Source organism: Candidatus Streptomyces philanthi (assembly GCF_059553635.1).
On sequence record NZ_JCANQV010000005.1, the window covers coordinates 1 to 57,487 of the forward strand.

45 protein-coding genes, 1 pseudogene and 1 riboswitch (1 of these 47 cut by a window edge) are annotated in these 57,487 nt (G+C 73.8%); of the genes and pseudogenes, 28 read left to right on the top strand and 18 right to left on the bottom strand.

Going from position 1 to position 57,487, the window contains the following annotated elements; genetic code table 11:
• The 3 genes and pseudogenes from AC51EU_RS01640 to AC51EU_RS01650 all read left to right on the top strand — a co-directional run.
• Positions 1-207, top strand: a pseudogene (locus AC51EU_RS01640) (hypothetical protein); the annotation flags it as partial.
• Entirely contained in the window at positions 204-1,361 is a 1,158-nt protein-coding gene (locus AC51EU_RS01645; protein WP_496264771.1) for a hypothetical protein, read from the top strand. The pseudogene AC51EU_RS01640 and the gene AC51EU_RS01645, both read left to right, overlap by 4 nt.
• Positions 1,358-2,104, top strand: a complete 747-nt coding sequence (locus tag AC51EU_RS01650) for a DUF6182 family protein (RefSeq protein WP_496264772.1) — start codon at positions 1,358-1,360, stop codon at positions 2,102-2,104. The genes AC51EU_RS01645 and AC51EU_RS01650 overlap by 4 nt, the downstream gene beginning before the upstream one ends.
• Before the next feature lie 20 nt (positions 2,105-2,124).
• On the opposite strand, the gene AC51EU_RS01655 is transcribed toward AC51EU_RS01650, so the two are convergent.
• Positions 2,125-3,501, bottom strand: coding sequence for a tetratricopeptide repeat protein (locus AC51EU_RS01655; RefSeq protein WP_496264773.1), 1,377 nt, complete (start codon positions 3,499-3,501; stop codon positions 2,125-2,127).
• Between the two features lie 300 nt (positions 3,502-3,801).
• Between AC51EU_RS01655 and AC51EU_RS01660 the strand changes: the two genes are divergently transcribed.
• The 5 genes from AC51EU_RS01660 to AC51EU_RS01680 are packed head-to-tail and all read left to right on the top strand — an operon-like array spanning position 3,802 to position 8,891.
• The gene (locus AC51EU_RS01660; RefSeq protein ID WP_496264774.1) at positions 3,802-4,686 is read left to right on the top strand and encodes an ABC transporter substrate-binding protein; all 885 of its coding nucleotides are present in this window, start codon (positions 3,802-3,804) and stop codon (positions 4,684-4,686) included.
• 8 nt (positions 4,687-4,694) lie between these two features.
• Positions 4,695-5,663 (top strand): amino acid ABC transporter permease, encoded by a 969-nt coding sequence (locus AC51EU_RS01665; protein WP_496264775.1) that lies wholly within the window; start codon positions 4,695-4,697, stop codon positions 5,661-5,663.
• On the top strand, positions 5,660-6,433 hold the full coding sequence (locus tag AC51EU_RS01670) for an amino acid ABC transporter ATP-binding protein (protein WP_496264776.1): 774 nt from the start codon (positions 5,660-5,662) through the stop codon (positions 6,431-6,433). Before AC51EU_RS01665 ends, AC51EU_RS01670 begins: the two co-directional genes overlap by 4 nt.
• Positions 6,433-8,052: an N-acyl-D-amino-acid deacylase family protein gene (locus tag AC51EU_RS01675; protein ID WP_496264777.1), complete on the top strand. Its 1,620-nt coding sequence runs from the start codon at positions 6,433-6,435 to the stop codon at positions 8,050-8,052. The genes AC51EU_RS01670 and AC51EU_RS01675 overlap by 1 nt, the downstream gene beginning before the upstream one ends.
• Positions 8,049-8,891, top strand: a complete 843-nt coding sequence (locus AC51EU_RS01680) for a serine hydrolase (protein WP_496264778.1) — start codon at positions 8,049-8,051, stop codon at positions 8,889-8,891. Before AC51EU_RS01675 ends, AC51EU_RS01680 begins: the two co-directional genes overlap by 4 nt.
• A 166-nt stretch (positions 8,892-9,057) precedes the next feature.
• Here AC51EU_RS01680 and AC51EU_RS01685 read toward each other — a convergent pair whose 3' ends face one another.
• Positions 9,058-9,981, bottom strand: a complete 924-nt coding sequence (locus tag AC51EU_RS01685; RefSeq protein ID WP_496264779.1) for a LysR family transcriptional regulator — start codon at positions 9,979-9,981, stop codon at positions 9,058-9,060.
• A gap of 225 nt (positions 9,982-10,206) precedes the next feature.
• On the opposite strand from AC51EU_RS01685, the gene AC51EU_RS01690 reads away from it, so the two are divergent.
• The gene (locus tag AC51EU_RS01690) at positions 10,207-10,815 is read left to right on the top strand and encodes a choice-of-anchor C family protein (RefSeq protein ID WP_496264780.1); all 609 of its coding nucleotides are present in this window, start codon (positions 10,207-10,209) and stop codon (positions 10,813-10,815) included.
• Between the two features lie 2 nt (positions 10,816-10,817).
• Here AC51EU_RS01690 and lysA read toward each other — a convergent pair whose 3' ends face one another.
• Positions 10,818-12,146 (bottom strand): diaminopimelate decarboxylase, encoded by a 1,329-nt coding sequence (lysA, locus tag AC51EU_RS01695; RefSeq protein ID WP_496264781.1) that lies wholly within the window; start codon positions 12,144-12,146, stop codon positions 10,818-10,820.
• Positions 12,147-12,530: 384 nt separating this feature from the next.
• Between lysA and AC51EU_RS01700 the strand changes: the two genes are divergently transcribed.
• Positions 12,531-13,736 (top strand): isochorismate synthase, encoded by a 1,206-nt coding sequence (locus tag AC51EU_RS01700; protein WP_496264782.1) that lies wholly within the window; start codon positions 12,531-12,533, stop codon positions 13,734-13,736.
• Positions 13,733-15,373, top strand: coding sequence for a (2,3-dihydroxybenzoyl)adenylate synthase (locus AC51EU_RS01705; protein ID WP_496264783.1), 1,641 nt, complete (start codon positions 13,733-13,735; stop codon positions 15,371-15,373). Before AC51EU_RS01700 ends, AC51EU_RS01705 begins: the two co-directional genes overlap by 4 nt.
• A 74-nt stretch (positions 15,374-15,447) precedes the next feature.
• Here AC51EU_RS01705 and AC51EU_RS01710 read toward each other — a convergent pair whose 3' ends face one another.
• Complete coding sequence (locus tag AC51EU_RS01710) at positions 15,448-15,780, bottom strand: glyoxalase superfamily protein (protein ID WP_496264784.1); 333 nt, start codon at positions 15,778-15,780, stop codon at positions 15,448-15,450.
• Positions 15,781-15,786: 6 nt separating this feature from the next.
• On the opposite strand from AC51EU_RS01710, the gene AC51EU_RS01715 reads away from it, so the two are divergent.
• Positions 15,787-16,494 carry an ASCH domain-containing protein gene (locus AC51EU_RS01715; RefSeq protein ID WP_496264785.1) on the top strand — a complete coding sequence of 236 codons (708 nt, stop codon included), beginning with the start codon at positions 15,787-15,789 and terminating at the stop codon, positions 16,492-16,494.
• Between the two features lie 95 nt (positions 16,495-16,589).
• Here AC51EU_RS01715 and AC51EU_RS01720 read toward each other — a convergent pair whose 3' ends face one another.
• From AC51EU_RS01720 to AC51EU_RS01730, 3 genes are read right to left on the bottom strand one after another with little or no spacing between them, the layout of a single operon-like run.
• A complete protein-coding gene (locus AC51EU_RS01720; protein WP_496264786.1) occupies positions 16,590-17,582 on the bottom strand; it encodes an ABC transporter substrate-binding protein in 993 nt (330 codons plus the stop codon).
• A gap of 45 nt (positions 17,583-17,627) precedes the next feature.
• Positions 17,628-18,932: an enterochelin esterase gene (gene fes / locus AC51EU_RS01725; protein WP_496264787.1), complete on the bottom strand. Its 1,305-nt coding sequence runs from the start codon at positions 18,930-18,932 to the stop codon at positions 17,628-17,630.
• Positions 18,929-20,077, bottom strand: a complete 1,149-nt coding sequence (locus AC51EU_RS01730) for a nucleotide disphospho-sugar-binding domain-containing protein (protein ID WP_496264788.1) — start codon at positions 20,075-20,077, stop codon at positions 18,929-18,931. The genes fes and AC51EU_RS01730 overlap by 4 nt, the downstream gene beginning before the upstream one ends.
• 138 nt (positions 20,078-20,215) lie before the next feature.
• Here AC51EU_RS01730 and AC51EU_RS01735 point away from each other — a divergent pair, with 138 nt between their 5' ends.
• Genes AC51EU_RS01735 through AC51EU_RS01765 form a run of 7 tightly spaced genes read left to right on the top strand, consistent with a single transcriptional unit; the run spans position 20,216 to position 29,581 of the window.
• Complete coding sequence (locus AC51EU_RS01735) at positions 20,216-23,893, top strand: ABC transporter ATP-binding protein (RefSeq protein WP_496264789.1); 3,678 nt, start codon at positions 20,216-20,218, stop codon at positions 23,891-23,893.
• On the top strand, positions 23,890-24,957 hold the full coding sequence (locus AC51EU_RS01740) for a glucose-1-phosphate thymidylyltransferase (protein WP_496264790.1): 1,068 nt from the start codon (positions 23,890-23,892) through the stop codon (positions 24,955-24,957). The genes AC51EU_RS01735 and AC51EU_RS01740 overlap by 4 nt, the downstream gene beginning before the upstream one ends.
• A gap of 41 nt (positions 24,958-24,998) precedes the next feature.
• Entirely contained in the window at positions 24,999-25,958 is a 960-nt protein-coding gene (rfbB, locus tag AC51EU_RS01745; RefSeq protein WP_496264791.1) for a dTDP-glucose 4,6-dehydratase, read from the top strand.
• Positions 25,955-26,875 (top strand): dTDP-4-dehydrorhamnose reductase, encoded by a 921-nt coding sequence (gene rfbD, locus AC51EU_RS01750; protein ID WP_496264792.1) that lies wholly within the window; start codon positions 25,955-25,957, stop codon positions 26,873-26,875. The genes rfbB and rfbD overlap by 4 nt, the downstream gene beginning before the upstream one ends.
• Positions 26,875-27,483: a dTDP-4-dehydrorhamnose 3,5-epimerase family protein gene (locus tag AC51EU_RS01755; protein WP_496264793.1), complete on the top strand. Its 609-nt coding sequence runs from the start codon at positions 26,875-26,877 to the stop codon at positions 27,481-27,483. The genes rfbD and AC51EU_RS01755 overlap by 1 nt, the downstream gene beginning before the upstream one ends.
• On the top strand, positions 27,480-28,526 hold the full coding sequence (locus AC51EU_RS01760; protein ID WP_496264794.1) for a FecCD family ABC transporter permease: 1,047 nt from the start codon (positions 27,480-27,482) through the stop codon (positions 28,524-28,526). The genes AC51EU_RS01755 and AC51EU_RS01760 overlap by 4 nt, the downstream gene beginning before the upstream one ends.
• A 20-nt stretch (positions 28,527-28,546) precedes the next feature.
• Positions 28,547-29,581 (top strand): FecCD family ABC transporter permease, encoded by a 1,035-nt coding sequence (locus tag AC51EU_RS01765; RefSeq protein ID WP_496264795.1) that lies wholly within the window; start codon positions 28,547-28,549, stop codon positions 29,579-29,581.
• 78 nt (positions 29,582-29,659) lie between these two features.
• Here AC51EU_RS01765 and AC51EU_RS01770 read toward each other — a convergent pair whose 3' ends face one another.
• The 5 genes from AC51EU_RS01770 to AC51EU_RS01790 are packed head-to-tail and all read right to left on the bottom strand — an operon-like array spanning position 29,660 to position 35,482.
• A complete protein-coding gene (locus tag AC51EU_RS01770) occupies positions 29,660-29,842 on the bottom strand; it encodes an MbtH family NRPS accessory protein (protein ID WP_496264796.1) in 183 nt (60 codons plus the stop codon).
• Positions 29,839-33,774 (bottom strand): amino acid adenylation domain-containing protein, encoded by a 3,936-nt coding sequence (locus tag AC51EU_RS01775; RefSeq protein WP_496264797.1) that lies wholly within the window; start codon positions 33,772-33,774, stop codon positions 29,839-29,841. The genes AC51EU_RS01770 and AC51EU_RS01775 overlap by 4 nt, the downstream gene beginning before the upstream one ends.
• Positions 33,771-34,001, bottom strand: coding sequence for a phosphopantetheine-binding protein (locus AC51EU_RS01780; RefSeq protein WP_496264798.1), 231 nt, complete (start codon positions 33,999-34,001; stop codon positions 33,771-33,773). The genes AC51EU_RS01775 and AC51EU_RS01780 overlap by 4 nt, the downstream gene beginning before the upstream one ends.
• Before the next feature lie 4 nt (positions 34,002-34,005).
• Positions 34,006-34,647, bottom strand: a complete 642-nt coding sequence (locus AC51EU_RS01785) for an isochorismatase family protein (RefSeq protein WP_496264799.1) — start codon at positions 34,645-34,647, stop codon at positions 34,006-34,008.
• 58 nt (positions 34,648-34,705) lie between these two features.
• Complete coding sequence (locus AC51EU_RS01790; protein ID WP_496264800.1) at positions 34,706-35,482, bottom strand: 2,3-dihydro-2,3-dihydroxybenzoate dehydrogenase; 777 nt, start codon at positions 35,480-35,482, stop codon at positions 34,706-34,708.
• A 922-nt stretch (positions 35,483-36,404) separates the two neighbouring features.
• Here AC51EU_RS01790 and AC51EU_RS01795 point away from each other — a divergent pair.
• The 6 genes from AC51EU_RS01795 (at position 36,405) to AC51EU_RS01820 (ending at position 43,880) form a co-directional block, all read left to right on the top strand.
• Complete coding sequence (locus AC51EU_RS01795; RefSeq protein WP_496264801.1) at positions 36,405-38,252, top strand: ABC transporter ATP-binding protein; 1,848 nt, start codon at positions 36,405-36,407, stop codon at positions 38,250-38,252.
• 426 nt (positions 38,253-38,678) lie between these two features.
• Positions 38,679-40,019: a peptidoglycan-binding protein gene (locus AC51EU_RS01800; RefSeq protein ID WP_496264802.1), complete on the top strand. Its 1,341-nt coding sequence runs from the start codon at positions 38,679-38,681 to the stop codon at positions 40,017-40,019.
• 136 nt (positions 40,020-40,155) lie between these two features.
• Positions 40,156-40,293, top strand: a riboswitch (cobalamin riboswitch).
• 41 nt (positions 40,294-40,334) lie between these two features.
• Positions 40,335-41,318, top strand: a complete 984-nt coding sequence (locus tag AC51EU_RS01805; protein ID WP_496264803.1) for an ABC transporter substrate-binding protein — start codon at positions 40,335-40,337, stop codon at positions 41,316-41,318.
• Positions 41,315-42,346, top strand: coding sequence for a FecCD family ABC transporter permease (locus AC51EU_RS01810; RefSeq protein ID WP_496264804.1), 1,032 nt, complete (start codon positions 41,315-41,317; stop codon positions 42,344-42,346). Before AC51EU_RS01805 ends, AC51EU_RS01810 begins: the two co-directional genes overlap by 4 nt.
• Complete coding sequence (locus AC51EU_RS01815) at positions 42,343-43,134, top strand: ABC transporter ATP-binding protein (protein ID WP_496264805.1); 792 nt, start codon at positions 42,343-42,345, stop codon at positions 43,132-43,134. Before AC51EU_RS01810 ends, AC51EU_RS01815 begins: the two co-directional genes overlap by 4 nt.
• Positions 43,131-43,880, top strand: a complete 750-nt coding sequence (locus AC51EU_RS01820) for a (2Fe-2S)-binding protein (RefSeq protein ID WP_496264806.1) — start codon at positions 43,131-43,133, stop codon at positions 43,878-43,880. Before AC51EU_RS01815 ends, AC51EU_RS01820 begins: the two co-directional genes overlap by 4 nt.
• Positions 43,881-43,898: 18 nt before the next feature.
• Here AC51EU_RS01820 and AC51EU_RS01825 read toward each other — a convergent pair whose 3' ends face one another.
• Positions 43,899-44,630, bottom strand: coding sequence for a class I SAM-dependent methyltransferase (locus AC51EU_RS01825; protein ID WP_496264807.1), 732 nt, complete (start codon positions 44,628-44,630; stop codon positions 43,899-43,901).
• A gap of 31 nt (positions 44,631-44,661) precedes the next feature.
• Positions 44,662-45,483: a helix-turn-helix transcriptional regulator gene (locus AC51EU_RS01830; protein WP_496264808.1), complete on the bottom strand. Its 822-nt coding sequence runs from the start codon at positions 45,481-45,483 to the stop codon at positions 44,662-44,664.
• Positions 45,484-46,436: 953 nt separating this feature from the next.
• Between AC51EU_RS01830 and AC51EU_RS01835 the strand changes: the two genes are divergently transcribed.
• The 3 genes from AC51EU_RS01835 (at position 46,437) to AC51EU_RS01845 (ending at position 48,846) form a co-directional block, all read left to right on the top strand.
• Positions 46,437-47,048, top strand: coding sequence for a TetR/AcrR family transcriptional regulator (locus tag AC51EU_RS01835; RefSeq protein ID WP_496264809.1), 612 nt, complete (start codon positions 46,437-46,439; stop codon positions 47,046-47,048).
• Positions 47,045-48,034, top strand: coding sequence for a DMT family transporter (locus AC51EU_RS01840; protein WP_496264810.1), 990 nt, complete (start codon positions 47,045-47,047; stop codon positions 48,032-48,034). The genes AC51EU_RS01835 and AC51EU_RS01840 overlap by 4 nt, the downstream gene beginning before the upstream one ends.
• Before the next feature lie 452 nt (positions 48,035-48,486).
• The gene (locus AC51EU_RS01845) at positions 48,487-48,846 is read left to right on the top strand and encodes a winged helix-turn-helix transcriptional regulator (RefSeq protein WP_496264811.1); all 360 of its coding nucleotides are present in this window, start codon (positions 48,487-48,489) and stop codon (positions 48,844-48,846) included.
• 64 nt (positions 48,847-48,910) lie between these two features.
• Here AC51EU_RS01845 and AC51EU_RS01850 read toward each other — a convergent pair whose 3' ends face one another.
• The 4 genes from AC51EU_RS01850 to AC51EU_RS01865 form a co-directional block, all read right to left on the bottom strand.
• Entirely contained in the window at positions 48,911-50,440 is a 1,530-nt protein-coding gene (locus AC51EU_RS01850) for an MFS transporter (protein ID WP_496264812.1), read from the bottom strand.
• Positions 50,441-50,707: 267 nt separating this feature from the next.
• Positions 50,708-52,021, bottom strand: a complete 1,314-nt coding sequence (locus AC51EU_RS01855; RefSeq protein WP_496264813.1) for a homoserine dehydrogenase — start codon at positions 52,019-52,021, stop codon at positions 50,708-50,710.
• A gap of 61 nt (positions 52,022-52,082) precedes the next feature.
• Entirely contained in the window at positions 52,083-53,348 is a 1,266-nt protein-coding gene (locus AC51EU_RS01860) for an aspartate kinase (RefSeq protein ID WP_496264814.1), read from the bottom strand.
• 105 nt (positions 53,349-53,453) lie between these two features.
• Positions 53,454-57,487, bottom strand: the 3' portion of a protein-coding gene (locus tag AC51EU_RS01865; RefSeq protein WP_496264815.1) for an SDR family NAD(P)-dependent oxidoreductase. It continues 2,794 nt past the right edge of the window; 4,034 of the gene's 6,828 nt are visible here — the last part of the coding sequence; its start codon lies off the right edge, out of view — the gene reads right to left on this strand; its stop codon occupies positions 53,454-53,456.

Below are 57,487 nucleotides of genomic sequence, written 5' to 3' on the forward strand. Positions count from 1 at the left end.
GCGGCGGCCGCCCGGACCGACGCCGTCGTCTGGCGCGGTCTGACCCGGATGCTGATGACCCTGACCACCCCTCAGTCGCTGCTGCGCGACGAGACGTTCCTCGCCCGCGTCCGCCAGGCCGGGCGGGACGGGGCGGGCGGGCCGGCGGGCCCCGGCCGCGAGGACCTGCTGCGTCTCGTCGCCGAGGCGGAGGAGGCCGCCGCGTGACCACGCCGTCCCTGACCAGACCCCGGCCCCCGGAGGCGGCGGCCCGGCCCCGCCGGGTGCTGCTCGCCCCGATCACCGTCACCCCGTCCAAGCCCCTGACCCCCAGCCACCTCAAGGGGCTGCTGTGGACGGACGCGATGTACCGGGCCACCCGCCAGCTCGCCGACGTCACCTACCGCTACAGCCACACCACCTACCACCCGACCGAACAGACCCTCGGCTTCTGGGAGTTCCTCGACCGCACCCATGGCGACACGGACTACGCGTCCCTGTCCGAGGACGCCGTCGGCGAACTGTACGTCGCCTTCCGCGCGGCCGGGGAACGCCCCACGGCCGAGGCGCTGCGCCCGTACGCGGAGGCCGCCGAGAACGGCTGGGTGCACCCGGCGAGCGACCGGGTACTGGAGCTGTGGACCGGGCACTACACCGCCCTCGGCATGCACGACCCGGGCCTGCGGACCCACCAGCCGCCCGGCCTGGGCCTGGACGCGGCGCTGGCCCGGCTGGAGGAGCTGGGCATGTGCCTGGACCACCGCGCCGTCGGCGGCCCCGTCCACCTCGACCTCACCCGCCACGGGCTGCCGCTGCGGCAGATCGTCACCGCGTCCGGACGCCCCAACTACCTCGCCTGCGCGCTGCGGGAACTGCTGCCGCTCGCCCCGGACTTCGACGAGGTGGTCCTCCTCTACGACAGCGAACTGGACCCGGACTACCAGCTCCTGGAACGCGTCCTGGGCGCGCTCGGCCCCACCGTGCGCCGGGTCCCCGTCGGACGGGTGCCGATCGACGGCGAGATCCGCTCGGCGCGCCACGGCGGCTGGCACGACCACCACACCGGGGCGCTGCTCGCCGCCGCCCGCGCGGACCACGACACCCCCGCGGTGCGGCTCGGGATGCGGCTGTACTTCATCGCCGTCCTCGGCCCCGGCGCCCGGGACTCCTTCCGGCACGACCTGCTGCACCAGTGCCTCAAGCGGGCCGAACGCCTCCTCGCCGCCGCGCGGGACACGGACGGGCCGTCCGATGTCGCCGCGCTGGTCGCCCGCCACCGCAAGGACCAGGTCCATGTCGACCCGTACCGGCTGACGTCGAGCCTGCTCGGCAGGCGGCGCGCCGCCCCCTCCCCCGACCTGCTCTCGGCGGTGTACCTGTGACCCTCACCCAGCAGTGGCTGTACGACGAGACGGCGGCCCGCATCCGCGCCGCCCGCCCCGCACTGGCCGGCCGTCACGACCTGTCGGGCTGGGACGGGCTGCGGGCCGCGCAGAGCGAGATCGCCGCGCTGGACGGGGACGACGAGGTCCTGGCCGCGGTCGTCGTCCGCTCCCTCGACCTCGCCGGCTGGGCGCGCGCCACCTGCGCGTTCGCCCTCACCGTGGACGCGGCGGCGGGCGCGGCCTGGCGGCGCTCCTTCACCCGCACCGTGTTCCTGGCCGGCAATCCCGCGCAGTTGCGGGAGCGGTTCTCGTTCGCGTACACCGCCGACGACCTGTCCGCGGCCTGGACGGCGCCGGGGCCCGCCGCGCACTCGTCCGCGCTGCGCCGGCTGCTCAAGCTCTACCAGGCCCCCGCCGGGGTCCCGTCCGCGCCCGACGCCCCGTTCACCGTCCCCGGGACACCCGGCGAAGGCGCCGCCCGGCCGCCGGTCCACCGCGCCCTGTACCTCGCCACCGCGGACTGCCGCCTCTCCGAGGCGCTGGTGCACCTCAACCATGTGCTGTCCGAGGCGGTCCTGGACGGTCTGCTCGCCCCCGGGGACCGGGTCACCCTCCGCCGGGTGCCGCGCCTGGTCGGCGTACCGGAGCCGCTGGTGGCGGTCCGCGCCGTCCCGGACCGCCATCTGCCGGGACGGCTGACGGCGGCGGCGGGGCTGACGGCGGAGATCGCGGCACTCTGACGGGAGGCGCGGCGGCCCGCTCACCCGGCCGGGGCGCCGGGCAGTGCCGCCGCCCCGGCCCGCAACCGCCGCGCCGTCAGGGTGTGCGGGTGACGGTCGCCGAAGGCCCCCTCGCAGGCGCGGAGGGCTTCGCCGGCGAGCCGGAGGGCGTCATCGGCGGTGAGCTTCTCGGGCCGTCCGTGGCCGAGCCTGCGGTCCAGGAAGCTGACGACGGGCGCGGGGACGAACCCCACGGACCGGGTCCGGGACGCCCCCTCCTCCCGCAGGGAACGGACCGCCGCCACCGTCACCTCCGCGTGGGCGAGGCGGATCAGCGCGTCCTCACGCGGGTGGTCGCGGCGGAGTTCGGTCCGGTCGCGGGGCCCGAGCGCGTCGTGGACCAGCGCCATCGCGTCCTGCCACAGCCGCTGCCGGCCCAGGGCGCGGGCGCGGTGCAACTGGGCGAGCATCCGGTCCGGGTGCGTCACACCCAGCACGCGCCAGCGCAACCCCACGGCCCGGAACAGCAGTTGCTCGCTCTCCGCGTGGCTGCGCCGCGCGTACAGCGCCTCGGCCAGGGCGTGCTGCACCTCGGCCACCAGGACCAGCAGTCGGCGGTCGGCGGAGGGCAGCCGGTCGGCGAACGGGCCGTCGGCACTGCCCCGCAGCAGCTCGCCCATGGTGGGGCCGGTGTGCCCGGACACGGTGAGCCCCCGTTCCCCGGCCCGCTGCTCGACCCGTTCGAGGAGCGGACGCAGCACGGCCTCCGCCTCACCGTGATCACCGCACAGGCAGCGGATACGGCCGAGCGCCAGCCGGTCGGCCTCCGCGTCGTCCCCCGCGCACTCCGCCGTCCGCAGGGCGAACGCCAGACTCTCCTCGTACCGCCCCCGCCACTCGTACGCGTCCCGCACCCGGCGCGCCGCGGCGAGCGCGGCCACGGGGGCCGGGCCGGGCGCCCACAGCACCGCCCGGACGTGGGGAGCGAGCAGGTCCAGCTCCGGCGCCTCGCCGCGCAGCCGCAGCAGGGCGTGGTCCAGCAGCGCCCCGAGGTGGCCGCGCAGCAACGTGCCCGCCTCGCCGGGGAGTTCGCCGTCCGGTGGCGGGTCCCCCGCCGGGACGCAGGGCACCGGGTCCCCGCCGGGCGGGGTGGTGGCGGTGACCGGCAGGTCGCGCAGGGCGCCGGTGATCCGCTCGGCCGGGAGTTCCGGCAGCCGCACCGCGTCGAGGGCGGCGGACGACAGAACGGACACCGGGAGCGGCGCCGTGGCACAGCAGGCCAGCAGATGCGCGAGCGACAGCGGCGGCAGGGGCGCCTTGGGGGCCGGTTCCTGCCGCTGGTAGGTGATGTGCAGATCGCGGCCGGCCTGGTAGCTCCGCCCGTTGTCCCGCGCCCCGGCCCGCATCGACTCCACCACCGCACCGCCCCCGTTCCCCGTGCCCGCCTCCTCAACGTACCCGCTCGGCCGTCCGATTCCCCCGCGCCGGGCGCGGCGCGACCGGGCCGGCTCAGGGGCGTACCCGGCGCTCCTTCACCGCGCTCCGGTCCGGAGGCGGGCCGGCGAGATGCCTCCCTCCGGTGCCGATCGTCCGGGGCCCGCACGACCGCCCCCGACCCTCACCTTTTTCGACGCTCAGGCGGCAATGGCTTCATCATCTTCCCTCCACCGCGTGCGGCTGCCAGCATCGGCGCACCGTCACCGTGTGAGGAGAATCCGATGTCACGCCCCCGCCCTCTGCGCGCTCTGGCAGCACTGGCCGTGGTCGCTCTCGCGGCCACCGGTTGCGGACGTTCCGGCCAGGCCGGCAGCCCCTCCGAAGGGGGCTCGCAGGCCGCCGAGGGCGCGGCAGCGGCCAAGATGCTGCCGGCGCCGATCAAGGAGAAGGGCGTACTGCGCGTCGCCACCGCCGTCGGATACCCGCCGATGGAGATGTACAAGCCAGGGACGACGCAGCTGACCGGTGTCGACCCCGATCTGGCGAAGGCCATCGCCGAGCGGCTGGGGCTGAAGCTCGAACTGACCAACGCGGCGTTCGACGGTCTGGTTCCCGGCCTGTCGTCCGGGCGGTTCGACCTGGTGATGTCGTCGATGACCGACAGTGCCCAGCGGCGGCAGGCCGTCGACTTCGTCGACTACTTCCGTACCGGCGGCGTCATCATGACGAAGCACGGCAACCCGGAGGACATCCGGTCCCTCAAGGACCTGTGCGGGAAGACCGTCGTCCTCGCCAAGGGCAGCTCCAACCTCCAGATAGGTGAGCGGCAGAACGCCGAGTGCGACAAGAAGATGCAGATCTCGCAGAGCGAGGACGCGCCGACCGGGCTGCTCCAGCTGGACAGCGGCCGGGTCGTCGCCACCATCGTCGACTATCCCGTCGCCCGGAACTTCGTCCGCAAGAAGAACGCGTACGAGGTGCTGCCGGACCAGTACGACGCGGCCCCGTGGGGCATCGCGGTGGCGAAGAACCAGAGCGGTCTGCGGGACGCGGTCCGCAAGGCCCTCCAGGAGCTGATCGACGACGGCTCGTACCGGAAGATCCTCGGCAAGTGGGGGGTCATGGACAGCGCCGTGGCCAAGGCCACCGTCAACGACGGGAAGTGAGCGCGGACATGACCGAGCACAGCACGTCCGGCGCCTCCCGCGGGGCGCCGGTCCTCACCAAGGACGACGCGCCGCCGGGCGAGGACCTCGCCTTCCACGTGACCCGGCGGCCCCGCCCGGGACGGTGGATCGCCGTCGCGGTCGCCGTCCTGTTCGCGGTGTGGCTCGCCTACACCGTCATCGTCAACCCGAACCTGCACTGGGACATCGTCGCCCGCTACCAGTTCGACGAGGTGATCCTCAAGGGCCTGGGGGTGACCGTCCAGCTCACCCTGGTCTCGATGGCGGTGGGCATCGCCATCGGCATCCTGATCGCGGTGATGCAGCTGTCCGACAGCCCGGTGCTGCGGATCACCGCCGGGGCCTACACCTGGTTCTTCCGGGGTACGCCGCTGCTCGTCCAGCTGATCTTCTGGTTCAATCTGGCGCTGCTGTTCCCGGAGATCAGCATCGGGGTGCCGTTCGACGGGCCCAAGCTCGTCACCTGGCAGTCCAACCAGGTCATCACCGGTTTCGTGGCGGCGCTGCTGGGCCTGTCCATCAACGAGGGCGCGTACATGGCCGAGATCGTGCGGGCCGGTATCCAGAGCGTGGACCCGGGGCAGCGCGAGGCGGGTGCCTCCCTCGGCATGTCGAACCGGCGGATCCTGTCCCGGATCATCCTGCCGCAGGCGATGCGGGTCATCATCCCGCCGTTCGGCAACCAGTTCATCTCCATGCTCAAGACCACCTCGCTGGTCTCCGTCATCGCGGGCTCCGACCTGATGACCGTCTCCCAGCACCTCTACCTCGCCAACTTCGAGGTGGTGGCGCTGCTGATGGTGGCGTCGTTCTGGTACTTGGCGCTCACCACCGTCGCCAGCGTCGCCCAGCACGCCGTCGAGCGGCGCTACAGCCAGAGCGCCACCCCGCCGCTGCGGCACCGGATACTCGCCAACCTGGCACCCGGGCGTGCCAAGAAGGGGGCCGCGGCATGAACGACGTGATCCTCAGGGCCCGGGGGGTCCGCAAACGGTTCGGGGACACCGAGGTGCTCAAGGGCATCGACCTGGAGGTCCGCGCCGGCGAGGTGCTGTGCGTCATCGGCCCCTCCGGGTCCGGGAAGTCCACGCTGCTGCGCTGCTTCAACCACCTGGAGACGATCGACGCGGGCCGGGTGTGGATGGACGGCGAACTCGTCGGCTACGAACAGCACGGCCCCTCCGGCCACGTGCTGCGCGAGCGCCCCGCCCGCGAGATCCGCCACCAGCGCGAACGCGTCGGCATGGTGTTCCAGCGCTTCCATCTCTTCCCGCACCGCACCGCGCTGCAGAACGTGATGGAAGGCCCGGTCACCGTCAAGGGACGGCCGCGCGCCGAGGCCGAGGAGCAGGCCCGCGCGCTGCTGGAGCAGGTCGGTCTCGCCGACCGGGCCGGGCACTACCCGCGCCAGCTGTCCGGCGGGCAGCAGCAGCGCGTGGCGATCGCCCGCGCGCTGGCGATGGAGCCGGCGGTGATGCTGTTCGACGAGCCGACGTCGGCGCTCGACCCCGAACTCGTCGGCGAGGTCCTGGGCGTGATGCAGGACCTGGCGCGCAGCGGGATGACGATGGTGGTGGTCACCCACGAGATGGGCTTCGCCCGTGAGGTCGCCGACCGGGTCCTGTTCATGGACCAGGGCGCCGTCGTCGAGTCCGGCCCGCCGGACGCCCTGTTCACCGCCCCGCGCCACGAGCGCACCCGGGCCTTCCTGTCGACGGTGCTGTGATGGGCCGCCCCACCGAACTGCTGCTGCGCGGCGGCACACTCGTCGACGGCACCGGCGCCCCCGCCCGGGAGGCCGACATCGCGGTGACGGGCGGGCGGATCACCGTACTGCCGCCCGGCACGCCCGTCGAAGCGGCCGAGACCGTGTACGCGACCGGGCAGGTCGTCACCCCCGGCTTCGTCGATGTGCACACGCACTCCGACGCCCTCGCCGCACCGTTCGACGACGGCTCCGCCACGGCGGGCACCGAGGAACTGCGCCTGGCGCCGCTGCTCCAGGGCGTCACCACCGAGATCTGCGGGAACTGCGGCACCAGCCTCTTCCCGTCGCTGCCGGAGCGGCTGCCGCAGCTCGCCGAGCATCTGCGGGTGACGTTCGGGCTGGGGCCGGTGCGCCCCGCGGTGGACTTCGACGCGTTCGCCGAGGGGCAGGACCCCGCCCTGCGCCACACCCACCTCGCCTCCCTCGTCGGCCACGGCACGCTGCGCGCCGGGGTGATGGGCTTCGACGCCCGCCCGCCGCGCCCCGACGAGCTGGAGACGATGTGCGCGCTGCTGGACACCGCGCTGACGCAGGGCGCGGCGGGCCTGTCCACCGGCCTGATCTACCCGCCGGGCACCTACGCCGGCACCGAGGAGATCGTCGCGCTGGCCCGGGTCGCCGCCCGGCACGGCAAGCCCTACGTCACCCATCTGCGGGACGAGATGTCGCAGGTGGAAAGCGCGTTGGAGGAGGCGCTGGACATCGCGGCGCGCTCCGGCGCCCCGTTGCAGGTCTCCCACCACAAGACGGCGGGACGCCACGCCTGGGGCGCCACCCTGCGCACCCTGCCACGGCTGGAACGGGCCCGCGCCGAGGGCGTGGACGTCCTCTGCGACGTCTACCCGTACACCGCGGGCAGTACGGTGCTGCACGCGATGCTGCCGCCGTGGGCGAGCGAGGGCGGGGTGGGCGCGCTGCTGGAGCGGCTGCGCGACCCCGGGACGCGTGACCGTGTCCGGGCGGGCATCCGGGACGGCGTAGAGGGCTGGGAGAACACCGTCGGCAACGGCGGCTGGGACCTCATCGCGGTGGCCGCCGCCCGGACGCATCCGGAGGCGGAGGGCCGGCGCATCGCGGACCTCGCCGCCGAACGGGGCGTCGACCCCGTCGACTACGCCTGCGATCTGCTGCTGGCGGAGCAGGGCGAGGTGACGATCATCAGCCATTCGATGCGGGAGGACGACGTCCGCCGGGTCCTCACCAGCCCGTTGTCGATGATCGGTTCCGACGGGGTGCCCAAGCCCGGCCGCCCGCACCCCCGTTGGGCGGGGAGCTTCGCCCGGGTCCTCGGCCACTACGGGCGGGACGAGGGGCTGCTGACGCTGGAGAGCGCGGTGCACAAGATGACCGGGCTGCCCGCGCGGCGCTTCGGCCTCACCGACCGCGGGGTGGTGCGGGACGGCGCCGTCGCCGACCTGGTCGTCCTCGACCCGGGGGCGGTGCGCGACGGCGCGACCTTCGAGCGGCCGCTGGCCGGGCCGGAGGGCGTCGGCACCGTCGTGGTGGCGGGCCGGGTCGCGGTGCGCGACGGCCGTGTGACCTCGGCGCGTGCCGGAGAGGTGGTGAGGGTCCCGTGAGCCTGGCACAGGTGACGGCGGCGGCGCGGCGCGCTGCGGCGCTGCCGCTCACCCTGGCCGTCGCCGCCGTCGACGTGGACGGCGGGCGGACGGCGGGCGCCGACGACGACGTCGTCCTGCCCGTCGCGTCCGCCTCGAAGCTGCTGCTGCTCGCCGAGGTGTCACGCCGTCTGGACACCGGCGCGCTGCGCGCCGGCGACCCCGTGGAGGTCCTGGACGAGGACGTGGCGGACGGCACCGGTCTGCTCCGCAGGATGGGCCGGCGCGGCTGGACGGTGGAGGACCTGGCCTGGCTGACCGCCTCCGTCAGCGACAACACCGCCACCAACGCCCTGCTGCGGCTGGTGGGCCTGGACGCCACGGCGGAGCTGGCCGGGCGGCTCGGCCTCGACCGTCTCACCCTGCACGACCGGGTCCGCGACGTACGGGGCCCGGACGTGCCGCCGGTCTTCGCCACCGGTACGGCGCGCGATCTGGCGGAGCTGGTGGCGCACGCGGTGCGCGGCACCATGGTCTCGCCCGGGGCGTCGGCCCGGCTGCTGGGCTGGATGCGCGCCAACACCGACCACGGGCTGGTCCCGGCCCTGGTCGGGCACGACCCGTACGCCCCCGGTTTCCCCGAGCCGCTGCCCGGCGTCCTGCTGGTCGCCAACAAGACGGGCACCGACGCCGGGGTCCGCGCCGACGCCGGGGTGATGATCGGGGCGCGCCGGCTGGCCTACGCGGTGGTCGCGCACTGGGACACGGCGCTGGGGAGCAGCACCGAGCGGGCGGCGGTGCACGCTCTCCGGGACGTGGGCCGCACCCTCGCGGCCTGCGCCCGCCGCGCCGGTACCTGACCGGCGGCCGCCGCGCCGGGAGCTGTGCCGGGTGCGGCGGCCGCCGGATACCGGGGCCCTGCGGGCTGGTGTGGCTCCTGTGCCCGGCACGCCCGCGAGGTCCGCGGGGACGACGAGGGGCAGACGACCGTCGCCGGCCGCCGCCTCCCCGGCGTCCTCCGGCCGGTCACGCCCACTGCATCTCCAGCAGCGATCTGACCTCCTCGGCGGCGGCGCGGAGTTCGCCGAGGAAGATGGCGAGAAGGGGGTTGCGGTTGGTGGGGCGGGTGGCGACGCCGATGCGGCGGTGCAGTTGCGGGTGGTCCAGGCGGCAGACGTGGACGCCTGTGGTGTCGCCGAGGCCGAGGGCGGGGACGAGGGCGATGCCCATGCCGGCGCGGGCGAGGTTGATGGTGACCTGGTAGTGGTCGCTGCGGCAGCGGACCCGGGGGCGGAAGCCCTCGGCGGCGCAGGCGCGTTCCAGCACCGGCTCGCCGGTGTGGCCGCCGTGGGTGCCGATCCAGCTCTCGCCCTCCAACGCGGCCAGCCGGACGGTGGAGCGGCGCCCGAGCCGGTGCCGCAACGGCACCACCACCAACTGCGGTTCGTCGAAGAACATCTCGACGTCCGCGGTCGCCTGGCGGCACCAGGGGTCCAGCGGGTGCTCGAAGACGACGGCGGCGTCCAGCCGGCCCGCCTCCAGGTCGGGCACCAGCTCGTGCGGCTGCCCCATGATCAGTTCCAGCTCGACCTGGGGCCGCTTCGCCGCGAAGACCGACAGGGCCCGGGGCAGCAGTTCCAGGCCCGCCGAGGCGAAGAAACCGAGCCGCAGCAGACCGGCCTCGCCCTCGGAGTGCGCCCGCAGGTCGTCCTGGGCGACGGCCATCAGATCCGCGACGGCCTGGGCGTGTTCGGCGAGCCGGACGCCCGCCGCCGTCAGCCGCAGACTCTGCGGCGCCCGTTCCACCAGGGCCACCCCCAGCTCCTGCTCCAGCCGGGCGAGCTGGTGCGAGATCGCGGACGGGCTCAGGTGCAGGGCCTGGGCCGCGGCCACGATGGTCCCCCGGCGGGCGATCTCCAGGAGGACGAGCAGTCGGGCGCTGTTCAGCATCGGGTCAGGTTAGGTCAGCGTCCGCGCCACCGCACCGGGTGTCCGGAGGACGGACGCGCGGCGCGACGGTTCGTCGCCACCGGAAACCGCAAGAGGCGCACGGAAGCGCGGTGACCCGCCTCAACGCCTCGCGCTCCGCCGGTCCGGGATGGTGCGCACCCCCGGCGTGGACGAGAGTTTCCGTAGCTCCACCCCTGCTCCCCACAACCTTCACAGGAGGACTTCATGGTGGCCTTACGCACCGCCGCTACCACCCTCGCCCTGCTGACCGCGGTGACCGCGGCCCCGGCGCACGCCGCGCACGCGACGCCCCACCGCACCGCGCCCGCCCTCGCACTCAGCAGGTTCGACGACGGAAGCTTCGAGTACCCCGTCGTCCCCGCGCGCTCCTTCGTGATGCTCGGCGCCGGACAGTCCCTCGGCCCCTGGAAGGTCACCGGCGGAAGCGTCGACCACATCGGCCGCGGCTTCTGGCAGGCCGCCGAGGGCGACCAGTCCGTCGACCTCAACGGCGGCGGACCCGGCACACTCTCCCAGACCTTCGCCACCACGGCGGGCCGCACCTACACCGTGACGTACTCACTCGCCGGCAACTCCGGCGGCGGCCCCACCGTGAAGACCGGCCGCGTCCTCGTCGACGGCCAGGTCTTCCAGGACTTCTCCTTCGACACCACCGGCCGGACCCCCACCGCCATGGGCTACGTACGACGCCAACTGACCTTCGTGGCCACGACCAACGCGGCCACCCTGGCCTTCACCAGCACCACCCCCAACAGCGCCTACGGCCCGGTCCTCGACGACGTCACCGTTCGCGCGTCCTGCTGCGACTGCTGACCCTAGGAAAGAGGCACCCCCGCCACCGCCCCCACCGCGACCGGCTGCGCCGGCTCCGTCACGTCCAGCCGCAGCAGGTCCTCCTCCGTCTCGCGGCGGACGACGGTGCGGGCGTGGCCGTCGCGGACGAAGACGACGGCGGGGCGCGGCAGTTTGTTGTAGTTGGAGGCCATGGCGTAGCCGTAGGCGCCGGTGACGGGGGTGGCGAGCAGGTCGGAGACGCGCAGGTCGGCGGGGAGGGCGGCGTCGTCGACGATGACGTCGCCGCTCTCGCAGTGCTTGCCGACGAGGCGGGCGCGCAGCGGGCGCGGCGCGTCGGGGCAGCGCGGCAGGAACACCTCGTAGCGGCTGCCGTAGAGGGCGGGGCGGAGGTTGTCGCTCATGCCGCCGTCGACGCTGACGTAGGTCCGTACGCCGTCGATGTGCTTGACGGTGCCGACCCGGTAGAGGGTCAGGGCGGCGCGGGCGGCGATGGAGCGGCCGGGTTCGACGGTGACCGGGCCGTGCCAGCCCGCGCCGTTCACGGCCTCGCGGACCTTGGCGGCCCAGTCGGCGAACGTCGGCGGGTGCTGCCCCCTCTCGTAGGCGACGCCGAGGCCGCCGCCGACGGTGAGGTGGCGTACGCCGGTCTCCGCCGCGAAACGGGCGGCGGCCGCGGCCCCGGCGGCGAGTTCGGCCGCGTCGAGGACCTGGGAGCCGACGTGCGCGTGGACGCCCTCCAGGAGCATCGCCGGGGAGCCGGCGGCGCGCCGCACGGCCGCGGCGGCGGCGCCTGACGCGAGTCCGAAGCCGAACTTGGAGTCGTTGCCGCCGGTGCGGATCGCCTCGTGGGCGCCGGCGGCGACGCCGGGCGCCACCCGCAGCTGCACCCGGGCCGGGGGGAGTCCTTCCTCGGCGTGGAGGCGTTCGACGCGGTCCATCTCGTCGAAGCTGTCGACGACGACATGGCGGACGCCGGCGGAGAGCGCGGTGCGCAGTTCCGTGGCGGACTTGTTGTTGCCGTGCAGGACGACGCGGTCGGCGGGGACGCCCGCGTGCAGGGCGGTGCGGAGCTCGCCGCCGGAGGCGACGTCGAGGAGCAGTCCCTCCTCGTGGGCGAGCCGGGCCATGGCGGTGCACAGGAACGCCTTGGAGGCGTAGGCGACGTGGTCGGTGCCGAAGGCGGCGACGGCCTCGCGGCAGCGGCGCCGCAGATGTTCCTCGTCGTAGACGAACAGCGGTGTCCCGTAGCGACGGGCCAGGTCGGCGAGGAGGATCCCGCCGACGGCCAGTCCCTCGGGGCGGACCTCGGACGTGAGGGGCAGCAGCCCCGCTTCGACGGCTGACGACACAGTTCCTCCCGTTGGGCCGGCTCGTCCGCCATCCTGCGGCCTGCCCTCGGGGCGAAGAAAGCGGATTCTTCCGGTGGTGAGCATCAGGTTCTTCGATGCTGCGGGCGGGGTGCGGGGTGACCTGCCGCGCCGGGGCCGGACACGCGCCGGCCGTCCCCCGGTCGGCGGCGGTACGGGGCCGCAGCACCGGGCGAAGGACACGAACACCTGACCGGACAACCCGTCAGACCTTAGGTTAGGCTACCCTTATTTCCGGCCGTGTTGCCGTGACCCGCCGCTCCCCCGGCGGGCCCGGCGGCACGGCCTCACCGCGTACGCCCGCCCGACCACCGTCCCGACACCCGTACCGGTTCCCCGACGGGAACCTTGGAGAATGGAGTCCCCGTGTCGACGGCACCCGAAGTCGCCACGCACGCCCCCACGGCCGATCCGGCGCATCCCGCCGTAGGTGCCGCCACCGCACTCCTGGACGCCTACACACCCGGCGCCCGCTTCCTGGCCACCCCCACCCGCACCCTCCTCGCCCACGACACCACCGGCGAAGTGCCGCACGGCACCGCCCCGTTGCACCGGCGGGTGGCCGCTGCCCTCGACGCGGCCCGGCGCGGCAGACCGGACATACCGGTCGTCCTCGGCGCGATACCGTTCGACCAGACGCAGCCCGCCGCCCTCTCGATCGCCGGCTCCCTCAGCAGCGCCCCGCCGCTCTCCGCCGACCCGCTCATCGCCCTGCCGCACCCCGCCCCGGACCACACCGACTGGCACATCCGCCCCCACCCCGAGCCCGAGGGCTACCAGGCCGGGGTCGCGGCGGCCGTCGAGCGCATGTGGCGCGGCGAGTTCAGCAAGGTCGTCCTGGCCCGCACCCTCGAACTCACCGCGCCCCAGCCGCTCGACGTCCCCGGGATGCTCCAGCGCCTGGCCCGCCGCGACCCGGCCGGCTACACCTTCGCCCTGCCCACCGGCCCCGGCCGCACCCTGCTCGGCGCCAGCCCGGAACTCCTGGTGGCACGCGACGGAAAGCAGCTCGTCGCCAACCCGCTGGCCGGCTCCGCGCCCCGCAGCGCCGACCTCGCCGAGGACGTACGGCGCGCGGCGGCGCTGCTCCAGTCCGCCAAGGACCTGCACGAACACTCCGTCGTGGTCGACGCGGTGCAGCAGGCCCTGGCGCCGTACTGCGTCGGCCTCGACGTACCCGCGCGCCCCACCCTGGTGCGCACCGCCACCATGTGGCATCTGTCGACCACCGTGCGCGGCACGCTCGCCTCGGCCGACACCTCCGCCCTCGAACTGGCCTGCGCGCTGCACCCCACCCCGGCCGTCTGCGGCACCCCGACGGACACCGCGCGGCAGGTCATCGCCGCCACCGAGCCGTTCGACCGGGGCTTCTTCACCGGCATGGTCGGCTGGGGCGACGCCAACGGCGACGGCGAGTGGGTGGTCACCATCCGCTGCGCCGAGGCCGAGGAGCGGTCGCTGCGGCTGTACGCGGGCGCCGGCATCGTCGCCGCCTCCGAGCCGGAGGCCGAGTCCGACGAGACGGCCGCGAAGTTCCGTACGTTCCTGAGCGCCGTGGGAGCCCAGCTGTGACCGCCCCCTCCACCCCGACCTGGCCCGACGAGTACGCCGCGCGCTACCGCGCCGCCGGCTGGTGGCGCGGCGAGACCTTCGGCGGGATGCTGCGCGAGCGCGCCGCCGCCCACGGGGACCGCGTCGCGCTCGTCTGCCCGTCGACGGAACGCCGCTGGACGTACGCGGAGCTGGACCGCCGCGCCGACCGGCTCGCCGCCGGGTTCGCCGCCCGCGGCATCGCCAAGGGCGACCGGGTCGTGGTCCAACTCCCCAACATCGCGGAGTTCTTCGAGACCATCTTCGCGCTGTTCCGGATCGGCGCGCTGCCGGTCTTCGCGCTGCCCGCGCACCGCGAGAGCGAGATGCGCTACTTCTGCTCCTTCACCGAGGCCGTCGCCTGCGTCGTCCCCGTACGCCACGAGGGCTTCGACCACCTGGAGCTGGCGGCGCGCCTGCGCTCCGAGATCCCGGCACTGCGCCATGTCTTCGTGGCCGGCGGGACGGAGGAGGCGCGGGCGGCCGGCGCCGAGGCACTCACCGACGTCGCGCGGGACCCGCTGCCCGAGAGCGCGCTGGACGGACCGGCCCCCGGCGACCTGGCGTTCCTCCAGCTCTCCGGCGGCAGCACGGGCGTCCCCAAGCTGATCCCCCGCACCCACGACGACTACATCTACTCGCTCCGCGCGTCCAACGAGCTGTGCGCCGTCGACGGGGACAGCGTCTACCTGTGCGTCCTGCCCGCGGCGCACAACTTCCCGCTGTCGTCCCCGGGAACGCTGGGCACGCTGTACGCGGGCGGCCGCGTCGTCCTGTGCCCGCGGCCCAGCCCCGACACCGCCTTCCCGCTGATCGCCCGCGAACGGGTGACGATCACGGGTGTGGTGCCGCCGCTCGCCCTGGTGTGGACGGAGGCCGCCGCCACGGCCGACGACGACCTCGGCAGCCTGGAGGTGCTGCTGGTCGGCGGCGCCAAGTTCAGCGAGGAGGCCGCGCGCCGGGTCACGCCGGCGCTCGGCTGCACATTGCAGCAGGTCTTCGGGATGGCCGAGGGCCTGGTCAACTACACACGGCTGGACGATCCGTACGAGACGATCGTCACCACCCAGGGCCGCCCGATGTCCGTGGGCGACGAGATCCTTGTGGTGGACGACGAGGACAACCCCGTGCCCGACGGGCAGAGCGGCCATCTCCTCACCCGCGGCCCGTACACCATCCGCGGCTACTGGCGGGCGCCCGAGCACAACGCGCGGGCCTTCACCGAGGACGGCTTCTACCGCACCGGCGACATCGTCCGCCTGACCGCGACCGGCCATCTCGTGGTCGAGGGCCGGGCGAAGGACCAGATCAACCGGGGCGGCGAGAAGATCGCGGCCGAGGAGGTCGAGAACCATCTCCTCGCCCACCCCTCGGTCCACGACGCCAACCTCGTCGCGGAGGCCGACCCCTACCTCGGCGAACGCACCCGCGCCTACGTCATCCTGCGCGCCGGCGCGCAGCCGGTGACGGGCGCCGCCCTGAAGAAGTTCGTCCGCGGCCGGGGCCTGGCCGCGTACAAGGTCCCCGACCGGGTGGAGTTCGTCGACGCCTTCCCGCAGACCGGCATCGGCAAGATCTCCAAGAAGGACCTGCGCGCGGCGGCGGCCGGCACCGCCTGACCCACGCGTACGGGCCCCGCGATCGCGATCGCGGGGCCCGTCGTGGTTGCCTGCCGCACCGGGCAGGCGTGTCCTCATCCCGCCGGTGTGCCGATCCGCAGCCGATTGCCGTCCGGATCACTCAGCTCGGTCTCACGCCCCCAGGGGGCGTCCTCCACCCGCACACCGAACGCGGCGGCGAGAGCATCGACCTCACGCACACGGAGATAGACCAACGTACCGGGCCGGGCATCGCCCTCGTGCTCCGACAGGAACAACCGCACCCTGCCCCGCGCGACCTCGACGAACGCGGGAAGGCCCGGTTCGAAGCGATGCTCCCACTGCCGGGCGAAGCCCAGCCGCTCGTACCACCGCACCGCCACCGCGGCGTCCGCTACGCGGAGAATGGGGATGACTTCCTCGTCCATGCGGTCATGGTCGCAGAGCGCGCGGTGGGGTTTCCGCTTCTTCCGTCCCGACGCCACCAACTCGTCGACGACGAATACCTCCGCAAGGTCGGGATGTCCGAACGTTCCTGGAAGGACTGGGAGGCCGGCGGCCTGCCCAGCCCCGATCACCACGACCTGCTGTACCGTCTGTTCGCCACCGACCCCGTTGAGTTGGGCTTCGCTCGCGGCTACTCACCCGCCCCCGACGGCTCGCGGACCTTCACGGAGGTGGAGGCAACGAAGCGTCGCGACGCGGTCGAACGCGAACATCCTGCCACCGTCAACGCAACAGCCCGCCCCCTCACCCGGAGCATGAAGGACACCACGATGGCCGACCCGGAACCTCAGCCCGCCGAGTACTCCCTCACCATCCGCAAGCCGTACTTCGACCTGATCGCCGTCGGCGCGAAGACCGTCGAGGTCCGCGTCGGCTATTCCAAGATCCGTAAGATCGCCGTCGGGAACACACTGCGGATCAGCTGCGGCGATGACGTGCTGACCACCCGTATCACCCAGGTCAATGAGTACGGGTCCTTCGCAGCGATGCTCGACGCCGAGGACCCGGCCGCGATCGGCGGCCCGGACATGACCCATGACGAACTCGTCGCCGCGATCCGCGGCATCTACCCGCCGGAGAAGGAGGCCCTCGGCGTCTTCGCCCTCCACCTCGCCCTCGTCCAGGCCAACGCCTGAGCCGGCGTCTCACCGACCGTGCCCGCCGCGTCCGTGGGAAGCGGCGGGGCGGCCGGCACCGAGGGATGAGGTGCCGGCCGCCGGTCCGCCGGGGGTCAGCCCGTGAGGGCCTGCTTGACGTCGTCGAGGACGGTGCGGGCGGCGACGGGGCCACCGGAGCTGTTCCAGGCGGCGCCGGAGACGACCACGACGTGGTGCTTCTTCTCGGCCTTCAGCTTGCCGAAGTTGGGAACCTTGCGGGCCTCGGCGTACGCCTTCTCGCCGTCGGCCTTGTCGGCGAGGGTGCCGAGGAACAGCCAGTCGCCGTCGATGGTGTCGAGCTTCTCCAGGCTGACCGGCTCGCTGTGGCCGATGCTCTCGCCCTGCTGGTCGGCGGGACGCTTGAGCCCAAGCGCGGAGAGGGTGGAGCCGACGTGGCCGCGGCCCTTGCCGACGACGGAGGGGGCGCCGTTCTGCCAGCGGATCACGCTGGTGACCGCGCCCGCGTTGTCCTTGAGGTCCTTCTTGGTGGCGGCGACGTCGGAGTCGAAGTCCTTGAGCCACTTCTCGGCGTCCGCCTTCTTGTTGAGGGCGTCGGCGGTGGCCGTGAACGCCTTCTTCCAGTCCTCGTTGAGCTTGGCGGTCAGCACGGTGGGGGCGATGGCCCGGAGCTTGTCCAGGACGCGCTTGGAGCCGACGGTCTCGTCGAGGAGGATCAGGTCCGGCCGCAGCGACGCCAGCTTCTCCAGGTCGGGTTCGGCGACGGTGGCGACGACCTCGGCCTTCTTCGCCTTGCCGGCGAGGTAGGCGGAGACGCCCTTCTGGCCGCGGCCGGCGGTGGCGCCGATCGGCTCGACGCCGAGGGCGAGGGACGCGTCGAGGGTCGGCTCGCTGAGGGTGACGACCTTGTGCGGGGCGGCGGGGACGGTGACCTTCTCGCCGTTGGCGTCGGTGACGGTGCGCGTCCCCGCGTCCTTGGACGACCCGGCCGCGTCCTTCCCCCCGTCACCGCCGCACCCGGTGAGGACGAGGGCGCCGGCGAGTGCCGCGACGGACAGGGCGGCGGTTCTGCCGGGGAAGGACCGGCGCGGGAGGGACACGTGCGACATGGGGAGAACTCCTGGTGAGGACTTGATCGATGGGGTGGGTGGGGCTCAGCGTCCGAGAAGGGACACCAGACCGTCGGCGAGGCCGCCGCGCCAGCAGGCGTAGTCGTGCCCGCCGTTGAACTCGGTACGGGTGACGGCGGCGCCGCGGTCGCGCAGCACGCCGTACAGGGCGCGGCTGTAGTCGACCATCGGCCCTTCGTGCAGGCCGACGTCGAGATGGACGCGGACGGGGTGGTGTTCGGCCTCGGCGAAGAGGCGTACCAGCCACGGCACGCCGTCCACCGCGTCCCGGGGGACGCCGCGCCGCATGCCGGGGCGCCACCACAGGGACGGTGACTGGGCCAGGGCGTTGCCGAACCGCTCCGGTCTGCGCAGGCAGGCGTAGAGGGCGGCGAGTCCGCCCAGGCTCTGGCCGGCGACGACGGTACGGCGCGGGTCGGTCGTCAGGTTCAGGCGCCGCGCGGCCCACGGCAACAGGTCGTCGGCGAGGAAGTCGACATGGGCGTCGTGGGCGCCCAGCTCCCGCCACCGGGTGGCGTTGTCGACGGAGTCCGGCGCGAGGACCAGCAGCGGGGGCAGGGCGCCGTCGGCGATCAGCGCGTCGAGCATGTGCGCCGCGCCGAGGGAGCCGAACCACATGTCGCCGTCGGCCAGGACGAGCACATCGAGGGGGCCGGTGGCGGTGCCGGGGGGCGTGTAGACCCAGACGTCGCGCCGGTCGCCGTAGCCGGGGCGGGGGCAGGACAGCCGCTCGACCCGGCCGCGGGGCACGTCCTCGCGGCGGCCGCGCCAGGGCTGGGGCGGCGCCTCGGGCAGTTCGAAGACCGAGCTGTCGGGGTCGTCCCACCGGCCGGGCAAGGGGTGGTGGTTGAGGGGGTCGGACGCCGCGTGGGCGGTCAGGGCGCGCAGGCGCCGCTGGAGCGCGTCGGGCTGCTCGGGCAGCGGTCCCGGGGACAGGTCGGCGACCATGCGGTAGGAGCCGCGGTGGTCGGCGCGCAGCAGCCGGGTGAGGTACCAGATGTCGGTGCCGGGGAGGCGGGTGAGGAGGGAGCCGGCGAGGTGTTCGCGGTCCGCGAGGCGGTTGGCGAGCAGCAGGACCTGCCGGGTGGCGCGGTGGCCGCGCCACAGGAAGGTGACGGCGCGGTGGCCGGGGGCGTCGTCGACGCGTTCGACCAGCGGGGTGCCCTCCCGTTCGACGTCGGCCCAGAAGGCCGCGGTCAGCGCCTCGCGGCCGGCCGCGTCCGCTTCGCCGAGGCGGGCGGCCAGACGGGCGAGGCGGGGGGCGACGACGGTGCCGTCGGGGAGGATGCCGCCGGCCGCGGGCCCGGCGAGGGGGACAGCTTTGCTCACCCGGGGCTCCCGTGGCCGCGGGCGAGTTCGACGAGCCGGGCGACGAGGTCGGCGGGGGTGGGCATGGCGGCGGCCTCGTCGGCCGCGGCGCGGGCCTCGGTACGCAGCGTCTCGTCGGTGAGGAGGCGTTGGACGAAGGCGGGGGTGAGGTCGCCGGGGCCCTCGGGGACGAGGCCGCAGCCGCGGGCGCGGACGGCGGCCGCGTTGGCGGGGCGGTCGGCGCCCTCGCCGAGGACGATCTGCGGGATGCCGGCGGCGAGGGAGGTGAGGGTGGTGCCGGCGCCGCCGTGGTGGATGACGGCGTCGCTGCCGGCGAGGAGGGCGCCCAGCGGGACCCAGTCGACGGGGCGGACGTTGGCGGGCAGCGGTCCGAGGTCGGTGAGGTCGGCGCCGCCGAGGGCGAGGACGAACTCGGCGTCGGTCTCGCGGGCCGCTTCGACGACCCAGCGCACCGGGGAGACGCCGTCCACCACGGGACGCACGGTGCCGAGGGTGACCGCGATGCGGGGGCGCGGGGCGGGGTCGAGGAGCCAGCCGGGGAGGGCGCCGCCGCCGTTGTAGGGGATGTAGCGCAGGAAGCGGCGGGCGGGTTCCCGGGTGACGCTCATGCCGGGCGGGGTGACGTCGAGCCAGGCGGCGATCGGGGCGGGGCCGTCGAGGCCGTGGCGTGCGTAGGCGGGGGCGAGGGCGTCGTTCATCATCCGCACATGGGCGGAGGTGTGGCCGAAACCGACCGCGTGGAGGACGGACGGTATGCGGAGTTTGGCGGCGACGAGCTGTCCCGCGACGCCGTTGGGGGTGTGGACGACGAGGTCGGGGCGCCAGTGGGCGGCGATCTCGGTCATCCGGTCGGCCATCTCGTCGCCGAAGAAGGAGAATCCCGTGCCCTTGGCGGGGGCGCGGCCCTCGCCGGGGGACGGGGGTCTGCGGTCGCCGCGGGCCTTCTCGCGCTGGGCGTAGAGGGCGTCGGGGTCGATGCCGGGGGCGCAGTCGGCGGCGGCCAGTCCGGCCCGCGCGGTGTGGCCGACGGCGGCGCCGCAGGTGGCGACGAGGACGTCGTGGCCGGCCGCGCGCAGCGCCTGGGCCAGCGGAACCATCGGATAGAGGAGCCCGTAGAAGGGCGGTGCGGCGAAGAGGACTCGCACGGCTTCCCGCTTTCGTCGTCTTTGACAGGGCGTCATCGGGCGTCGGCTGCAGGGGGATGCCCGGTTCTTCCGTGATGTCCGGGGAAGATTTCGCGCCACCCCGGACGATCGCTACTTAGCTTAGCCTAAGCTAAGTTCGTGCTTACCGGATCGCCACCCTCCTCCGGCTGGGTCCGCAGACTGTCCGCTGCGTGCCGCCGCCACCCCCTGCTCCTGACCGCCGTCCTCCTCAGCTCCGTCCTCGGCACCGGTCTCGAAGCCCTCGGCCCGCTGGTCGCCGGGCTCGCCGTGGACGACGCGGTCGCCGGGGACACCGACTCCCTCGCCCCGCTCGCCGCCCTGCTCGCCGCCCTGGCCCTGGTCCAGTTCGGCGCCGAGTTCACCCGCCGCTTCGCCGCCGGGAAGCTCGCGCTAGCCGTCCAGCACCGCCTGCGGACCCAGGTCTTCGAGGCCGTCCAGCACTACGACGGCGTCAAACAGGACGCCCTGCGCACCGGCCAGATCGTCTCCCGCGCCAACAGCGACCTCCAGCAGGTCCAGGTCATGCTGGGCATGCTGCCCATCCCCATCGGCGTCACCGCCCTGTTCCTGGCCGCCACGGGCGCCATGCTCTGGCTCTCCGCGCCGCTGACGCTGATCGCGCTCGCCGTCGTCCCGGCCCTCGCGTTCACCGCCGCCCGCAGCCGCGCCCGGCTCGTCCCCGCGACCCGCGACGCCCAGGCGCGGGCCGCCGCCGTCGCCGAACACGTCGAGGAGACCGTCACCGGCGTCCGCGTGGTGAAGGGTTTCGGCCAGGAGGAGCGCGAGGTGGACCGGCTCGCCGGGGCCGCCCGCCGCCTGTTCTCCCGCCGCGTCGACGTCGCCCGCCTCCAGGCCCTCGCCACCGCGACCATGGCGGCCCTGCCCGCCGCCGGCCAGGTCGGGGTGCTGGCGCTCGGCGGCTGGCTGGCGCTGCGCGGCAGCATCGGCATCGGCACCTTCCTCACCTTCGCCGGCTACCTCACCCTCCTCGCCGGCCCCGCCAAGCTGCTCGCCAACTTCACCGTCACCGCCCAGCAGGCCAGGGCCGCCGCCGAACGCGTCAACGAACTCATCGACGCCCGGCCCGACATCACCGACGCGCCCGGTGCCCGGCCGATCGCCGGCGGCCCCCTGGAGATCGAGCTGCGCGGCGTCACCTTCGGGTACACGCCCACCGACACCGTCCTCGACGAGGTGTCACTGACCGTACGGGCCGGGGAGACCCTCGCCGTCGTCGGCCCGCCCGGCTCCGGCAAGTCCACCGTCTCGCTGCTCCTCGCCCGCTTCTACGACCCCAGGACCGGCACCGTCCGCATCGGCCCGCCCGGAGCCCCCGACGACGTCCGCGACCTCACCCTCGCCTCCCTGCGCTCCACCGTCGGCACCGTCTTCGAGGACCCCTTCCTCTTCTCCTGCTCCGTCCGCGACAACATCGCCTACGGACGCCCCGACGCCACCGACGACGAGGTCCGCGCCGCCGCCGAGGCCGCCGGCGCCCACGACTTCATCGCGGCGCTGCCCGACGGCTACGCCACCGAGGTCGGCGAACGCGGCCTCGGCCTGTCCGGCGGCCAGCGCCAGCGCATCGCCCTCGCCCGCGCCCTGCTGCCCGCCCCGCGCGTCCTGGTCCTCGACGACGCGACCTCCGCCGTCGACCCGGCGACCGAGGCCGCCATCCGCGACACCCTCCGCGACCTCACCCGGGACCGCACCACCGTCCTCATCGCCCACCGCCGTACCACCCTCGCCCTCGCCGACCGGATCGCCGTCCTCGACGGCGGACGCCTCGCCGACATCGGCACCGAGGAGGAACTCACCGCCCGCTGCCCCCTCTTCCGCGAACTCCTCGCCGGCGCCAGCGGCTCCCTCGACGAACGCACCACCCCCGCCCCGGCCACCGCCGAGGGCATCACCCCCGACCTGTGGCCGGCGCCCCCCGCCGCCACCGAGCCCCCGGCCGACGCCGTCCCCGGCCACGACCCGGAACTCGACCCCGGCCGGCTGCGCGCCCCCGACCCGAAGATCTCCCTGCGCCGCCTGCTGCGCCCCGTACGCCTCCCGCTGCTGCTCGGGCTCGGCCTCCTGGCCGTCGACACCGCCGCCGGTGTCGCCCTGCCGCTGCTCGTCCGGCGCGGCCTCGACGACGGCGTCGGCGGCCACGACGGCACCGTCCTGGCCGTCGCCGCCGTCCTCGCCGCCCTGGCCGTCGCCCTCGCCTGGACCGCCTCCCTCCTCCAGGGCCGCATCACCCGCCGGGCCGGCGAACGCGTCCTGTACGGCCTGCGGATACGGTCCTACGCCCACCTCCAGCGCCTCGGCCTGGACTTCTACGAGCGCGAGCGCGGCGGCGCCGTCATGACCCGCGTCGTCAACGACATCGACGCCCTCGCCGCCTTCCTCCAGACCGGCCTGCTCACCTCCGTCGCGTCGCTGGCGACGGTGACCGGCGCGGTCTGCGCGATGATCGCCGTGCATCCGCCGCTGGCGCTCGCCGCCCTCGCGCTGATGCCCCTCGTGGTGATCGCCACCGCCGTGTTCTGGCGGCTGTCCTCCGCCGCCTACGACGAGGCCAGGCGCCGCATCGGCGAGGTCAACTCCAGCCTCCAGGAGAACGTCAGCGGACTGCGGACCGCCCAGGCCCACGTCCGGGAGGAGGGCACCGCCCGCGACTTCGACCGGCTCTCCGACGCCTACCGCGCCAGCCGGCTGCGCGCCCAGCGCTACGCCTCGGTCTACTTCCCCTCGATCAACCTGTGCGCCGAACTGTCCCGGGCCCTGGTCCTGCTGGTGGGCGCGGGCAGCGTCGCCTCCGGCGACCTCAGCCCCGGCGTCCTGGTCGCCTTCATGCTCTACCTCGGCATGTTCTTCGCCCCGATCCAGCAACTCTCCATGGCGTTCGACAGCTACCAGCAGGCCGCCGTCGGCCTGCGCAGGACCGTACAGCTGCTGCGCCTGGCCCCGTCCGTCCCGGAGAACCCCGACCCCGCCCCGCTGCCCGCGCGGCTGGCCGGCGCCGTCGAACTGCGGGACGTCACCCACACCTACCCGGGCGCCCCCGCCCCCTCGCTGCGCGGCGTCAGCCTGCGCGTCGCGCCGGGCGAGACCGTCGCCCTGGTCGGCACGACCGGCGCGGGCAAGTCCACCGTGGTCAAACTGCTCGCCCGGTTCTACGACCCCGGGCAGGGCACCGTCCTCGTCGACGGCACCGACCTGCGCCACTGGCCCGCTTCCGGCTACCGGCGGCTGCTCGGCTACGTCCCTCAGGAAGCCCATCTGTTCACCGGCGACATCGCCGACAACATCCGCTACGGACGCCCCGACGCCACCGACGCCGAGGTGGAGGCCGCCGCCCGCGCGGTCGGCGCGCTCGACGCCGTCGCCGCCCTCCCCCACGGCTTCCGCCAGCCCGTCGGCGAACGCGGGCAGGCGCTCTCCGCGGGCCTGCGCCAGCTGATCGCCCTGGCCCGCGCCGAACTCGTCGACCCCGCGCTGCTGCTGCTCGACGAGGCCACCGCCGCCCTCGACCCGGCCACCGAACGCGCCGTCGCCCGCGCCACCGCAAGCACCGCGGCCCGGCGCACCACCGTCGTCGTCGCCCACCGGCTGGCGACCGCGGCACGCGCCGACCGCGTCGTGGTCCTCGACGGCGGACGGATCGCCGAGGAGGGCACCCACGACGACCTGCTCGCCGCCGACGGCGCCTACGCCCGGCTGTGGCGGCACTACTCCCCCGACGCCGGCCTCCCCGAGGCCGCGCCCGCACCCCGTGAACCAGCAGAGGTGAAGCACCCATGAAGGCACTCGTCCTGGCCGGCGGAACGGGCAGCAGGCTGCGGCCGATCACCCACACCTCGGCCAAGCAGCTCGTCCCCGTCGCCAACAAGCCGGTGCTGTTCTACGGCATCGAGTCCCTGGTCGCCGCCGGGATCACCGACATCGGCATCGTCACCGGCGACACCGCCCCGGAGATCGAGGCCGCCGTCGGCGACGGCTCCCGCTTCGGCGCCCGCGTCACCTACCTCCCGCAGGACCGACCCCTCGGCCTCGCGCACGCCGTACTGATCGCCCGGGACTGGCTCGGCGACGACGACTTCGTGATGTACCTCGGCGACAACTTCCTCGTCGGCGGCATCACCGAACTCGTCGCGGGCTTCCGGGAGCGGCGGCCCGACGCCGGCATCCTGCTGACCAAGGTCGCCGACCCCAGCGCCTTCGGCGTCGCCGAACTCGACACCGAGGGACGCGTCGTCCGCCTGGTGGAGAAGCCCGCCGCCCCCCGCAGCGACCTCGCGCTCGTCGGCGTCTACCTCTTCACCCCCGCCGTCCACGCCGCCGTCCGCGCGATACGCCCCTCCGCACGCGGCGAACTGGAGATCACCGACGCCCTCCAGTGGCTGATCGAGCGGGGGCACACCGTCACCCCCGCCGTCGTCGGCGGCTACTGGAAGGACACCGGCAACGTCACCGACATGCTGGAGGTCAACCGCACCGTCCTGGAGGGCCTCGACCCGGTCCGGGACGGCACGGTGGACCCGGCCAGCGAACTCATCGGCCGCGTCCGCGTCGAGGAGGGCGCCCGGATCATCCGCTCCCGGATCGTCGGCCCCGCCGTCATCGGGCGCGGCAGCGTCGTCCGCGACTCCTACGTCGGCCCGTCGACGTCGGTGGCGGACGACTGCGAGATCACCGGCAGCGAGGTGGAGTTCTCCATCGTCCTCACCGGCTCCCGCATCACCTACGCCGGCCGCATCGAACGGTCGCTGATCGGCCGGGACGTCCAGGTCTCCGGGGCGCAACGGGCGCCGCGCGCCCACCGCCTGGTCCTCGGCGACCACAGCCGCGTGCAGATCACCAGCTGACCGGCGCGGCCCCGCTCCCCCATCCCCAACGAAGGCCCCACATGCGCATCCTCGTCACCGGCGGCGCCGGATTCATCGGCTCGCACTTCGTCCGGACCCTGCTGGGCCCGGACGGACCCGGCGCACCGCTCGCGGTCACCGTCCTCGACGCCCTCACCTACGCCGGGAACCCGGCCAACCTCGCGCCCGTGCTCGACCACCCCTGCCTGGACTTCGTGCACGGCGACATCCGCGACCGCGAACTGGTCGAGGCGCTGCTGCGCCACCACGACGCGGTGGTGCACTTCGCCGCCGAGTCCCACGTCGACCGCTCCATCCGCTCCGGAACCGACTTCGCCTCCACCAACGTCCTCGGCACCCAGACCCTGCTGGAGGCGGCCGCAGCCCAGGGCGTCGGGCGGTTCGTGCACGTCTCGACGGACGAGGTGTACGGCTCGATCGCCACCGGCTCGTGGACCGAGTCCCAGCCGCTGGCCCCCAACTCCCCCTACGCCGCCAGCAAGGCCGGCTCCGACCTGCTGGCCCTCGCCTACCACCGCACCCACGGCCTCGACGTCCGCGTCACCCGCTGCTCCAACAACTACGGGCCCCACCAGCACCCGGAGAAGGTCATCCCGCTGTTCACCACCCGGCTGCTGGACGGGAAACGGGTCCCGCTCTACGGCGACGGCCACAACGTCCGCGACTGGCTGCACGTCGACGACCACTGCCGCGCCCTGCGCCTCGTCCTCGACGGCGGCCGCCCCGGCGAGGTCTACCACATCGGCGGCGGCACCGAACTCACCAACCGCGCCCTGACCGAGCGGCTCCTCGACGCCTGCGGCGCCACCTGGGACAGCGTCGAGCACGTCCCCGACCGCAAGGGCCACGACCTGCGCTACAGCGTCGACTGGACGAAGATCCGCGACGAACTCGGCTACCGGCCCCGGCACTCCTTCGACGAGGGCCTGGCCGAGACCGTCGACTGGTACCGCACGCACCGGGACCGGTGGGCGCGATGAGCGGCTGGCTGATCACCGGCGCCGACGGCATGCTGGGCCGCGAGGTCCGCACCGTCCTGCGCGCCGCCGGCGAGCGCGTCCTGCCCCTCGCCCGTACCGACCTCGACCTCACCGACACCGAAGCGGTCGACCGGGCCCTGCGCCGGGTACGCCCCCACGCCGTCGTCAACTGCGCCGCCTGGACCGACGTCGACGGCGCCGAGACCGCGCCCGACCGGGCCTGGGCCGTCAACGCCGACGCGGTCCGCACCCTGGCCCGCGCCTGCGCCGCCGTCCGCGCCCGGATGCTCCATGTCTCCACCGACTACGTCTTCCCCGGCGACGCGACCGAGCCCTACCCGGAGGACGCGCCGACCGGCCCCCGCTCGGTCTACGGCCGCAGCAAGCTGGCCGGGGAGCACGCGGTGCGCGAGGAGCTGCCGGAGCTGGGCACGGTGGTCCGCACCGCCTGGCTCTACGCCGGGCACGGCCGCGACTTCGTCACCACCATGGCGCGCAAGGCCGCCGAGGGCACGCCCGTACGCGTCGTCGACGACCAGAGGGGCCAGCCCACCTGGGCCCGCGATGTCGCCGAACGGCTGCGGGACCTGGGCCGGCTGCCCGCCGCGCGGGCCCGGGGCGTCTTCCACGCCACCTCCGCCGGACACACCACCTGGTACGGGCTGGCCCGCGAGGTCTACCGGCTGGCCGGTGCCGACCCCGGCCTCGTCGGCCGGCAGAGCACCGCGGAGCTGGGGCGGCCCGCGCCGCGGCCGTCGTTCAGCGTGCTGGGGCACGCCCGCTGGGCCGGGGCCGGCCTGGCGCCGCCCCGGCCCTGGGAGCACGCGCTCGCCGAGGCGTTCGGCGCCCTCGCCCCGCCGGTGCCCGTGCCCTGCCACGCGGCGGCGGGCCGTACCGATTCCGAAGGAGAGCTGTGATGGAGCCGCTGGGCATAGAAGGGGCCTGGGTGCGCCGCCCGGCCGTGCACCGCGACGAGCGGGGCAGTTTCCACGAGTGGTTCCGCGCGGACGAGTTCCGCGCCGCCGCCGGGCGGGGGCCCGTCCTCGCCCAGGCGAACTGCTCGGTCTCCCGGGCCGGCACCGTGCGCGGCATCCACGTCAGCGAGGTGCCGCCCGGCCAGGCGAAGTACGTCACCTGCGTGCGCGGCGAGGTCCTGGACGTCGTCGTCGATCTGCGGGTGGGCTCACCGACCTACCGCGCCTGGGAGGCCGTCCGCCTCTCCCCCGGCGACGGCACCGCCGTCTACCTCTCCGAGGGCCTGGGGCACGCGTTCTGCGCCCTCACCGACGACGCGACCGTGGTCTATCTGTGCTCCACCGGCTACCGGCCGCGGCGCGAACACGGTGTGCACCCCCTCGACCCCGACCTCGCCATCGACTGGCCGGCCGGCCTCGTCCCGCTGCTGTCCGCCAAGGACCGGGCGGCGCCCACCCTGCGCGAGGCAGAACGGCTGGGCATCCTGCCGTCGTACGAGGACTGTGTGGCGTACCGCGCCGCCATGGCGGGCACAGGAGGCACCGGATGACGGCCGCCACCGGAACCCCCGGCACGCTGCCCGCCGCCACGGGCGCCTCCCGGCGCGCCGCCCTGCGCACCGCGGGGCTGCTCGCCGGGGTGGTGCTGCTCGTCGTGGTGGCGGCGGCGAGCATCTCCGTCGGCACCCAGCACCTCTCGCCGCACGACGTGTGGACGGGTCTGTTCGAGCCGACCGGTACGAAGAACGACGCCATCGTGCGGCAGCTGCGGCTGCCGCGCACCCTGCTCGGCATCGGTGTCGGCGCGGCGCTGGGCCTGGCCGGCGCGGTGATGCAGACCCTGACCCGCAACCCGCTGGCCGACCCCGGGCTGCTGGGGGTGAACGCGGGCGCCTCCGCGGCCGTCGTCACCGCGATCGGCCTGTTCGGGGTGGTGTCCTTCGACGTCTACCTGTGGTGCGCCCTCGCCGGGGCGGCCGCCGCGGCGGTGCTGGTCACCGTGCTCGGCGGCAGCCGGACCGCGACGCCGGTACGGCTGGCGCTGGCCGGTACGGCGGTGAACGCGGCGCTGTTCGGCTATGTCAACGGGCTGCAACTGGTCGACCTGGGCACCATGGAGACCATGCGTCACTGGTCGGTGGGCACCCTCGCCGGCCGGGACGCCGGGCTGCTGCTGCGGGCGCTGCCCGTCCTGCTGGTCGGCACGGCCCTGGCGTTCGCGCTGTCCCGGCCGCTCGGCGCGATGACGCTGGGCGACGACACCGCCCGCTCGCTGGGCGCCCGGGTGGGGACGACGCGAGTGCTCGCCATCGTCGCCCTCACCCTGCTGTGCGGCGCGGCGACCGCGCTGTGCGGCCCGATCGGTTTCGTCGGTCTGATGATCCCGCACGCGGTCCGCGCCTTCACCGGCCCCGACCCGCGCTGGCTGTTCCCGGCCTGCGCCCTGTACGCGCCGGTGCTGCTGCTCGCCTCCGACATCGTCGGCCGTGTCGTGGTACCGCCCTCGGAGCTGGAGGTGGGCATCGTCACCGCCTTCTTCGGTGGTCTCCTCTTCCTCCATCTGGTCCGGCAGCGGAAGGTCGTACAGCTTTGAGCACGGTCAAGGAGCCGGTCGTGGGCCGGAGTCATCTCCGTACCCCCGCCGGGTGGTCGGTGCGGTTCGACCGGCGGGTGTTGCTGGTGTGTGCGGTGCTGGCGGTGCTGGGGGGTGTGGTGGGGGTGCTCGCCCTCGGCAGCGGGCGGTTCGCGCTCGGGCCGTGGGAGGTGGTGCGCACGCTCGCCGGCCAGGGGCCGCCGGGGGCCGGTTTCGTCGTGCTCGACCTGCGGTTGCCGCGGGTGCTCGACGGGCTGCTCGTCGGCTTCGCGCTGGGGCTGGCGGGCGCGGTGTTCCAGTCGCTGACCCGTAATCCGCTGGGCAGCCCGGACATCATCGGCTTCGGCAACGGCGCGTCGGTCGGGGCGCTGATCGCCATCATCGTGCTGGACTCCGGCGCGGCGCAGACGGCGCTGGGCGCGGTGGCCGGGGGGCTGGCGACGGCGGCCGCGGTGTATCTGCTGGCGTGGAAGCGGGGGGTGCAGGGCTACCGGCTGGTGCTGGTGGGCATCGGCGCCTCGGCGGTGCTGGGCGCGGTGACGAGCTTCCTGTACGTCAGGTCGGACATCGGCAAGGCGGCGCAGGCCGCGGTGTGGATGATCGGTTCGCTCAACGGCCGTGGCTGGGGCGAGGTCACGACGGCAGCGCTGGGCCTGGCGGTGCTGGTCCCGGTGGTCCTGGTGTACGCGCGGCGGCTGGCGCTGCTGGAGATGGGCGACGACACCGCCGCCGCGCTCGGGGTGCGGCCGGAGCGCAGCCGGCTGGTGCTGCTCGCGGCGGGTACGGGGCTGACGGCGATGGCGGTGGCCGCGGCGGGTCCGATCCCGTTCGTGGCGCTGGCGGCGCCGCAGCTCGCCGCGCGGGTGACCCGCAGCGCGGGCCCGAACCTGCTGCCCGCGGCGTGGATGGGCGCGCTGCTGGTGGCGGGTGCCGACTGGGCGACGCAGCGGATCTCGGACTCCGCGATCCTTCCGGTGGGTGTGATCACCGGTGTGGCGGGCGGGGTGTATCTGGCCTGGCTGCTGTTGCGGGAGCGCCGGTCGGGACGGCTGTGACGGCCGTCCCGGTACGACGAGCGGGTCCGGCCCGGCCTCCCCGGCCGGTCCGGACCCGCTCTCCTTTTCACGGCCCGCTCAGCCGGCGTGCTCCGCGTAGGCCAGGCAGTCGTCGTACGACGCCGGGCCGTGGCAGCGCTCCCAGCCGTCGGGGACGGCGAGGTGGGCGGGCCACAGTGACCGTTCCCGGCGCGCGTTGGCGAGGACGAGATGGGTGGGTTCGTCCGAGCCGGTGGGGTCGAAGGGTGAGGTCCGGGTCATCCGTCGAGCTCCTTCAGCCGTGCGGCGAGCACGTCGGCGATCTCGTCGATGTGGGGCGGGCGGGGCATCTGCGGGTGCAGGCAGTCGATGTCGTACCGCCGCACCGTGCCGCTGACGTACGGTTCCCAGGCCCGGGGGGTGAGCCAGTCCTCGGCGCGGGGCGCGGCGGCGGTGAAGAAGAGGAGGTCGCCGTCGTGGACGCGGTGCCGGTGGGTGCGCATCAGGCGGGCGTTGTTGAGGACGATGTCGACGACGGCGGACAGCGTCTTGTCGGAGAGTCCGGCCAGTGCGCTGCCCTCGCGTCGCAGGGTGGTGAGCACGTCCTCGCGGGTGAGTTCGCCCCCGCGCTCGAAGCCGGCCATCCGCAGCAGGGCGGTGAGGGCGTCGGTCTCGTCCGGTACGGCCTGGTCGCGCCACTGGTCGGACGGGTAGGCGTCGAGCAGGGCGAGAAGCTCGACGCGTTCGCCGGCCTCCTGGAGGAGGACCGCGGCGGTGTGCGCGACGACGCCGCCGACGGACCAGCCCAGCAGCCGGTAGGGGCCGTGGGGTTGTACCTCGCGCAGCCGCCGGACGTAGTCGGCGGCCATCTCCTCCATGGTGGCGGGCAGATCCCCCGTGCCGTCGAGGCCGCGGGCCTGGAGGCCGTAGACGGGCTGAGCGGCGTCGAGCCGGGAGAGCAGCCCGGAGTAGCACCAGCTGATGCCGCCCGCCGGGTGGAAGACGAACAGCGGGGTGCGCTCGCCCCGGGTGCGCAGCGGCAGCAGGACGTCGAGGGCGTCGTGGGCGCCGTCCGTGCCCCGGCCGAGGGCCGCGGCGAGCGCGGCGGGGGTCGGGGAGCGGAAGAGGGTGCCGATGGTCAGGTCGCAGCCGAGTGCCTCGCGGACGCGGGTGACGAGTCCGGCGGCGAGCAGGGAGCTGCCGCCGAGGTCGAAGAAGGCGTCGTCGACGCCGACGGACGGGAGTCCGAGGGTGTCGGCGAAGAGGCGGGTGAGGGTCTCCTCGTGGGGGGTGGCCGGTGCGCGTCCGCCTCCGGAGGCGGTGGCGGGCGCGGGCAGCGCGGCGCGGTCCAGCTTGCCGTTGGGGGTGAGGGGGAAGGCGCCGAGGACGACGACGGCGGACGGCACCATGTGCTCGGGCAGGACGCCGGCGAGCCGCTGCCGCAGCGCGGCGGGCTCGGGCGCGGCGCCGTCGGCGGGGGTGAGGTAGGCGACGAGGCGCTGGTCGCCGGGCCGGTCCTCGCGGACGAGGACGCAGGCCGCCGACACGTCCGGGAGGTCCGTCAGCGCGGCCTCGATCTCGCCGGGCTCGATGCGCTGGCCGCGGAGTTTGACCTGGTGGTCGGTGCGGCCGAGGTAGTCGAGCTGTCCGTCGGGCCGCCAGCGGGCGAGGTCGCCGGTGCGGTACATCCGGGTGCCGGGCGGGCCGAAGGGGTCGGCGACGAAGCGGGAGGCGGTGAGGCCGGGGCGTCCGAGGTAGGCGGAGGCGAGTTGGGCGCCGGCGAGGAAGAGTTCGCCGGGGACGCCGGGCGGGCAGGGCCGCAGCGCGGCGTCGAGGACGTGGAGGCGGGTGTTCCACACGGGTCGGCCGATCGGCACGGGGCCGTCGTCGTCCGAGTGGCAGGTGTGGTGGGTGACGTCGACGGCGGCCTCGGTGGGGCCGTAGAGGTTGTGCAGCGGGACGCCGGGCAGCGTGCGGGCCCATTCCCGCACGGCCTCGCGGGGCAGTGCCTCGCCGGAGCAGAAGACCTGCCGCAGTCCGGTGCACCGTGCCGCCTCGGGTTCGGCGAGGAAGACCCGCAGCATCGAGGGGACGAAGTGACAGGTGGTGATGGCCTGTTGGCGGATGAGTTGTGCGAGGTAGGACGGGTCCTTGTGGCCGCCGGGGTCGGCGACGACGAGGGTGGCGCCCTCACGCAGCGCCCAGAAGAACTCCCACACGGACACGTCGAAGCCCGACGGCGTCTTCTGGAGGACCCGGTCGCCGGGCGCCAGCGGATAGGTGTCCTGCATCCAGCGCAGCCGGTTGTCGATCGCGGAGTGCGGTACGACCACGCCCTTGGGGCGGCCGGTGGAGCCGGAGGTGTAGATCACGTACGCGGGGTGGTGCGGCGTCAGCGCGCGCGGCGGGGTGGTGCCGGGCAGCGCCGACAGGTCGAGCCCTTCGAGGACGACCCGGGGCACGGCGGCGTCCGCCAGCCGGCCGGGGACGTCGGTGACCACGCAGACCGGACGCGCGTCTTCCACCATGGACGCCAGCCGCGCGTCCGGGTGGTCGGGGTCGAGCGGCAGATAGGCGCCGCCGGCCTTCAGGACGGCGAGCAGCGCGACGACCAGGTCCGCCGACCGGGGCAGGCAGACGGCGGCGATACGGCCGGGGCCCACGCCCTGGGCGGCCAGGTGCCGGGCGAGGCGGTTGGCGCGGGCGGACAGCTGGGCGTAGCTGAGGGTTTCGGTGCCGTGGACCAGCGCCGGCGCGTGGGGGGTGCGTACGGCCTGGGCCTCGATGGGCCCGATGAGGGTGGTGGGGGGCAGGGCGCGGGCGGTGCGGTTGAACTCCTCGGTGACCAGTGCGCGTTCGGCGTCGGTGGCGAGGGCGTGCGCGGCCAGCGGCAGCTGGGGGTCGGCGTGGGCGACCCGGTCGAGGAGGTCGAGGAAGCGGTGCTGGTGGGCGGCGAGTTCGCGGGCGTCGTAGAGGGCGGGGTTGCCGTCGTGGTCGACGCGCAGTCCGGTGCCGTCGCCGCGGTCGTAGATGTTGACGGTGAGGTCGTCGACGGGCCCGGTGGAGAGGTTGCGGGCGGTGGCGGGGGCGCCGGCGAACTCCAGGGCGTAGTCGAACGGCATCACATTGACGAGGGGTCCGACGAGCGGCCGGCCCTCGCCGAGGAGACCGAGGTCGCGGCGGATGTCCTCGTAGCGGTAGCGCTGGTGGCGCCGGGCGGCGCGGATGCCGAGGACGACCTGCCGGGTGAGGGCGGCGAAGGTGGCGTCGGGGGTGACGGTGAGCCGCAGCGGCAGCACGTTCATCACCATGCCGGGGATGCGCAGCGCGGCGGAGCCCATCCGGCCCATCATGGGCAGGCCGAGCACCACCTCGGTGGTGTCGGTCGCGCGGGCGAGGTACAGGGCCTGTGCGGCGACGAGGACTTCGGCCCAGGTGGCGCGGACCGACCGCGCGAGTGCGGTGAGCCGGTCGGTGAGGCCGGTGCCGATGTGGACGGTGCTGCGGACGAAGGAGGGCGAGGGCAGGGCCCCGCGGCCGGCCAGGGTGGGGGCCTCGGGCCGGTCGGCGAACGTGGTGTTCCAGTGGGCGCGGTCGGCGGTGTACGCGTCGGACGCGCGGTAGGCGGCGTCCTCGGCGGCCAGGTCGGTGAGGTGTCCGAACGGCGAGGGGCCGGGGTCGCCGCCCGCGGCGAGCGCGCTGTAGGTCGCGGCGACGCGGCGGGCGACCATGGAGTGGCCGAACCCGTCCAGGGCGATGTGGTGCACCCGCTGGTACCACAGCCAGCGTTCCTCGCCGACCTGGAAGAGGGCGTGCCGGTGCAACGGCCCGGTGGCGAGGTCGAAGGGCCGGGCGAGATCGTCGCGCATCCAGGCGTGGGCGTCGCCGTCGGGGTCGTCCCGGTCGAGGAGGACGGCCGTGTGGGGGGCCGGTGGCGCGTCGTCCAGCGGGAACTGCCGGGGCCCGTCGGGGGTGTCGGCGATGCGGACGCGCAGGGCGTCGGTCTCGGCGACGGTACGGCGCAGGGCCTCGGCGAAGAGGGCCGCGTCCAGCGGGCCGTGGATCTCGACGCACTCCGCGGTGTTCTGCGCGGGGCTTTCCGGGTCGAGGGCCTGGGCGTACCACATGCCGGTCTGCGCGGAGGTCAGCGGCAGTCCCGCGGCCGGGACGGTGTCCTGCGCCGGGGTGGCGGGGGCGAGGGGGGCGGTGGTCATGCCGTGGCCCCCAGCAGTGGCGCCCACGCCTCGACGGCGGGGCTTTCGGCGAGGTCGGCGAAGGTCACCTCGACGCCGTGGTCGCGCCGCCAGAGGGAGATCAGGCTCATGATGCGGATGGAGTCGAGGCCGTAGTCGACGAGGTTCTCGTCGACGGGGATGTCGTCGGGCTCCTCGCCGAGGGCGTCGGCGATGTCCTCGCGTATCCGCTGCACCGTCAGCGCCATGTCGTCAGTTCCCTTCCACGCGCGGCAGGAGCGCGTCGGTGGTGGTGACCGCCGCGCAGTTGCGGGCCGCCCAGCGCAGGGCGCGGTGGTGGTCGTCCTCGGAGAAGTCGGCGACCGCGTCGGCGACGAGGAACGCCCGCAGGTCGCGCATCCAGGCGTCGCAGGCGGTGGACTGCACGCCGATGTGGGCGTAGACGCCGGTGATGACGAGCTGGTCGCGGCCCTGTTCGCGCATCAGCTCGTCGAGGTCGGTGCGGACGAAGGCGCTGTACTTCCACTTGGTCAGTACGGTGTCGCCGTCCCGCGGCGCGACCTGGGGCGCGATGGCGGCGGCCTCGGGGTCGTCGGGCAGTCCGGGGCCCCAGAAGTCCTGTTGGAGTCCGCGCTGTCCGGGCGTCTGGCCGCCGGGCTGGGCGGAGTAGACGACGGGGACGCCGGCCGCGCGGCACGCCCCGGTCAGCCGGGCGACGTTGGCGAGGAGCGTGTCGAGGGGGGCCGCGCCGGGGGTGAAGGCGCGCAGGAAGTAGTTCTGGAGGTCGTGCACGAGCAGGACCGCCCGGCCGGGGTCGACGTCCCAGTCGACGCGGTTGTCCGGCAGCGCGTCCGGGGCGGGCATGGGGTAGGGGGCGATGGCGGGCAGCGCCATGGGGAACCTTTCACGAGGGGAGGGTGCGCGGGCGCGCGGGACGGGGCGGGGCGGCGGGTCAGACCCGCAGCGTCGCGCCTCCGTCGACGTACAGCTCTTGCATGGTGATGTGGCGGGCGCGGTCCGAGACGAGGAAGGCGACCGCCTCGGCGATGTCGCGGGGGTCGGCGATCCTGCCGAGGGGGATGCCGACGCGGTAGGCGCCGAGGTCGCCTTCGAGGATCCGGTCGCGGTCCTGCGGCGAGGACCACATGCCGCGCTGCATGTCGGTGTCGGTGGAGCCGGGGGACACCACGTTGCACCGCACTCCGCTGCGGGCGAGTTCGAGGCCGAGGCACTTGGTGAAGTGCGCGGCGGCGGCCTTGGACGCGGCGTAGGCGCCCATGCCGACGCGGGGGACGCCGGCCGCGTTGGAGGCCACCGTGACGATGCTGCCGCCGCCGCGGGCGGCCATGCGGCGGGCCACGGCGCGGGAGAGGCGGAAGACGCCGGTGGTGTTGACGGCGAAGGTCTCGTCCCAGTCCTCGTCGGTGAGATCGACGACGGGCGCGGTGCGCAGCACACCGGCGACGTTGACGAGGGTGTCGAGGGGGCCGACGGCGCGTTCCGCCTCAGCGACCAGCGCGTCGACCGCGGCACGGTCGGTGACGTCGGTGGGGCGGGCGGTGATCCGGCCGTCCGATCCGGCCGCCAGCGCGGCCACCGCGTCCGCGTCCCGGTCGACCGCGATCACCCGGGCCCCCTGCCCGGCGAGGAGCCGTGCCACGGCCTCCCCTATCCCGCGCCCGGCCCCGGTGACCAGCGCCGTCCTCCCGGTAAGTTCCGTCTCCCGCACGCATACCCCTCAATCCGTCACGACTTAGGCAAGGCTAACCTAACAGGTATCGGGCGGGGGTCGGTAGCCACCGGCGCCCCACCAGGCCCCACGAGGCATACGGAACTGACGCGACCTCACCACATCGCGGGCGGAGGCGAATACGGGCGGGCCACCAGGGACCGCACACCATTCCACCCGGCGGGATTAGCGCCACCAGCCACCCCAGGGGTCGCACATTCCGCGCGACAACGGTTCGAGCGGCCGGGGAATTCCTGATGGCTTTGCCTGAGTAAATGCTTTGGGAATGCAAGTTCCTTACGCCGGAACGTGAACAAGGTGACGGTTCGCCACTACGCCACCGCACACGGTGCACCACACCCCTCACCACCCCGCTCCAACGGACCGAAAAATGGGCTTCCCCGCAGGTCGGAGCGGTACATGACAGAAAGCTACGCGGCCGCACGATGCGTCAGCCCGTACGGCATGCAGGTGATTCAAGAAAAGTCGTCAAATTCTCGCGTTGCAGCCCTTCTCGGCTTGTGTATCCCGGTACGGAGCATGACGATGGATTGCAGAGGAAACCACGAAAGAAGGTTTGATCATGTCATTCCTCGGACGTTTCATCTCCTTCGCAGACCGCGGTGGCGGCGGCCACGGCGGTGGACACGGTGGTCACGGTGGTCACGGCGGCCACGGCGGACGCGGTCACGGCGGCTACGGACGCGGACACGGCCGCGGGCGCGGCTATGACCACGGCTACGGGCGCGGCGGATACCGCAGGCACGGACGCGGCCGCGACGATTGGCGCTAGCGCGATCGGCAGCGTGCCGACCGTTTCCCCGATGCGAGAGCGGGCCGGGCCTTGTGCCCGGCCTCGCTGTTTCCGGGCGGCGGACCGACCGGCACGGAGTGACGCTCGCGGACGGGCGATTGGCGTGAGATGACCAGAAGACGCACCCTGCGCTCACTTCTGGGCGGCATGCTCGGCGTCGCCGGCAACTCCGGCGGGCTGGTGGCCGCCGCACCCCCGGTTCCCCTCCGCGACATCTTCCGGAGGTTCTGGCCCTACACCCGTGGCGGGCGCCGCTGGATGGTGCTCCTGCTGGTCCTGGTACTGCTCGGCCCGGTGGTCGAGGGCGCGGAGATCTGGCTGTTCAAGATCGTGATCGACGACATGCTCGTCCCCCGCCGCTTCGACCTCTTCCTCCCGATCGCCGCGGCCTTCGCCGGACTGGCACTGCTCTCGGGAGTGCTCTCCTTCGCCGACGAGGTGACGTCGGGCTGGGTGAGCGAACGCTTCCTCCTCACCCTGCGCTCGGACGTCTTCCGGCACATCCAGCGCCTCTCCCTGGGCTTCTTCGAACGGCGGCGGCTCGGTGACCTCCTGGCCCGGATCACCGGGGACGTCGACGCCATCGAGACGTTCCTGCTCTCCGGGGTCATCGGCGTGATCGGCGAGATCGCCCGCCTCTTTATCTATCTCGGCCTGCTGTTCTTCCTCAGCTGGGACCTCACCCTCGCCGCGCTGGTCATGGCCCCCCTGTTCTGGTTGACCGCGCGGCGCTTCGCGCGCCTGATCCAGGCGGCCTCGCGGGAGCGCCGCCAGCGCGCCGGCTCGATCACCGCGGTCACCGAGGAGACGTTCGGCAACATCGCGCTCGTCCAGGCGTACAACCGGCAGGAGTGGGAGCACACCCGCTTCCGCCGGGAGACCGTCGGCCGCTACCACGCGGCGATGGCCTCGACCCGTATCGGGGCGCTGTACGACCCGGCCGTCGACCTGGTCGAGGTCGCGGGCGGCCTGGTGGTGATGGGCCTGGGCGCCTGGGAGCTGAGCAACGGGCGGCTCTCACTGGGCGGACTGATGGTGTTCCTGGGCCTGCTGAGCAGGCTGTTCGCCCCGATCCAGGGGATCTCGGGACTCGGCAACATCTTCTTCTCGGCCTCCGCGGCCGGAGAACGGATCATCGAACTCCTCGACCAGCGCCCTCAGGTCGCCGATCCCGCGACCCCGCGCCCGCTGGGGCGCGCCCGGGGCGCCGTCACGTTCGACAAGGTCTCCTTCCACTACCCGGACGTCGAGACACCGGCGCTGTCGCAGGTGTCGTTCACGGCGGCCCCGGGAGAGACCCTGGCGCTGGTCGGGGCCAGCGGGGCGGGCAAGTCGACCGTCTCCAAGCTGCTGCTCCGCTTCTACGACCCGTCGTCCGGATCGGTGCGGCTCGACGGCGTCGACCTGCGCGACCTCGCCCTCGACGAGCTGCGGGAGAACGTCGCCGTGGTGCTCCAGGAGACGCTGGTCTTCCACGGCACGGTCCGCGAGAACATCGCGTACGGGCGTCCGGAGGCCGGTGAGGCGGAGATCCGCGCCGCGGCCCGCGCGGCGGACGCCCACGATTTCATCAGCGCCCTGCCCGACGGCTACGACACCGTGGTGGGCCAGCGCGGCCGGCTGCTCTCCGGCGGCCAGCGCCAGCGCCTCGCCATCGCCCGCGCGATGATCCGGGACGCCCCCGTCCTCATCCTGGACGAGCCGACCACCGGCCTCGACGCCGAATCGAGCCGCCGGGTCCTGGAGCCCCTGCGCCTGCTGATGTCCGGACGCACCACGATCATCATCTCCCACAACCTGCTCACGGTCCGCGACGCCGACCAGATCGTCCTGCTCGACCAGGGTCGCTGTGTCGCCCGCGGCACCCATGACGAGCTGCTCGCCCACAACCCGGCCTACGCCCGCCTCCACCGGCTGCACCGGCCACCGGGCGAATCGGCGGGAGTCCGCTCGTAGCGCGGTCGGGGGCGGTCGGCGCGAAGCCCGGGAGGGGCCTCCGGGGTGTCCGTGCGGGCCGGCCCCTCGTCTCATCCTCACGGCGACGACGGAACGGGAGCCGGGACGGCCAGGTCACAGCGGCTTCCGGGCCGTTGGAACACATCGAGCGCCAGATACCGAAACAGACAAAAGACTTAAACGCTCTTTCGGTCCGCTTTCACCTCATTCTAGGATGAACCTCGATCATGATCATCATGGGTGGACGCGCTCCCGCCTGCCCGGATCCGGGGCGTACGCACCCATCGACTGCGAGGTGAGCCAGATGCCCGGCCTTGCTGCACCGGCCGTGACCGGCACGGTCGTCGCCGGCCCCCCTGCGCCCGCCCGGAACGGCGGGCGCGTACCGCCGCCCCTCCCCCGTCCCCTCAGGAAGCAGGTCACACGATGACGGCAGCCCCCACCTTCGTCGACATACCCCTCGACACCTGTACATGCCCCGGATGCCGGCTCCAGCGCACCGAGGACACCGGCTGCCGCGGCGTACGGGGCCGCGACATCGCCGCCGTGGCGACCCTGACCGGGGCCACGCTGCTGGGCGGTGCGGGAGCCTCGTTCGCGGCCACCGCGACGCCCGCCCCGGCCCACAGCACCACCACGTCCCCCATCACCGCCTCCCCCGCGTCCGTCCCGGCCGTCCCCGCCGCGGCCACCAGGGCCGCGAACCCGCAGGGCGACCCGGGGCCGCTGCACGGCCGCCGGCAGTTGGCGCGGACGGCGGGCCACGACCTGTCGCTGACGCGCCAGCAGATCCTCGCCCGCGCCCAGACCTGGGTGGACGCCCGGGTGCCGTACGTCTGGAACGGCTACTGGTCGGACGGCTACCGGCAGGACTGCTCCGGCTTCATCTCCATGGCCTGGGGCCTGTCCGGCAACCACTGGACCGGCGACATCCACCAGTACGGCGTCCGGATCTCCAAGAGCCAGCTCCAGCCCGGCGACATGCTGCTCTACCACAACCCGGCGAACCCCGAGAAGGGCTCGCACGTGGTGCTCTTCGCCGGCTGGGCCGACAGCGCCCGCACCCGGTACGTGGTGATGGAGGAGGCCGGCGGCCTCGGGGCGGTCAAGCGGACCCTCCCCTACGCGTACACCTCCAACTCCGCCAAGTACGTCCCCTACCGCTACAAGAACGTGGTCACCTCCGGCGGTGAGGGCGGCAACACCGGAGGCGGCGGCAACGCGTTCCCGGGCGCGTCGTCCTTCGGCCCAGGCGCCCACAACGCGAACGTCACCAAGCTCGGGCAGATGCTGGTCAAGCGCGGTGCCGGGAAGTTCTACTCGCAGGGTCCGGGCCCCCGGTGGTCCGACTCCGACCGCAAGGCCACCCAGGCGTTCCAGAAGGCCCAGGGCTGGTCCGGGGCGGAGGCCGACGGCATCCCCGGCCCGGCCACCTGGCGCTACCTGGTCGACGGCACGGGCAAGAACGTCGGCGGCTCGTCCGGCGGCTCCGGCGGCACGTCCGGCGGCGGCTCGGGCAGCGGCCAGTCCACGGCGTTCCCCGGTAAGCAGTACTTCCGCCCCGGCGCGAACAACGCCCATGTCTCCCGGCTCGGGAAGCAACTGGTGAAGAAGGGCTTCGGCAAGCACTACTCCCAGGGCCCCGGCCCCCGCTGGAGCGAGTCCGACCGCCGCAACGTCGAGGCGTTCCAACGGTCCCAGGGCTGGCGCGGCGCCGACGCCGACGGCTACCCCGGCCCGGAAACCTGGAAGCGCCTCTTCCGCTGACCACCCGCGTGGTGCCCGGCGGGCCTGCCCCGGCCCGCCGGGCACCGCACCGCCCCCGCGCGGCTTCGCCTGCCGTTGACCGGCCCCCGCTGACCGCGCGTTGGGCCGGTGCGGAGCCGGACGGTGTCCCGGGAGAAGCGTCTGGCACACTGTGCGCACCAACCCCAGGCGGTGCAGGACAGGAAACCGGTGTGAATCCGGTGCGGTCCCGCCACTGTGACCGGGAGCCCCGCGGCCCCGGGAGCCAGACACTGACGTGCCGCCTTCTCCGTACGACCAGGGGAACGAGGACTTCCCCAGGAGAGGCAGAACGTCATGTCCGGACCCCGGGCCGCGCTGCGCGCGCTGCTCCCGTTCCTCCTGGTGCTCCCGGTGGCCGCCTGCGGCGCGCCGGAGCAGGGCGCGAAGGGTGGGCGGAGCACGACGGAAGGGTTCCCGTACACGGTCACCAACTGCGGTGAGCGGACCACGTTCACCCAGCCGCCCCACCGTGCCGTCACCATGAACCAGCACGCCACCGAGATCCTGCTCGCCCTCGGGCTGCGCGACCGGATCGCCGGCACCGCGTACCTGGACGACAAGATCCTCCCGGAGTACCGGTCCGCGTACGCGGGGCTGAAGGTGCTCGCCGGCAAGTACCCGTCCAAGGAGGTCCTCCTGGGCGCGAACCCGGACTTCGTCTACGGCGGCTACACCAGCGCCTTCGACAAGGGCGCCGGACTCGACCGCGCCACGCTGCGGAAGACCGGCATCGCCACCCGGCTGAACGTCGAGAACTGCGCCGAGGGCCCGGTCGGCACGGAGCAACTGGCCACCGAGATACGCCAGGTCGCGCGCACCTTCGGCGTCCCGGAGCGGGGCGAGAGGCTGGTCGCGCGGCTCCAGGGGAGGATCGACGCGGTGACCAAGCGCCTCAAGGGCGTGCACCGGCCCTCGGTCCTCGTGTACGACTCCGGCGACAGCAGCGCGTTCACCGCGGGCGGCCGGGGCATCGGCAACCAGATCATCACCCTGGCGGGCGGCCGGAACGTCTTCGGCGACATCGGGAAGGTCTTCTCCGCCGTCTCCTGGGAGAAGGTCATCGACCGCGGGCCCGAGGTCATCGTGATCTACGACTACGGCGGGACGAGCGTCGAGGCGAAGAAGAAGCGTCTGCTGAACGACCCGGCGCTCGCCGACGTCCCGGCGATCAGGAACAAGCGGTTCGCGGTGCTCCCGCTGTCCTCCGCCGTCCTCGGCGTCCGCGTCGCCGACGCCGTCGAGGACCTGGCCGCGCAGCTCCACCCGCGTTCCGCATGAGGCCCCCGCTCCCCGCGGCGGCCCGCTTCCCGCTGGTGCTGACGGGCCTCGTGGTGCTGCTGGCCGCCTCGGCGGTCGCCGGGCTGGCCATCGGCCAGGTGCGGATACCGCCGGCGGACGTCGTCCGGGTCCTGTTCGACGGGCCGCACACCGGCGCCTACGCGTCGATCGTGTGGGACGTGCGGCTGCCGAGGGTGCTGCTCGCCGTGGTGGTCGGCGCGGGACTGGCCGTGACGGGAACGGTACTCCAGGCGCTGGTCCGCAACGCGCTGGCCGACCCGTTCCTGGTGGGCGCGTCGTCCGGGGCGTCGGCCGGCGCGGTCACGGTGCTCGTCCTGGGCGTCGGCGGCGCGGTGGCCACGACGTTCCTGGTGCCGCTGGCCGCGTTCGCGGGTTCGCTGGTGGCGCTGGTGGCCGTCTACGCGATGGCGCGGCGCGGCGGCACCATGACGACGGGCCGGCTGGTCCTCGCGGGGGTGGCCGTCCAGTACATCCTCTCCGCCTTCACCAGTCTCGTCCTCGTCGTGTCGGCGGAGTCGGAGCAGCTGCGGGCGGTGATGTTCTGGACCCTCGGCGGGCTCGGCGCGGCCCGCTGGGACGAACTCCTCGTCCCGGCCGTCGTCCTCGTGGCGGGGGTGGCGCTGCTGATGGCGCTGGCGCGGCCCCTCGATCTGCTCCTGGCCGGGGAGGAGGGGGCCCGCACGCTCGGGCTGGACGCGGGACGCTTCCGCTCCCGGGTGTTCGTGCTGGTCTCCCTGGTGGTGGGGGTGCTGGTGGCGTGCAGCGGCTCGATCGGCTTCGTGGGGCTGATGGTGCCGCACGCGGCCCGGATGGCCGTCGGCTCCGGGCACCGCCGACTGCTGCCGGTGGCCGCGCTCGGCGGCGCCGTCTTCCTGCTGCTCGCCGACCTTGTCGCCCGTACCGCGGCGGCGCCGCAGGAGATCCCGGTCGGTGTCGTCACCGCGCTGGCGGGCGGCCCCTTCTTCCTGTGGCTGCTGCGCCGTTCGACGAAGGAGGTACGGGCATGAGCGCCGGGGAGACGCCCCCGGTCGGCCTCGTCACCCAGGACGTGCGCTACGAGGCCGGCGGCCGGGAGCTGCTGAGCGGGGTGTCCCTCGACGTGCGCCCCGGGGAGACCGCGGGCCTGGTCGGCCCCAACGGCAGCGGGAAGACGACGTTCCTGCGCTGTGTGTACGGGGCGCTGCGCCCCCGCTCGGGCCGGATACTGCTGGACGGTGAGGACGCGGCGGCGCTCGGGGTGAAGGAGCGGGCCCGCCGGATCGCGGTGGTGCCGCAGGACGCGACCGTGGTGTCGGGGCTCAGTGTGCACGAGGTGGTGGCGATGGGCCGCAGCCCGCACAAGCGGTTCTGGGAGCAGGACGGCCCCGACGACGTACGGCGGGTGACCGGGGCGCTGGAGCGCGTGGGGGTCGGCGGTCTCCGGCAGCGCCCGTTCGAGGAGTTGTCCGGCGGTGAGCGGCAGCGTGCCCTGCTGGCCCGCGCCCTGGTGCAGGAACCCGGACTGCTCGCCCTGGACGAGCCCACCAACCACCTCGACGTCCGCTACCAGCTGGAACTCCTCTCCCTCGTCCGCGCGTTGCCCGTCACCAGCCTCCTGGTGCTGCACGACCTCAATCTCGCCGCCGCCTACTGCGACCGGCTGCACGTCCTGGACTCCGGCCGCGTCATCGCCTCCGGCCCGCCCGGGGAGGTCCTCACGGAGGATCTGCTGCACGAGGTGTACGGGGTGCGCACCCGCGTCGCGCCGCACCCCGTCACCGGTACCCCGCACGTCTACTACCTGCCGCCGTCATGACGGCCGGGGGGACGGAGGAGGTGTGGCGGCCCGGCGCCCACGGCCGCCGCTGGGACGTCGCGGCGGGCGCGCCGCCCGAGGCGGAGGCGGACGCCTGGCTGCCGGCCGAGCGGCTGCACGACGCCGGGTCGGCGGAGCTCACGGTGCTACTGGAGGCCGAACGGCGCGGCAGCGGCCATACGACCCCGCATGCCACGGCCCTGACGGTGGCGGCCGTCTACGCGGGCCGGGTCACGGCGGCGGCGGTGCTGCACTGGGCCCTGCACGACCGGGTGCCGGACATGCGGGCCGCCAATGTGCTGGTCCGCCCGGGTGCCCACGGCATCGCCGGGGTGCGGGTCCGCGTCCCGAGGCTGCTGCCCGAGGGTTCGGGCGCCTCCGTCGATCTGCTGTGCCGTACCGTCCTCGACGGTCATCTGCTGCCCCTGACCGGGGCGTTGCGCACCCGCACCCGCGCGGGCCTGCGCCAGCTGAGGGGCGGTGTCGCGCACGGCTGCGCCACCGCCCTGGGCGCCTCGGACGCCGACCCGTCTCTTCTGTCCCGCCGCTGGGACCTGTTCGCCGCACGGTCGGGGCTGGCGCCGCTCGGCGAACTCGTCCCCGTACGCCGCCGCGACGGCACCACCCGCCTCGCCTACCTCCGCCGCACCTGCTGCCTCTTCTACACGAGCGCGGAGGCGGTCCGCTGCGCCAGCTGCTGCCTGACGGCACGCGAGGAACGCCTCCGGGCGTACGCGGCCCGCTGAGCGCGGGCACGGCGGCCGTCAGGCCCGGCGGGCGATCGTGATGATCTCCCGGCTCGTCGCGGTGACGGGACCCCGGTCCCAGTCCCCGTGGCGCGCCTCGACGACGAGGCCCGCCGCGGCGAGCAGGGCGTCGAGTTCCGGCTCACCGAGGAAGCGCAGGGTCGCGCGGTCGACGCGCAGGACGGTGCCGTCGGCGGCGGCCGTCGTACCGGTGAAGGTGACGAGATCCCCGGTGACGGACTCGACCTCGTGCCACAGGCGCAGGGCGCGGCCGGACGCGTCGGTGACCTCGACCGCGTGCGAAGGGTTCCAGTCCTCCCAGGCGCGCGCCCGCGGGTGGCGGGTCTCGAACACGAAGCGGCCGTCGTCCCGCAGCGCGGCCCGGACGGCGGCGAGCGAGGCCCCCAGTTCGGCGGCGGTGACCAGGCACTGGAAGGCGTGGCCGGTCATCGTCGCGAGGTCGAAGGCGCCGCGCCACGCCGCGTCCGCCGCCCGGCCCTCGACCCACTCGACGTCGGTACGCCGCCGGGCCCGCGACAGCGCGGCGCGGTCCGGGTCGAGGCCGGTCAGGCGCCCGGGGTGGCCCTGTTCGCGGGCGCGGCGCAGCATGGCGCCGGTGCCGCAGCCGACGTCCAGCACCGCGCCCGCGGCCATGACCTGCGCGTCGTAGAAGGCGTCCGCGGGCCAGTGGCGGGGGTCCCACGGGTTGAGCAGGTCGTACAGCGCGGCGGCGTCGGCGTCCGGGTACATCGCGCCAGTGTCCCCGCCTCACCGGCGCGTCTCAACCGGCGCGCGCCCCTCCCGTCCGGTTCCCGCCGTCGGCGCGGCACCGTTCCGGGGCGCTGGTGAGCAGGCCCAACTCGGCGGCGCGCACGCCCGCCTGGAACCGTGAGCTGGCGCCCATTCTCGTCATCAGCTCCGCGACATGGCGGCGGTAGGTGCGGACGGACACGGCGAGTTCACGGGCGGCGACCTCGTCGGTGACGCCGGCCTGCAACCGCCCCAGGACCTGCCGGTTGAACTCCTCCCGTGGGCGCTGCGTCCACCCCGACCACTCCGCCGGGGCGACCGCGGCGTGCCACATCCCGTCGAAGAGGGCGTACATGGCGCGGATCACCGGGTACGAGCGGACCAGGGAGGCCCGCCGGCCGGCGGGGGTCTCCACGCAGGTCAGTACGGTGCGGCCGTCCACGATCAGCAGCGGTTCCACCGGCATGGCGGTGATGCGCACCTGGTGGGAGGGGACGGCCGCCAGCCGGCGGGCGAGCGGCGCGTCCAGAGCGGTACGGGGGCACAGCAGCCGCACCTCCAGGCGGCCGGTGCCGCCGTCCAGCAGCCTGCCCACCACCGTCCGCAGCACCGGTGACCCGCCCTCGCGGGGCGCGGCGGCCATCGTCACGCTCCTCCGGGCCTCGGCGATCATCTGCTCGGCCATCGCCAGGACGACACCGTCCTCGCCCACCACCTCGGACAGCAGTGATTCCTCGGAGAGACGGCCGCGGTGCTTGGCCACCGTGGACTGGATGAGGGACTGGAGCTTGAGCAACGCCTCTTCCAGCTCGTCGTGTTCGGCGCCGGAGGCGGCCGGAGATTCCGACAGCACTAATTTCTTCAAGCCTGCTCACCCCGTTACTGCGCCGCGTCGCGTCGACGTGTGGCGCCACCCAGTGGAAGGGAGTACGGAACGCCGTACGCCCGTCAGCCGAGCGACCGTGCTCCGGCCGTGCCCGGTCCGCTGTGATCCCTGCTTTCTCCGGTCATCCGTGTCTCACGCGTGTCCCGCGGTCACCCCTGTGGTCCGGTGGCGGGGGCGGAGAGGGTAAGGCGCGCTGCGGGCCGGACCTGGCGCCCCGGGGTGTGGGGGCACGTCGTTCCGGCGTCCTGGCGCCGCGTCCCGGGGTACGGGGGGCGGCGTGACGGGCACCGGGCGCGCAGGGGCCGCACACGCGGGACCGTGCGGCCACGCCCGTGACGGTTCGACGCATCAACAACGCGAACATCGCTGTGCCCCCTGCGAACAAATCTCTCCAACCGAGAGAATACTGACAGGTCACCAGAAACAGAAGATAGCGGGTAGGCATCACCCGCTGTAACAGCAGGAACTTCCGGCGTCCGCCCCACGGCACCCCTTCGTGCCGCGCGAGGCATGACGCACCCTCCCCCGCCAGCCGACACGCCGTCAGCCTACGTCGGATTCCGGTCAACCTACCGCACCCGGACGAGGAATCCGGACGGAAGTATTTCCGCCGCGTGAAAACGGAAAGCAGAAAGTCAAAGGATGAACTTTCTACGCGCGATGAACGACGCAACACCTGGTAGATCGCTTCCGGAGCGTCACGGACGCACTCCGCCACGCATCGATCCGTACGGAATTCCCCGTTCCGCGCGTCACGGAATTCCTGTCGGAATCCTCACGCCGGGCGACTCACGGCAGTCCGAAAAAGGACGGGCGCGGCAGGAGCGCCGCGCACACCTCGGACATCACCCACCGTTACCCCTCACCCCACCTCTTATTAGGTAGACTGGTCTACCTAATAACGGCAGGGAGTGAGACCGATGAGCGACACGAAGGACAGTGCCGGGCAGCCGGCCGCGCGGCGGCGGGGTGCCGCGCGGGGGCGGATTCTCGATGCCGCGGCCCGGCGGTTCTACGCCGACGGCGTGGCGGCGACGGGGATCGACACGATCACCTCCGAGGCCGGTGTGGCGAAGATGAGCCTCTACAACAACTTCGCCTCCAAGGCCGACCTCGTCTGCGCCTACCTCCGGGCCCGGCACGACGAATGGCTCGGGCTCTACCGGCGGCGGCTCGCCGCGGCGCGAGGGCCGCGCGAGGCCGTGCTCGCGGTCTTCGACGCCTACGCCGACCACGCCTCGTTCGCCTACGAGCACGGGTTCCGGGGGTGCGGACTGCTCAACGCCGCCGCCGAACTGCCCACCGGCCACGAGGGCCGGGAGGTGGTGCGCCGCCACAAGGAGGAGGTCGAGGACCTGCTCACCACCCATGTCCGGGAGTTGCTGCCCGGCGAGGAGGAGAGGGCGGCCGCGACGGCGGAGCATCTGGCGTTCCTGCTCGAAGGGGCCATTGTGCGCGCCGGCCTCGAAGGGGACGGCACGCGTGTGCGGCACGCCCGCGATCTGGCGGAGCGCCTGGTGGACGCCCTGTGACGGGTCACGACGGGCACGGCGCCGGCGTCCTCGCGATCCTGGTGGCGTCGGTGCTGTGGGGCACCACGGGCACGGCCGCGACCTTCGCCCCGGGGGTGGGGCCGCTGGCGATCGGGGCCGCGGCGATGGGGCTGGGCGGACTGTTGCAGGCGGCGGTGGCGGCGCGTCCGATCGTCCGGTCGCGGGCGGAGTTGCGGGCGCGGTGGCGGATCGTGCTGGTCGGCGGGGTGGGGGTGGCCCTGTACCCGTTGGCGTTCTACAGCTCGATGCGGCTGGCCGGTGTCGCGGTGGGCACGGTCGTCTCGCTCGGCTCGGCGCCGCTGGCGTCGGCCCTGATCGAGTGGGCCGCCGACCGGCGGCGGCTGTCCCCGCGCTGGCTGGGCGCCGCCGCGCTGGGGGTCGGCGGGACCGTTCTGCTGTGCGCGGCCGAGGCGGCGCGGGCCGGGTCCGGGGCGGGTACCGGCTCCGTCGGGCGGACGGTCGCCGGAGTGGGGCTCGGGCTGGTCGCGGGCGTGACGTACGCCGTGTACGCGTGGGCGGCACACCGTCTCATCCTGTGCGGCACCGCCTCGCGGGCGGCGATGGGGGCGGTGTTCGGGCTGGGCGGCCTGATGCTGCTGCCGGTGCTGGCGGTCACGGGCGCGCCGCTGGTCGCCTCGTGGACGAACGCGGGGGTGGGCCTGTACATGGCGCTGGTGCCGATGTTCGCGGGCTATGTGCTGTTCGGGGTGGGGCTGGCCCGGGTTCCCGTGAGTACGGCGACGACGCTGTCGCTGCTGGAGCCGGCCGTGGCGGCCGTGTTCGCGGTCCTGGTGGTGGGCGAGCGGCTGCCGGCGCTCGGCTGGGTCGGCATGGTGCTCGTCGTCGCCTGTCTCGTCGTCCTGACGACTCCCTCCCGGCGGGTACGGGCGGCTGAGCGCCCCTCCGGCACCGCTCCCCCGCCCGCGGTGCGCACGGCGGACGGGGAGCCGGCCCCGCTTTCCTGACGGGGTGCGGGGTTTCCCCGCCTCAGATCGCATACACAGCGAGGTGTCCGCTTACCGGAATTCCGTCCGCGTCGCCCGCGGTACCCGACCGGGATCACCGTGACCGGCAACCGTCGATCACCTGTCAATATTCCCGAAACAATGCGGGGCGCAATTTTCGGCCATTCTGGTTGCGGCATTCCTGGTGGGGTGGGGCCGAAAGGCGGTGGGCGGGCGCCCGGTCGCTCTCGGATCACGGCGTCTGCGGCGGCATGTCCCCAGGCCCCGGCGCGTGCGCCGGTGGTACGCCGGATGCCCGCGCGACCTGCGGTAACGGTCCCGGTGGAGGGTGCGCCGGGGCCGGACCGTCCATAAAAGCGCCGAATCCGGCCAACGGGTGACCGGTCAGCTGGGCATGCCCGGGAGACATTATTATCGAGAACGAAAATTGATGGGCACGGGTTGGGAGGGACATGCGGCCACGCGTGGACGAGATGCTCGACTACTGCACCCTTGAGGTCGCGATGACCGTGTGCGGGGGCATCTGGAAGCTCAGTATTCTGAAATACCTTTTCAATGGAACGCACCGTTTCGGTGAGTTGAACCGTGCGATGCCCGACATCACCCCGCGGATGCTCACCCGCCAGCTGCGCGACCTGGAGGAGGACGGCCTGGTGCTGCGGACCGTCTACCGGGAGGTCCCCCCGAGGGTCGAGTACTCGCTCACCGAGATCGGCATGAGCCTCAAGGGCCTGGTGGAGCAGCTGGAGGAATGGGGCCACTGGTACCGCGAGCAGGTCCGCGGCCGCGTCCCCGACTCCTCGATCGCCTGAGCCGTCACGGCCCGGCCGCGCGGCGGCGTCCCGGAGGACGTCACCGCGCGGCCGGGCCGACGCGTCAGGCGGTGGTCCGCTGCGGGACGTCCGCCGCGGGGACCGTGGCCCGGTGGGGCCGCAGCAGGACGGCGGTCAGCGCGGCGAGCGCCAGCAGGACGACCGCCACCGTCGTGGTGGTGACGGAGAACCCGGTCTCGTAGGCCCGCTGCGCGCTGCGCCGCAGGGCCTCCCCCGTACCGCCCGTGAGCTTCCCCGCCAGGCCCATCGCGGCACCCAACGAGCCGGAGGCGGCGTCGGACTGGCCCGGCGTCAGGCCGCCGACCGGGGCGAGATGGGCCTGGTAGGACACCGTGACGATGATGCCCATGGCGGCGACGCCGAGGCCCGCGCCCAGCGAGAAGCCGACCTCCTGCACGGCCCCGGCCTCCGCCGCCCGCTCCGGAGGTGCCGCGCTCATCATCGCGTCGGCGCCCAGCGTCATCACCGTTCCGGCGCCGAATCCGACCGCGACCAGCGCGGCGAGGTTGCCCGCCGCGCCGAACGCCGCCAGCGCGGCCAGGGCGAGGGCGAGCACCGTGACACCGGTCGTGACGCCCCAGCGGTTGCCCAGGGCCGCGGCCAGCTTCGGGGCCACCACCCCGCCGACCGCGCTCGCCACCGCGACGGGCACCAGCGTCAGCCCGGCCTTCAACGGCGAGTAGCCGTCGACGAGTTGCAGCAGCTGGGTCAGCAGGAACAGCAGCCCCGTGTAGGCGCCGTAGCAGAACAGGATGGCGACCGTGGACACCGAGAACCGGCGGTCGGTGAACAGCCGCATCTCCAGCAGCGGATTCGGGATACGGCGCTGGCGCAGGGTGAAGACGACCAGCAGGACCGCCCCCAGCACGCCCGCCGCCACGGTGGCCGGGGACGGCCGCTCGGGCTGGCCGATGTGCTGGAGCGCGTAGACCGCGCCGGCCAGCCCGAGGATGGAGAGCACCGCGCTGAGGACGTCCCAGCGGTGCGGGTCGGGGTTGCGGGACTCGGGCACGAGTACCGCGCCGATCACGACGGCGAGCGCCGCGATCGGCACATTGACGAGGAAGACCGCGCCCCAGGAGAACTTCTCCACCAGCGCGCCGCCGAGCACCGGGCCGAGCGCCGCGCCGGTGCTGGAACTGGCCACCCACAGCCCGTACGCGAGTGACCTCTCGCGGGCGACCGGGAAGATCACCCGGATGATCACCACCGTGCTGGACAGCATCATCGAGTAGCCCAGGCCCTGGACGGCGCGGGCCGCGATGAGCTGCCCGGACGCGGAGGAGAGGGCCGCCGCGAGGGAGGCGAGGGCGAAGGTGGTCAGCCCCGCCATCAGGACCCGTTTGCGGCCGAGGCGGTCGCCGAGTGTGGAGCAGACGACCAGGGTGGCCGCCACGGTGAGCGGGTAGCCGTCGGTGATCCAGAGGAGCGCGGAACTCGACGGGAGTAATTCCCGGCCCACCGTCGGCAGTGCGACATTGAGGATGGTGAGGTCCATGCCCCCCATGAGCATGCCGGCCAGCAGCACGGCCAATACCGCCCAGCGGCGGGGCGCCGCGTGTTCTTCCGTCATGCCGCCATCGTGCGCAGGGCCCTGATGAAGAACAAGTACGGTTTTTTCTGTCCCCTAGGGACATGATGTGTACCGACCCGGGCCGCTTTTTTCCCGGATGGCGGTGAGGAAGTGACCGGACGACCGCTTCCGCCGCGGCACCGGAGGGACCGTGCCGTACCGGGAGAACGGCCGCACGCGCGCAGGCCCGGCACGGGGTCACAGGGCGCGCGGACGGGGCGCGCGGCCCGCCTCGCGCGCGGCCCGTCAGCAGGACGCGGTGGGCCCTCAGCCGGCTCCCCCGCCGGCGGGGTCCAGCAGACGCAGGAACCGTGGTGCCGCGCTCACCTCCGGCAGGGCGGCGAGGGCGTCCACCGCGGTCAGCAGCGCCGGTTCGGCGGTGACCGCCGTGGTCAGGACCAGCGTCTCTCCGGTGCCGGTGCGGCGGTGCCGTACGGAGTCGGCCCGTATGCCGTGTGCCGCCAGGACGGTGGTGATGCCGTCGAGGGCCATGGTGGCATCGGTGACGCCGAGACGGAGGTGATAGCGGCTGCGCAACTCCGGCCGGGGACAGTCCGGTTCCGGCACGGTGGCGGGCGGCGCGGTGTCGTGGTGGCCGCTCAGTCTTCTCCTCCCCGCCGTCACCAGGTCCCCGACGACGGCGCTCGCGGTGGGCACCCCTCCGGCACCCGCGCCCCGGAACAGCAGCTCCCCGGCGTCGGCGGCCTCGACGACCACCGCGTTGTCCGCGCCGCGCACATCGGCGAGGGGGTGGTCCCGGGCGACCATCGCGGGGTGCACCCGCAGCAGTACGCCGTCCGGGCCGGGGCCGGTCCGTTCCACCACGGTGACCAGCTTGACGACACGGTCGCAGTCCCGGGCGTCCGCCACGTCCGCCGCGGTCACCCCGCCGATCCCCTCGCGGTGGACGCTCGCCGGGGGCAGCCAGGTGTGGAAGGCGAGGGACGCCAGGATCACGGCCTTGGACGCCGCGTCCGTCCCGTCGACGTCGGCGCTCGGGTCGGCCTCGGCGTAGCCGCGTTCCACGGCCTCACGCAGCGCCGACGCGAGGTCACCGCCGGTCTGCGTCATACGGTCCAGGACGTAGTTGGTGGTGCCGTTGACGATTCCGGTGACGCGGGTGATCCGGTCGCCGCCGAGGGAGTCGCGCAGCGGCCGCAGCAGCGGGATCGCGGCCGCGACGGACGCCTCGTAGGACAGGTCGACGGCGTGCCGTGCTGCCGTCTCGTGGAGGGCCGGTCCGTGCCCGGCGAGCAGTGCCTTGTTGGCGGTGACCACCGACGCGCCGTGCTCCATGGCCGCGACGACCAGGGAGTGCGCGGGTTCCGTCCCGCCGAGGAGTTCCACGACGATGTCGATGTCGTCCCGTTTGACCAGGCCCAGCGGGTCGTCGGTCCACAGGTGCGGGGCGAGGCTCACGCCGCGCGGCCTTCCGGGGTCGCGTACGGCGACGCCCGCGAGCTCGACGGGCGCGCCGATGCGGCCCGCCAGCGCCTCCCCCGCCTCGTCCAGCCGCCGGACCACTTCCGTACCGACCACTCCGCACCCGAGTACGGCGACCTTCAGGGGTCCGGTGTTCATGGCGAGATCCTTTCGGCGGCGGGACGGCACGAGCGGGGAACGGGGACGGTCGGCGGCACGGTCAGCGCCCCGTTCCCGCGTGGACGACGGCCTCGGTGGCCGCGTCGAGACCGAAGCGGCGGTGCAACGCCCGTACCGCGTCGTCGAGTTGGTCGGCACGGCACAGGGCCGAGACCCGGATCTCGGAGGTGGAGACGGACTGCACGCCGATACCGGCCTCGGCCAGGGTCCGGCACAGCGCGGCCACGATGCCGGCGCCGCCGCGTATGCCGGAGCCGACGAGCGAGACCTGGCCCGTTCCGGCGTCGCAGCGCACCGGTCCGTGGCCGGTGCGGTCGCGGTGCCGTTCCAGCAGGTCCACGGCGCGCGGCCCGTCCGCGCCCGGCACCGTGAAGGTCAGGTCGGGGGCGGGCGCCGCGGTCGCGTCGGCCGGCAGGTTCTGGAGCATGCCGACGGGTATCCCGGCGGCGGCCAGGACGTCGAGGACGTCCGCGACCGCGTGCAGTCCGGCGGGCACCCCCGACACCGTGATCTTCGAGATGGACCGGGTGTGCGTCACACCCGTGATGCGGGTACCTTCCACCGCGCGCTCCTCCACCGCATGCGAAACGAGTGTTCCCGGACGGTCCGTGAAAGAGGACCGGACACGGATGTCGACTCCGTGCCGGCGGGCGTACTCCACACAGCGCGGCATGAGGACCTTCGCGCCGGTGGCCGCCATTTCGAGCATGTCCGCGCTGCCGACGGCCGCCAGCAGCCGCGCGCTGCCGACGACGCGGGGGTCGGCGGTGTACACCCCGTCGACGTCGGTGTAGATCTCGCACACATCGGCCCCCAGCGCCGCGGCCAGGGCGACCGCCGTGACGTCCGACCCGCCGCGCCCCAGGGTGGTGGTGTCCCCGGTGTCCCGGCAGACGCCCTGGAACCCTGCGACGAGGGCGATCGACGCCTGGGCCAGTACCCGTACGACCCGGTCCGGTACGACCTCCACGATGCGGGCCCCGCCGTGGCGCGCGTCGGTGAACACCCCCGCCTGCGCCCCGGAGAGGGAACGGGCGGGGGCGTCCAGGTCGTGGAGGGCCATGGCCATCAGCGCGTTGGAGACCCGCTCCCCGGAGGAGAGCAGCATGTCCATCTCCCGCGCGGGCCGGTTCCCGCTCACCTTCTCGGCAAGGTCGATCAGTTCGTCACTGGTGTCGCCCATGGCCGAGCAGACCACGACGACATCGTGACCGTCGCGCCGTGTCCGGGCGATGCGTTCGGCGACCCGTCGTATCCGGTCGGCGTCCTGCAAGGAGGAGCCTCCGTACTTCTGGACGACCAGCACCTTCCTGCTCCCTTCGATGTCGTGAACGTCCGGGGTTCCCCGGCGGGGCGGGCCCGCCGCGCGCCGTGCCCCGCCGCTCCCGGGCGGCGGGGCACGGCCGGGGGCTCAGAAGGCCGTGTCGAGCCAGGTCGCGACCGTCCGCGCGGTCGTCCCGGCGCACTCGTCGATCATCGAGACATGGCTGCCCGGCGTGTACACCTCGGTGTGTGCCGACGGCCAGGCGGAGCGTTCCTCCCTGCCGGCGCCGGGCAGGTCCTCGGCCCGGACCAGCAGCGTCGGCGCGGCGGCCCGCCGGGGCCGCCACCCCGCGAAGAGGCCGAGGTAGCGGCCCATCGCGGTGAGGTTGGTGTCGTCGACCAGTTCGGCGACGCCGGGCTTGGCGGCCAGTTCGTCGAAGAGCGTCACCTGGATGCGTTGCAGCTCGGGCGCGCCCGGCAGGAAGCTGTCCAGCAGGACGACGCCCGCCACGGGGGCCGTCCCGTGCAGTTCCTCGGCCACCGCCTGGGCGAGCCAGCCGCCCGAGGAGTACCCGGTCAGGACGAACGGCCGATCGCCCGCGCAGGCACGCACCGCGTCCGCCTGCGCCCGTACGAGCGCGGTGACGGACTCCGGCAGGGGCTCCCCCGCCGTGTAGCCCCCGGCGGACAGCGCGTACACGTCCCGCTCGCCACGGAACACCGAGGCGAACCGGGCGAACTGGTACGGGCTCGCGGGCGCCACGAAGGACGGCAGGCACACCAGCGCGGGCCCCCGGTCACCGCGCGAGAAGCGGACGGGCGGACGGACCGGGGCGGGCCGCTCCGGGACGGGACGCAGCCGGGCGGCGGCCGCCAGCAGATCGAGCCCTTCGTCGATCAGTCCGGACGCGCACGCCGAGCGGAACAGCGTTACCAGCGGGGCGGCCGCGACGGGGGCGGCGTCGGGGGCGGCCGCGTCCTCGGGCGCGGTGTCCTGGTCGGGCGCCGCCTCCTGGCCGGGTTCCGCCACGTCCTCGGACTCGGTGAGGAGTTCGTCGAGCGCCTTGGTGAGCTGGTCGACGGTCGGGTGGTCGAACAGCGCCGTGACCGGCAGCTTCACCCCCGTCAGTGTGGCGAGCCGGGTCCGCAGCTCCATCGCGGAGAGCGAGTTGAGGCCCAGTTCGGTGAAGGTCTCCGTCGGCTCCACCGTGCCGTCCCTGCCGCGGCCCAGCGCCAGGGCCAGCTCCTCGGTGATCGTCCGCGCGAGCAGCCGGGTGCGGTCCTGGCCGGTGCCCCCGGCGAACCGCCGGGACGGGCCCGGCGTGCCCGCGTCCCTGGCGGTGTGCTCCCCGGTGCGGTCGAGCCAGTACCGCTCCCGCTGGAACGCGTATGTCGGCAGTTCGTCCCGGGCCGCGCCGTCCAGGCCGAACGCCTTCGCCCAGTCGACGGGGACACCGTGCGCGAACAGCCGCGCAGCGGAGCGGTAGAGCTGGGCGAGGCCGCCCTTGTTCCTGCGCAGCGAACCGCCGACCACCGCGTCCCCGCCGGCCGCCGTCACCGTGTCCTGGAGTGCGGCGGTCAGCACCGGGTGCGGGCCGAGTTCGACGAACGCGGTGTGCCTGCGGTCGAGCAGGACCCGTGTGGTCTCCTCCAGCCGGACCGTACGGCGCAGATTGCGGTACCAGTAGTCCTCGTTCAGCTCACGGGTGTCCAGGAGCCCCGCGGTGACCGTCGAGTAGAACGGGATGTCCGACTCCCGCGGCCGGATGCCCGCGAGACCGGCGGTCAACGCGTCACGGACGTCCTCCACATGGGGTGAGTGGGAGGCGTAGTCGATCGCCACCCGGCGGGCGCGTACGCCGTCGGCGGTCAGCCGCCGGTGCAGTTCCTCCAGCGCCTCGGTGTCACCGGAGACCACGGTGGACCCCGGCCCGTTGACCACGGCCACCGTGAGCCGCCCGGACCAGGGCTCCAGCAGGGTGTGCACCCGGTCCCGCGCGAGCGGCACGGACAGCATGCCGCCGCGCCCGCTGAGCGCCAGCACGGCCTTGCCGCGCAGCGCCACGATGCGCGCGGCATCGTCGAGCGAGAGGGCGCCCGCCACATACGCGGCGGCGATCTCGCCCTGCGAGTGGCCCATGACGGCGGACGGGGTCACACCGAGCGCCCGCCATGCCTCCGCCAGCGAGACCATCACCGCGAACAGCAACGGCTGCACCACATCGGCCCGTTCGAGATCCGGCGCTCCGGCGGTCTGACGGACGGCGTCGGTCAGGTTCCAGTCGGTATAGCGGGCCAGCGCCTGCTCACACCGGGCCATCGATGCGGCGAACTCCGGTGAACCGTCGAGGAGTTCGACCGCCATGCCGACCCACTGCGGGCCCTGACCGGGGAAGACGAAGACGACCTTGTCACGGACAGGGGCGGCGGCCGGAGCCGTCTCGGCGGTGACGATCTCGGAGAGCCCGGCGAGCAGTTCCGCGCGGTCGGCGCCCACCACGACGGCGCGGTGGTCGAAGACGGTGCGGGAGGTGGCGAGGGCGTGGCCGATCCCGGCCGGCTGCCAGTCGTCCCGGCCGGTCAGGTGGTCGCGCAGCCGCTGGGCCTGCGCCCGCAGCGCCCGGGGGCTCTTGGCGGTGAGCACCCAGGGGACGGCGGTGGGCGGGGCCGTCGGTGCGGGGTGTGGCCGGTCTTCCTGGGGTGGCTGCTCGATGATGACGTGGGCGTTGGTGCCGCTGATACCGAAGGACGAGACGCCCGCACGGCGCGGACGGTCACCGTCCGTCTCCCAGGGCCGGGCCTCGGTCAGCAGACGCAGCGGCCCGTTGTCCCAGTCGATGTGCCGTGAGGGCTCCCGCACGTGCAAGGTGGCGGGCAGGAGGCCGTTCCGCATGGCCATCACCATCTTGATGACCCCGCCGACGCCGGCAGCGGCCTGTGAGTGGCCGATGTTGGACTTCAGCGAGCCCAACCACAGGGCCGCTCGCCGCTCCCGCCCGTAGACGGCCGACAACGCCTCCGCCTCGATCGGGTCACCCAACCGCGTACCGGTACCGTGCGCCTCAATGGCATCCACCTCGGCCGCCGACACCCGCGCGTCCCGCAACGCCTGGGCGATCACCCGCTGCTGCGCACCACCGTTCGGCGCCGTCAGACCGTTCGACGCCCCGTCCTGATTGACAGCGGTCCCCCGCACCACCGCATGCACCCGATGCCCACGACGACGCGCATCCGACAACCGCTCCACCAACAGCAGCCCCACCCCCTCACTCCAACTCGTCCCGTCCGCATCGTCCGAGAACGACTTCGACCGACCGTCCGCCGCCAACCCCCGCTGCCGACTGAACTCCACAAAGGTTCCGGGGGTGGACATCACGGTCGCGCCGCCCACCAGGGCCAGGGAGCATTCGCCGGAGCGGAGGGCCTTGGCCGCCAGGTGGAGGGCCACCAGGGAGGACGAGCACGCGGTGTCGACGGTGACGGTGGGGCCGGTGAGGTCGAAGAGGTACGACAGGCGTCCGGAGATGACACTGGCGGTGTTGCCGGTCAGCAGGACCCCTTCGAGGTCGCCGGGCATCTGGTGCACCGGAGGGGCGTAGTCGTGGTACATGGCGCCCACGAACACCGCCGTGTCGCTGCCGCGTACGGTCTGCGGATCGATCCCGGCATGTTCGAACGTCTCCCACGCCGTCTCCAACAACAACCGCTGCTGCGGATCCATCGCCACCGCCTCACGCGGCGAAATACCGAAGAACGACGCATCAAAACGATCCGCATCATGCAAGAACCCACCCGCACGCGCATACGTCTTCCCCACCGCGTCAGGGTCGGGGTCGTAGACGTCCTCCGCCCAACCACGGTTGACGGGGAAGGCGCTCACGGCGTCCCGTCCCTCGGACACCAGCTCCCACAGGTCCTGCGGGGACGCGACTCCGCCCGGGTAGCGGCAGCCCATGCCCACCACGACCAACGGGTCATCGTCGTCCGGGCGAGTGACGGTCGTCCCGGGGTCTTCGGCGATGGCCTCGGACGGGCCGGCCAGTCGCTCGTCGAGGTAGGCCGTGACGGCGTCGGGGGTCGGGTGGTCGAAGACGAGTCCGGTGGGCAGGGGTACGCCGACCGCGGCGCCGAGTTTGTTGCGGAACTCGACGGCCATCAGGGAGTCGAAGCCGAGGTCGTGGA

Excerpts from the sequence above, each read along its gene's own strand:
- AC51EU_RS01660 (WP_496264774.1), top strand. The coding sequence starts at position 3,802 with ATGTCACGCCCCCGCCCTCTGCGCGCTCTGGCAGCACTGGCCGTGGTC.
- AC51EU_RS01665 (WP_496264775.1), top strand. The coding sequence starts at position 4,695 with ATGACCGAGCACAGCACGTCCGGCGCCTCCCGCGGGGCGCCGGTCCTC.
- AC51EU_RS01670 (WP_496264776.1), top strand. The coding sequence starts at position 5,660 with ATGAACGACGTGATCCTCAGGGCCCGGGGGGTCCGCAAACGGTTCGGG.
- AC51EU_RS01675 (WP_496264777.1), top strand. The coding sequence starts at position 6,433 with ATGGGCCGCCCCACCGAACTGCTGCTGCGCGGCGGCACACTCGTCGAC.
- AC51EU_RS01685 (WP_496264779.1), bottom strand. The coding sequence starts at position 9,981 with ATGCTGAACAGCGCCCGACTGCTCGTCCTCCTGGAGATCGCCCGCCGG.
- AC51EU_RS01690 (WP_496264780.1), top strand. The coding sequence starts at position 10,207 with ATGGTGGCCTTACGCACCGCCGCTACCACCCTCGCCCTGCTGACCGCG.
- AC51EU_RS01710 (WP_496264784.1), bottom strand. The coding sequence starts at position 15,780 with ATGGACGAGGAAGTCATCCCCATTCTCCGCGTAGCGGACGCCGCGGTG.
- AC51EU_RS01715 (WP_496264785.1), top strand. The coding sequence starts at position 15,787 with ATGGTCGCAGAGCGCGCGGTGGGGTTTCCGCTTCTTCCGTCCCGACGC.
- AC51EU_RS01720 (WP_496264786.1), bottom strand. The coding sequence starts at position 17,582 with ATGTCGCACGTGTCCCTCCCGCGCCGGTCCTTCCCCGGCAGAACCGCC.
- AC51EU_RS01740 (WP_496264790.1), top strand. The coding sequence starts at position 23,890 with ATGAAGGCACTCGTCCTGGCCGGCGGAACGGGCAGCAGGCTGCGGCCG.
- rfbB (WP_496264791.1), top strand. The coding sequence starts at position 24,999 with ATGCGCATCCTCGTCACCGGCGGCGCCGGATTCATCGGCTCGCACTTC.
- rfbD (WP_496264792.1), top strand. The coding sequence starts at position 25,955 with ATGAGCGGCTGGCTGATCACCGGCGCCGACGGCATGCTGGGCCGCGAG.
- AC51EU_RS01755 (WP_496264793.1), top strand. The coding sequence starts at position 26,875 with ATGGAGCCGCTGGGCATAGAAGGGGCCTGGGTGCGCCGCCCGGCCGTG.
- AC51EU_RS01760 (WP_496264794.1), top strand. The coding sequence starts at position 27,480 with ATGACGGCCGCCACCGGAACCCCCGGCACGCTGCCCGCCGCCACGGGC.
- AC51EU_RS01770 (WP_496264796.1), bottom strand. The coding sequence starts at position 29,842 with ATGACCCGGACCTCACCCTTCGACCCCACCGGCTCGGACGAACCCACC.
- AC51EU_RS01775 (WP_496264797.1), bottom strand. The coding sequence starts at position 33,774 with ATGACCACCGCCCCCCTCGCCCCCGCCACCCCGGCGCAGGACACCGTC.
- AC51EU_RS01780 (WP_496264798.1), bottom strand. The coding sequence starts at position 34,001 with ATGGCGCTGACGGTGCAGCGGATACGCGAGGACATCGCCGACGCCCTC.
- AC51EU_RS01785 (WP_496264799.1), bottom strand. The coding sequence starts at position 34,647 with ATGGCGCTGCCCGCCATCGCCCCCTACCCCATGCCCGCCCCGGACGCG.
- AC51EU_RS01795 (WP_496264801.1), top strand. The coding sequence starts at position 36,405 with ATGACCAGAAGACGCACCCTGCGCTCACTTCTGGGCGGCATGCTCGGC.
- AC51EU_RS01800 (WP_496264802.1), top strand. The coding sequence starts at position 38,679 with ATGACGGCAGCCCCCACCTTCGTCGACATACCCCTCGACACCTGTACA.
- AC51EU_RS01805 (WP_496264803.1), top strand. The coding sequence starts at position 40,335 with ATGTCCGGACCCCGGGCCGCGCTGCGCGCGCTGCTCCCGTTCCTCCTG.
- AC51EU_RS01810 (WP_496264804.1), top strand. The coding sequence starts at position 41,315 with ATGAGGCCCCCGCTCCCCGCGGCGGCCCGCTTCCCGCTGGTGCTGACG.
- AC51EU_RS01815 (WP_496264805.1), top strand. The coding sequence starts at position 42,343 with ATGAGCGCCGGGGAGACGCCCCCGGTCGGCCTCGTCACCCAGGACGTG.
- AC51EU_RS01820 (WP_496264806.1), top strand. The coding sequence starts at position 43,131 with ATGACGGCCGGGGGGACGGAGGAGGTGTGGCGGCCCGGCGCCCACGGC.
- AC51EU_RS01825 (WP_496264807.1), bottom strand. The coding sequence starts at position 44,630 with ATGTACCCGGACGCCGACGCCGCCGCGCTGTACGACCTGCTCAACCCG.
- AC51EU_RS01835 (WP_496264809.1), top strand. The coding sequence starts at position 46,437 with ATGAGCGACACGAAGGACAGTGCCGGGCAGCCGGCCGCGCGGCGGCGG.
- AC51EU_RS01845 (WP_496264811.1), top strand. The coding sequence starts at position 48,487 with ATGCGGCCACGCGTGGACGAGATGCTCGACTACTGCACCCTTGAGGTC.
- AC51EU_RS01850 (WP_496264812.1), bottom strand. The coding sequence starts at position 50,440 with ATGACGGAAGAACACGCGGCGCCCCGCCGCTGGGCGGTATTGGCCGTG.
- AC51EU_RS01855 (WP_496264813.1), bottom strand. The coding sequence starts at position 52,021 with ATGAACACCGGACCCCTGAAGGTCGCCGTACTCGGGTGCGGAGTGGTC.